The sequence below is a fragment of the Methylobacterium sp. E-005 genome, assembly GCF_022829725.1.
Classification (GTDB): Bacteria; Pseudomonadota; Alphaproteobacteria; order Rhizobiales; family Beijerinckiaceae; genus Methylobacterium.
Window position 1 is genome coordinate 110,683 of record NZ_JAKSYG010000153.1, and the last position, 43,809, is coordinate 154,491.

47 protein-coding genes, 1 tRNA gene and 1 pseudogene (1 of these 49 only partly in view) are annotated in these 43,809 nt (G+C 66.4%); 27 read left to right on the plus strand and 22 right to left on the minus strand.

The features are described 5' to 3' along the window. Positions 1–121, minus strand: partial view of a PAS domain-containing sensor histidine kinase gene (locus MKK88_RS16695; protein ID WP_244001584.1) — the 5' end (the start) only. The gene continues 1,769 nt to the left of window position 1, outside the view; the window shows 121 of its 1,890 coding nt (coding positions 1–121); it begins with the start codon at positions 119–121; the stop codon falls past the left edge of the window. Positions 122–421: 300 nt separating this feature from the next. Between MKK88_RS16695 and MKK88_RS16700 the strand changes: the two genes are divergently transcribed. Beyond that, positions 422–742 carry a hypothetical protein gene (locus MKK88_RS16700; protein WP_244001586.1) on the plus strand — a complete coding sequence of 107 codons (321 nt, stop codon included), beginning with the start codon at positions 422–424 and terminating at the stop codon, positions 740–742. Between the two features lie 12 nt (positions 743–754). Here MKK88_RS16700 and MKK88_RS16705 read toward each other — a convergent pair whose 3' ends face one another. The 4 genes from MKK88_RS16705 to MKK88_RS16720 form a co-directional block, all read right to left on the minus strand. Continuing rightward, a complete protein-coding gene (locus MKK88_RS16705; protein ID WP_244001588.1) occupies positions 755–1,876 on the minus strand; it encodes a DUF2336 domain-containing protein in 1,122 nt (373 codons plus the stop codon). A 120-nt stretch (positions 1,877–1,996) separates the two neighbouring features. Further along, the gene (locus tag MKK88_RS16710) at positions 1,997–2,353 is read right to left on the minus strand and encodes a hypothetical protein (RefSeq protein ID WP_244001590.1); all 357 of its coding nucleotides are present in this window, start codon (positions 2,351–2,353) and stop codon (positions 1,997–1,999) included. 70 nt (positions 2,354–2,423) lie between these two features. Further along, positions 2,424–2,885 carry a GNAT family N-acetyltransferase gene (locus tag MKK88_RS16715; protein WP_244001592.1) on the minus strand — a complete coding sequence of 154 codons (462 nt, stop codon included), beginning with the start codon at positions 2,883–2,885 and terminating at the stop codon, positions 2,424–2,426. 24 nt (positions 2,886–2,909) lie between these two features. Then, positions 2,910–3,437, minus strand: a complete 528-nt coding sequence (locus MKK88_RS16720; protein WP_244001594.1) for a hypothetical protein — start codon at positions 3,435–3,437, stop codon at positions 2,910–2,912. A 190-nt stretch (positions 3,438–3,627) separates the two neighbouring features. Between MKK88_RS16720 and MKK88_RS16725 the strand changes: the two genes are divergently transcribed. Further along, positions 3,628–3,810: a hypothetical protein gene (locus MKK88_RS16725; protein WP_244001595.1), complete on the plus strand. Its 183-nt coding sequence runs from the start codon at positions 3,628–3,630 to the stop codon at positions 3,808–3,810. A gap of 96 nt (positions 3,811–3,906) precedes the next feature. Here MKK88_RS16725 and MKK88_RS16730 read toward each other — a convergent pair whose 3' ends face one another. Then, the gene (locus MKK88_RS16730) at positions 3,907–4,407 is read right to left on the minus strand and encodes a MucR family transcriptional regulator (RefSeq protein ID WP_244001597.1); all 501 of its coding nucleotides are present in this window, start codon (positions 4,405–4,407) and stop codon (positions 3,907–3,909) included. 495 nt (positions 4,408–4,902) lie between these two features. Here MKK88_RS16730 and MKK88_RS16735 point away from each other — a divergent pair, with 495 nt between their 5' ends. From MKK88_RS16735 to MKK88_RS16750, 4 genes are all read left to right on the plus strand, one after another. Beyond that, entirely contained in the window at positions 4,903–5,310 is a 408-nt protein-coding gene (locus MKK88_RS16735) for a PaaI family thioesterase (RefSeq protein WP_244001598.1), read from the plus strand. 60 nt (positions 5,311–5,370) lie between these two features. Beyond that, complete coding sequence (gene hemF / locus MKK88_RS16740) at positions 5,371–6,303, plus strand: oxygen-dependent coproporphyrinogen oxidase (protein ID WP_244001599.1); 933 nt, start codon at positions 5,371–5,373, stop codon at positions 6,301–6,303. 10 nt (positions 6,304–6,313) lie between these two features. Next, positions 6,314–7,432, plus strand: a complete 1,119-nt coding sequence (locus MKK88_RS16745) for an ATP-dependent RecD-like DNA helicase (RefSeq protein WP_244001600.1) — start codon at positions 6,314–6,316, stop codon at positions 7,430–7,432. Between the two features lie 77 nt (positions 7,433–7,509). Continuing rightward, positions 7,510–7,599, plus strand: a tRNA-Ser gene (locus MKK88_RS16750). Positions 7,600–7,790: 191 nt separating this feature from the next. On the opposite strand, the gene MKK88_RS16755 is transcribed toward MKK88_RS16750, so the two are convergent. Beyond that, positions 7,791–8,639, minus strand: coding sequence for a metal-dependent phosphohydrolase (locus MKK88_RS16755; RefSeq protein ID WP_244001601.1), 849 nt, complete (start codon positions 8,637–8,639; stop codon positions 7,791–7,793). A 129-nt stretch (positions 8,640–8,768) separates the two neighbouring features. On the opposite strand from MKK88_RS16755, the gene MKK88_RS16760 reads away from it, so the two are divergent. The 5 genes from MKK88_RS16760 to MKK88_RS16780 all read left to right on the plus strand — a co-directional run bounded on the left by MKK88_RS16760 (position 8,769) and on the right by MKK88_RS16780 (position 13,707). Beyond that, on the plus strand, positions 8,769–9,578 hold the full coding sequence (locus MKK88_RS16760) for an IS5 family transposase (protein WP_244001602.1): 810 nt from the start codon (positions 8,769–8,771) through the stop codon (positions 9,576–9,578). Positions 9,579–9,816: 238 nt separating this feature from the next. Then, positions 9,817–9,999 (plus strand): DUF3606 domain-containing protein, encoded by a 183-nt coding sequence (locus tag MKK88_RS16765; protein ID WP_003600567.1) that lies wholly within the window; start codon positions 9,817–9,819, stop codon positions 9,997–9,999. Positions 10,000–10,044: 45 nt separating this feature from the next. Further along, the gene (locus tag MKK88_RS16770) at positions 10,045–10,755 is read left to right on the plus strand and encodes a hypothetical protein (RefSeq protein ID WP_279602343.1); all 711 of its coding nucleotides are present in this window, start codon (positions 10,045–10,047) and stop codon (positions 10,753–10,755) included. Between the two features lie 87 nt (positions 10,756–10,842). After that, positions 10,843–11,694, plus strand: coding sequence for a hypothetical protein (locus tag MKK88_RS16775; protein ID WP_244001604.1), 852 nt, complete (start codon positions 10,843–10,845; stop codon positions 11,692–11,694). Between the two features lie 312 nt (positions 11,695–12,006). Then, the gene (locus MKK88_RS16780) at positions 12,007–13,707 is read left to right on the plus strand and encodes an AIPR family protein (protein WP_244001605.1); all 1,701 of its coding nucleotides are present in this window, start codon (positions 12,007–12,009) and stop codon (positions 13,705–13,707) included. Between the two features lie 189 nt (positions 13,708–13,896). Here MKK88_RS16780 and MKK88_RS16785 read toward each other — a convergent pair whose 3' ends face one another. From MKK88_RS16785 to MKK88_RS16795, 3 genes are all read right to left on the minus strand, one after another. Next, positions 13,897–14,289 (minus strand): hypothetical protein, encoded by a 393-nt coding sequence (locus tag MKK88_RS16785; protein WP_244001606.1) that lies wholly within the window; start codon positions 14,287–14,289, stop codon positions 13,897–13,899. 138 nt (positions 14,290–14,427) lie between these two features. Continuing rightward, positions 14,428–15,291, minus strand: a complete 864-nt coding sequence (locus tag MKK88_RS16790) for a PDZ domain-containing protein (RefSeq protein WP_244001607.1) — start codon at positions 15,289–15,291, stop codon at positions 14,428–14,430. A 51-nt stretch (positions 15,292–15,342) separates the two neighbouring features. Further along, positions 15,343–15,897, minus strand: a complete 555-nt coding sequence (locus MKK88_RS16795; protein WP_244001608.1) for a DUF805 domain-containing protein — start codon at positions 15,895–15,897, stop codon at positions 15,343–15,345. A 130-nt stretch (positions 15,898–16,027) separates the two neighbouring features. On the opposite strand from MKK88_RS16795, the gene MKK88_RS16800 reads away from it, so the two are divergent. Beyond that, the gene (locus tag MKK88_RS16800) at positions 16,028–16,291 is read left to right on the plus strand and encodes a helix-turn-helix domain-containing protein (protein WP_244001667.1); all 264 of its coding nucleotides are present in this window, start codon (positions 16,028–16,030) and stop codon (positions 16,289–16,291) included. A 196-nt stretch (positions 16,292–16,487) separates the two neighbouring features. On the opposite strand, the gene MKK88_RS16805 is transcribed toward MKK88_RS16800, so the two are convergent. The 3 genes from MKK88_RS16805 to MKK88_RS16815 all read right to left on the minus strand — a co-directional run bounded on the left by MKK88_RS16805 (position 16,488) and on the right by MKK88_RS16815 (position 19,381). After that, positions 16,488–16,892, minus strand: a complete 405-nt coding sequence (locus MKK88_RS16805) for a DUF3768 domain-containing protein (protein ID WP_244001609.1) — start codon at positions 16,890–16,892, stop codon at positions 16,488–16,490. A gap of 719 nt (positions 16,893–17,611) precedes the next feature. Beyond that, positions 17,612–18,148 carry a hypothetical protein gene (locus MKK88_RS16810; RefSeq protein ID WP_244001610.1) on the minus strand — a complete coding sequence of 179 codons (537 nt, stop codon included), beginning with the start codon at positions 18,146–18,148 and terminating at the stop codon, positions 17,612–17,614. 231 nt (positions 18,149–18,379) lie between these two features. Next, positions 18,380–19,381, minus strand: a complete 1,002-nt coding sequence (locus MKK88_RS16815; protein WP_244001611.1) for a phosphate/phosphite/phosphonate ABC transporter substrate-binding protein — start codon at positions 19,379–19,381, stop codon at positions 18,380–18,382. 106 nt (positions 19,382–19,487) lie between these two features. Between MKK88_RS16815 and MKK88_RS16820 the strand changes: the two genes are divergently transcribed. Further along, positions 19,488–19,973, plus strand: coding sequence for a MarR family winged helix-turn-helix transcriptional regulator (locus MKK88_RS16820; protein ID WP_244001613.1), 486 nt, complete (start codon positions 19,488–19,490; stop codon positions 19,971–19,973). Positions 19,974–20,165: 192 nt separating this feature from the next. On the opposite strand, the pseudogene MKK88_RS16825 reads toward MKK88_RS16820, so the two are convergent. Further along, positions 20,166–21,564: pseudogene (locus MKK88_RS16825) on the minus strand (IS1182 family transposase). Positions 21,565–21,689: 125 nt separating this feature from the next. Then, complete coding sequence (locus MKK88_RS16830) at positions 21,690–22,619, minus strand: LysR family transcriptional regulator (protein WP_244001615.1); 930 nt, start codon at positions 22,617–22,619, stop codon at positions 21,690–21,692. 113 nt (positions 22,620–22,732) lie between these two features. Here MKK88_RS16830 and MKK88_RS16835 point away from each other — a divergent pair, with 113 nt between their 5' ends. The 4 genes from MKK88_RS16835 to MKK88_RS16850 all read left to right on the plus strand — a co-directional run bounded on the left by MKK88_RS16835 (position 22,733) and on the right by MKK88_RS16850 (position 26,437). Further along, entirely contained in the window at positions 22,733–23,824 is a 1,092-nt protein-coding gene (locus MKK88_RS16835) for a Gfo/Idh/MocA family protein (protein WP_244001617.1), read from the plus strand. Between the two features lie 132 nt (positions 23,825–23,956). Continuing rightward, positions 23,957–24,715, plus strand: coding sequence for an SDR family NAD(P)-dependent oxidoreductase (locus MKK88_RS16840; protein ID WP_244001619.1), 759 nt, complete (start codon positions 23,957–23,959; stop codon positions 24,713–24,715). Positions 24,716–24,774: 59 nt separating this feature from the next. After that, positions 24,775–25,152 (plus strand): cupin domain-containing protein, encoded by a 378-nt coding sequence (locus tag MKK88_RS16845; protein ID WP_244001621.1) that lies wholly within the window; start codon positions 24,775–24,777, stop codon positions 25,150–25,152. Beyond that, positions 25,142–26,437 carry an MFS transporter gene (locus tag MKK88_RS16850; protein ID WP_279602344.1) on the plus strand — a complete coding sequence of 432 codons (1,296 nt, stop codon included), beginning with the start codon at positions 25,142–25,144 and terminating at the stop codon, positions 26,435–26,437. Before MKK88_RS16845 ends, MKK88_RS16850 begins: the two co-directional genes overlap by 11 nt. A 201-nt stretch (positions 26,438–26,638) precedes the next feature. Here MKK88_RS16850 and MKK88_RS16855 read toward each other — a convergent pair whose 3' ends face one another. Together MKK88_RS16855 and MKK88_RS16860 are read right to left on the minus strand one after the other, a co-directional pair. Then, the gene (locus tag MKK88_RS16855) at positions 26,639–27,034 is read right to left on the minus strand and encodes a GFA family protein (protein WP_313902324.1); all 396 of its coding nucleotides are present in this window, start codon (positions 27,032–27,034) and stop codon (positions 26,639–26,641) included. 383 nt (positions 27,035–27,417) lie between these two features. Continuing rightward, positions 27,418–28,461, minus strand: coding sequence for an aldo/keto reductase (locus MKK88_RS16860; protein WP_244001624.1), 1,044 nt, complete (start codon positions 28,459–28,461; stop codon positions 27,418–27,420). Between the two features lie 163 nt (positions 28,462–28,624). Between MKK88_RS16860 and MKK88_RS16865 the strand changes: the two genes are divergently transcribed. The 3 genes from MKK88_RS16865 to MKK88_RS16875 are packed head-to-tail and all read left to right on the plus strand — an operon-like array spanning position 28,625 to position 30,271. Beyond that, complete coding sequence (locus tag MKK88_RS16865; RefSeq protein WP_244001625.1) at positions 28,625–29,245, plus strand: TetR/AcrR family transcriptional regulator; 621 nt, start codon at positions 28,625–28,627, stop codon at positions 29,243–29,245. After that, on the plus strand, positions 29,242–29,655 hold the full coding sequence (locus MKK88_RS16870) for a DUF1761 domain-containing protein (protein WP_244001627.1): 414 nt from the start codon (positions 29,242–29,244) through the stop codon (positions 29,653–29,655). Before MKK88_RS16865 ends, MKK88_RS16870 begins: the two co-directional genes overlap by 4 nt. Before the next feature lie 19 nt (positions 29,656–29,674). Further along, positions 29,675–30,271, plus strand: coding sequence for a YdeI/OmpD-associated family protein (locus tag MKK88_RS16875; RefSeq protein ID WP_244001629.1), 597 nt, complete (start codon positions 29,675–29,677; stop codon positions 30,269–30,271). Positions 30,272–30,353: 82 nt separating this feature from the next. Here MKK88_RS16875 and MKK88_RS16880 read toward each other — a convergent pair whose 3' ends face one another. The 5 genes from MKK88_RS16880 to MKK88_RS16900 all read right to left on the minus strand — a co-directional run bounded on the left by MKK88_RS16880 (position 30,354) and on the right by MKK88_RS16900 (position 35,396). Continuing rightward, positions 30,354–31,106 (minus strand): SDR family oxidoreductase, encoded by a 753-nt coding sequence (locus tag MKK88_RS16880; RefSeq protein ID WP_244001631.1) that lies wholly within the window; start codon positions 31,104–31,106, stop codon positions 30,354–30,356. After that, positions 31,031–31,840, minus strand: a complete 810-nt coding sequence (locus MKK88_RS16885; protein ID WP_244001633.1) for an MBL fold metallo-hydrolase — start codon at positions 31,838–31,840, stop codon at positions 31,031–31,033. Before MKK88_RS16885 ends, MKK88_RS16880 begins: the two co-directional genes overlap by 76 nt. Beyond that, positions 31,833–33,512 carry an FAD-dependent monooxygenase gene (locus MKK88_RS16890; RefSeq protein ID WP_244001635.1) on the minus strand — a complete coding sequence of 560 codons (1,680 nt, stop codon included), beginning with the start codon at positions 33,510–33,512 and terminating at the stop codon, positions 31,833–31,835. The genes MKK88_RS16885 and MKK88_RS16890 overlap by 8 nt, the downstream gene beginning before the upstream one ends. Continuing rightward, positions 33,509–33,991, minus strand: a complete 483-nt coding sequence (locus tag MKK88_RS16895; RefSeq protein WP_244001637.1) for a MarR family winged helix-turn-helix transcriptional regulator — start codon at positions 33,989–33,991, stop codon at positions 33,509–33,511. Before MKK88_RS16895 ends, MKK88_RS16890 begins: the two co-directional genes overlap by 4 nt. A 601-nt stretch (positions 33,992–34,592) precedes the next feature. Continuing rightward, complete coding sequence (locus tag MKK88_RS16900) at positions 34,593–35,396, minus strand: FadR/GntR family transcriptional regulator (RefSeq protein ID WP_279602345.1); 804 nt, start codon at positions 35,394–35,396, stop codon at positions 34,593–34,595. Positions 35,397–35,632: 236 nt separating this feature from the next. Between MKK88_RS16900 and MKK88_RS16905 the strand changes: the two genes are divergently transcribed. From MKK88_RS16905 to MKK88_RS16935, 7 genes are all read left to right on the plus strand, one after another. Further along, on the plus strand, positions 35,633–37,060 hold the full coding sequence (locus tag MKK88_RS16905) for an FAD-binding oxidoreductase (protein WP_244001641.1): 1,428 nt from the start codon (positions 35,633–35,635) through the stop codon (positions 37,058–37,060). Between the two features lie 80 nt (positions 37,061–37,140). Next, on the plus strand, positions 37,141–38,418 hold the full coding sequence (locus MKK88_RS16910) for an MFS transporter (RefSeq protein WP_244001644.1): 1,278 nt from the start codon (positions 37,141–37,143) through the stop codon (positions 38,416–38,418). 11 nt (positions 38,419–38,429) lie between these two features. Then, positions 38,430–39,530 (plus strand): four-carbon acid sugar kinase family protein, encoded by a 1,101-nt coding sequence (locus MKK88_RS16915; RefSeq protein ID WP_244001646.1) that lies wholly within the window; start codon positions 38,430–38,432, stop codon positions 39,528–39,530. After that, positions 39,527–40,555, plus strand: coding sequence for a 4-hydroxythreonine-4-phosphate dehydrogenase PdxA (pdxA, locus tag MKK88_RS16920; RefSeq protein ID WP_244001648.1), 1,029 nt, complete (start codon positions 39,527–39,529; stop codon positions 40,553–40,555). Before MKK88_RS16915 ends, pdxA begins: the two co-directional genes overlap by 4 nt. 8 nt (positions 40,556–40,563) lie before the next feature. Next, positions 40,564–41,691, plus strand: a complete 1,128-nt coding sequence (locus MKK88_RS16925) for an iron-containing alcohol dehydrogenase (protein ID WP_244001651.1) — start codon at positions 40,564–40,566, stop codon at positions 41,689–41,691. Positions 41,692–41,702: 11 nt separating this feature from the next. Continuing rightward, positions 41,703–42,593, plus strand: coding sequence for a dihydrodipicolinate synthase family protein (locus MKK88_RS16930; protein WP_244001653.1), 891 nt, complete (start codon positions 41,703–41,705; stop codon positions 42,591–42,593). Positions 42,594–42,690: 97 nt separating this feature from the next. Then, a complete protein-coding gene (locus MKK88_RS16935) occupies positions 42,691–43,653 on the plus strand; it encodes an SMP-30/gluconolactonase/LRE family protein (RefSeq protein WP_244001673.1) in 963 nt (320 codons plus the stop codon). Positions 43,654–43,809 lie beyond the last annotated feature (156 nt).

Consider the following 43,809-nt stretch of genomic DNA (forward strand, 5'->3'; position numbering starts at 1 on the left):
CCAGGAAGCGCTGGTGGCGGGCGCGCGCCGCGGCATCATCGGCCGCGGAGGCGTGAACCAGCCCCGTGAGACGGTCGTCGATCGAGGAAGTCAGGACTTTTTTAATAGGCAAGGCTGGCACACGCCGCGAGTACGCGTTTCCGCATCCCTCGCGCCTCCGGTTCGACTTTCGAACGACTTCCGGACGGTCGCAGAGGCGGCTTAAACGAGTGTTGCGCGACTGGTCAGAACGGTCAGGATGCTTTCCACGAGGTAACCAAAGGCATTCGGATAAGCTTCGTTCACCATCACGCGCGAAAGCGCAGGCCGGTTGAGGCCCGGTTCACGAAATCCGTCGAAATCTCGGCGTCGCGGATTCTCCCGACGGACGACGGCCGGCTTTCAGGAGAATGCGCGCCAGACCGAGCGGAGAGTCCGAATCATGACCGTCCTGCTGCGCGCCGCGCTGGTAATCGGCGTGCTCTCGTATCTCGCGCTGATGCGTGGTGGCGCGGATCCGGCCGCGGAGGCGCGCAAGCTCACGGGCCCGCTGCCGAGCGCCTCGGCGGTCCTGCCGGCGGCTCTGGAGGCCGTTCCGCCTGAGACCCGCGAGCGGGCCGCCCGGGCGGTCCTGGCCCGGGGCCTGCTGGCGGAGTTGAGCCGTCGGGCCGGTGAGCCCCAAGCCGCGACCGATACCCCGTCCACCGATACCCTGGAGGCGGCTGACCGGCAGCCCGCTTGGCGGGGCATCGAAGCCCGCTGACGCCGCCCTCCGTCAGCCCGCCTCCGCCTTGGAGGCCGGGCGGGTGCGTGCCGGCAGCGTCGCGCGCTGCCCGGCACCGCTCTGGCGCAGCTTGGCCTCCGGGCCGTGGAGCGGTTGGTGCGGCTCGCTGCGCCCGCGCTCGGCGAGGGGCCGGTCGAGGATCGCCGCCACGAGATCCCGCGCCGCCGGCCGGCTCACCGTGCGGAACAGGCGGACGAGGTCGGCCACGCGCTCGGCCGAGCGGGCGACGCCCTGGTTGAGGGTGAGGAAGATGTAGACCGCCTCCTCCTCGTGCAGGCCGGCCGCGCGCAGGCCGAGGGTGAGGAGGTCGTAGCGGGCGCCTGGACCGGTGACCACGCCCAGGAAATCGTGGGGCAGGCCGAGCCCGTCCGCGAGCGCCGCCACGAAGGCCGCCACATCGTGCGCGGCCGAGAGCCGGGTCAGGGCTTCGCCGAGGTCGCGGGGCGCAGGCGGGCAGGGGCGCAGCGCGGCCGTCGCCTCCACGCTCCCGCCGATCACCGCGCGGCGCATCGGGTCGGCGTGCAGGTAGAGGGGCACGAGGTCGGCGGCGGAGACGTCGGGGCGCACCAGCAGCAGTCGGGCGAGCTCGGCATCGCCGCGGCCGCGGCCGACGAGCCGCGCGAGCGTCGCGCCGCGCAGGGTGATGCCGAGATTGGCGGCGAGCGCCCGGTCGATCTCGGCGCGGCCCTCGCGGGAGAGTTCGTCCGCCGCCTCACGGCTGAGCCCGGCCCGGGCGGCGATGCGGTCGGCGATGTCGGAGCCGTCGGCGAGGGCCGCGTCGATCAGGCTGCGGCTCAGCGCCGGCGCCAGTTCCACCACCGCGTCGCGGGCGCCACCGCCGCGCAAGGCGAGGGCCTCAAGGATTGCGGGCGGCGTCTCGGGGCAGGGGGCGAGCTTCCGCGCAACGACCCGGGCCGTCTCCTCGTCCACCGTGGGGATCAGGCCGCAGGCCAGAGATTCGAAGATCTCGGTGGCGGCCCGGTCGCGGCCCGGTGCCCGGACGAACAGGTCGGTCTGCACCCGCAGGATCACGGGCTTGAGATCGAGATTCTCGATGCGCGAGAGTTCGAGGAGCCCGGACAGGTCCGGCGGAGCATCGACGGATGGGGGCATGGACGATCGGTTTACGCAGGACTGCAGTAAGCTCACGCTAACCGCATCGACGTGAATCGACCTTTAAGATGCCCCCCGCGGGACCGTGCCGTCCTGCATCACCGCGCCTGTCCGGCGGTCTCAATGCGTCAGCCAGAGCCCGCCGCTCAGTACTGCCGCCGCGAAGACGATGAAGCCGACGAAGGCAGGCACGACCCAGGGCTGCCGCTGGTGCACGTATCCGGTCTTGGTCTTCTCCGACGGCGCCCGCTCGTTCTGCCGGGCCAGCCGGACCTCCTGCGAACTCGGCGGCGTTCCACCTGCCTCCTCGCAGGTTCCGAGCGGCGCCGCCCCGACATCCATGTGTGGGGTCTTGTCGGCGGTTCGGCCGCTGTCGATGTCGCCCTTGAGCTGCGCGGCGGTCGGCGCCTCCGAATCCGGCGGCGGATCGATGGTCAGATTGGCGGGTGGCGGCGGGGTTTCGGAACGCAGGGTCATGGGCGGGGCTCCAGCTTGATTTGATCAACGCCTGGAAACGCCGTCGGCTGCGGTCAGGATGTCGCGGGTCTCACGCCTCGCCGGATCCGCGCTTGAGCAAGGGGCGCTCGAACAGTTCCGTCCCCCCGGCGAAGCCGGCCGCCGCACAGAAGGCGTGCAGGGCGGCCTGCTCCGGTCCGACGCTGAGGCGCAGCCGGTCGCACCCGGCTTGGCGCGCCGCCCGCCCGGCCGCTTTCAGCAACACCCGCCCGATGCCCCGGCGCCGGGACTCGGCCGCGACCACGAGGGCCGTGATCAGGCCGAAGGGCCGCGGCGCGTCGAGGGTGCGGACCGGGCTGAGGGCGATGAGGCCGCTCGGCGGTCCCCATTCCACGGCGACGAGAACGGTGCCGCCGTCCCGCTGCAGGCCTTCGAGCCGTGCCGCCAGATCCGCGGCGCCGACCGCCGTGCCAGCCTCGCCGAGGAGGGCGGCGAGGCCGGCGGCATCGGAGCCCGCGGCCGCCCGGATCTCCAGCCCGTACCGATTGCCCAACGCGTGCTCCCGAACGGACGCCCCTCAGACCCGGCGCCAGCCCGGTTGTGCCGGGTCGACCAGCCGGTAATTCACCGGTGCCATGCCGCAGATGGCGATGACCGCCGGTTCCGTCCCGTCGCGGACGACGCCGTCGTAATGCGGGGTCCCCGCGACCCGGCGGACGAAGCTGCCGGCTTTCACGGGCACGCAGGCGGCGGGGTCGAAATCCGCTCCGCTGTTGCACCACCACGTGCCCGACAGGATCATGCAGTACCGGTCGGACGTGTAGGTGTGCGGTGCGCTCATGTAGCCCGGCCACCAGCGGATCAAGGTATAGTAGAGGCCGGTGCCGTTGAGGTCGCCGGTGAGATTGCACCGGTCGACGCTGCGCTCCGGGTAGCCCTTCGACGGCACCCAGGGCAGCGCATCGGGCGCGCGAATGATGGTCTGCTCCGGGTTGAGCGGGCTGCCCTCGGCCGCATGCGCCAGGAGCAGCGGGAGCGTGCCGAGGAGTGAGGCCGCCAGAAGGTCGCGCCGGCTCGTTTCCGGCCGGGTTTGCATGTCCGTCATCGCGGGGTTCCGTCCCTGTTGCCGGCCCTCTCGTCGGCGGCCTCCGCTCGAGCAACGCAGGCACCCGGGTTTCTGTCCCGGGCCGAGGCCGCAGGCTGTTTCAATCGCGCCGACATTTCAGGATGTCGGCCGCGCGGAACGCGGGAGGCGGCCAGGGAATTGCCCCGCAGGTTCGGCAGGGGGGCGCAGCATGACGGATCGGGAGCGGGATCGATCGCCGCACGGGCGGGACGATGGGGATCCACCGGATGTCGGGCAATCGAAGCCAACGGACCAGACTCCCGATGACGGGTCTGTGCCCACCCAGCGCCGAAAGGCCGAGACCGAGATCGCCGCGGGTGACGTGGCCGACGATCTCGCCGATTTCGCCTGACGGGCCCGCCCCGCGGGGCCTGCGCCGTCCGGTCTCAGCACCCGGGCCCACGCGCCGAACCGTCTGCGGCTCGGCGGGGCGCCCGGATGTGCGCGATCAGGCCGTTTCCTTGGCCTTGCGCGGGCGGGTCGCGCGCTTCGGCTTCTCGGCGACCTCCTCGACCGGCTCCTCGACCGCCGCGGACTTGCGGCGCTGCTGGCCGAGACCCAGGCTGCGGGCGAGTTCGGAGCGCTGCGCGGAATAGCTCGCAGCCGTCGACGGGTAGTCCCGCGGCAGCCCGAAGCGCTCGCGATACTGCTCGATCGTCAGGCCGTTGCGCGAGAGATGGCGCTTGAGCGTCTTGTACGGCTTGCCGTCGATGAAGGAGATCAGCGCATCCGGGGTCACCGACTTGCGGATCTGGGCCGGCGTGGGCTTGTCGGCCGCCTCGGTCACAGTCGCCGCGGGGGCCGAGAGCTTCGCCAGCGCGGCGTGAACGCCCGCGAGCAGGCCGGGCAACTCGCTGATCGGCACGGAATTATTCGAGACATACGCGGACACGATGTCAGAGGCCTGCTCGATAAAGGTCTGCTGCTGTTCAGGGGCGTTGTCGTCCATCGTTGATTCCCTCTAAGCGGTGGTGGTGAGACGGTTCTAACGTCTCTGCAGCAAAATCAAGTCGTCGTCGAGCATTTCCCTACACAACGCCCCGACCGTTAACACGCATATTATTCAAGCCTGCGGTGCTGCTGAAATCGTTGCCCGTGAAATCCGGTTGGCGGGAGGGCCCGTTTCACGAGTTCCGGTTCCCCGGCGCCGTGCCCGCGGCGCTGCGACCGGGCCAAGCCGGTCGCTTCGCTTGCAAAGATCGGTTTTCGGTCTGACGAGATGCGTAAAGTCTGGCATCCGGTCCTGTCATGCCGCGATTGTGTACGCCGCGCGGCCGGGAAAACCTCGCCGTGCTGCGTGGGCTGCGTCGGTTTGGCGGACGGGACCGGGGCGAAGCTTCGGGAACGAGAACAGTCGAGAGTCTTCAAGGACCGTCACGGGCCTTGGGACCGGGCGAGACCTGGACCATAAGAGGTGGGGCGCGGCAGGACCGGGACGGTAGACGTGGATCAGGATTGGGAGCCGGGCACCGTCTTTGGCGCGCACATCCCCTTCGTGCAGGCCTGCGGGATCGAAGCGCTCGACGTGCGCGAGGGGCGAACGCGCCTGCGGCTCGCCCTGCGCCCGGATCACGCCAACAACCTCGGCATCGCCCATGGGGGCGTGCTCTGCACCCTGCTCGACGTCGCCCTCGGGACGGCGGCGCGCCTCAGCGTCGGGCGGCCCGTGGTGACCCTCGACATGCAGACCCGATTCCTGAATCCCGGGCGCGGCGTCCTGCTGGCCGAGGGGCGCGTCACCCGGGCCGGACGTACGGTGATCTTCTGCGAGGCCGAGATCCGCGACGCCGACGGAGATCTGGTGGCGAGTGCGACCGGCCTGCTCAAGCCCGTGGGCCGATCCGCAGATTAGCGGAGGCGTTCGGCCGGGATCGAATTGACGGCGGCCCGGCAGGGTGGGAAAGCCTCGGGTATGACGATGCCGGACGACGCGCGCGCAGCCCTGGCTGCGCCTCCCTCCGAGGCCGATGTCACGGCCATGAAATCCGAGGCCGCGGCGTGGTTCGAGACCCTCCGCGACCGGATCCTCGCGGCCCTCGAGGCCATCGAGGCGGAGGCCGAGGGTCCCTTCCACCCGGACGCGCCTGAAGAGCCGGGCACCTTCGTGAAGACGCCCTGGAACCGCACCGACCATACCGGCCGCCCCGGCGGCGGCGGCGTCATGGCGATGCTCAAGGGCCGGGTGTTCGAGAAGGCGGGCGTCCACATCTCGACGGTGCACGGCGAGTTCGCGCCGGAATTCCGCGCCCAGATGCCGGGCGCCGCCGAGGATCCCCGGTTCTTCGCCACCGGCATCTCGCTGATCGCCCATCCCTGGAACCCGCATGTGCCAACCGTGCACATGAACACCCGCTTCGTCGCGACCACGCGGGCGTGGTTCGGCGGCGGGGCCGATCTCACCCCTGTGCTTGACCGGCGCCGCACCCAGGACGACCCGGACAGCCGCCATTTCCACGCCTGCCTGGAGCGGGCCTGCAGGGCGCATGGCGTCGACTATCCGCGCTACAAGGCGTGGTGCGACGAGTACTTCCACCTCAAGCACCGGAACGAGCCGCGCGGCATCGGCGGGATCTTCTACGATTATCGCTGGACCGGCGACCCGCAGGCCGACCTCGCCTTCACGCGCGACGTGGGGGGGGCTTTCCTCGAGGCCTATCCGAAGATCGTGCGCGACAACGTCGCTACGGCCTGGACGGAGGCCGACCGGACCGAGCAGCAGGTGCGGCGGGGGCGCTACGTCGAGTTCAACCTGCTCTACGATCGGGGCACGATCTTCGGCCTGAAGACGGGCGGCAACGTCGCCTCGATCCTGTCCTCGATGCCGCCCACGGTGCGCTGGCCGTGACGGGGCTGTCGTGAGCGCGGGGCTGCCCGCGGCCTACGCCCCCCAGCAGGACGCGGCGCTCAAGGCGATCGCCGCGTGGCGGCGGGACGGCGGATCCCAGGTTTTCCGGCTGTTCGGCTATGCCGGCACCGGCAAGACCACGCTCGCCCGGCGGATCGCCGAGGATGTCGACGGCACGGTGGTGTACGGCGCCTTCACCGGCAAGGCGGCCTCGGTGATGCGCCAGAAGGGCTGCTACGATGCCGCCACGATCCACTCGCTGATCTACCGCACCAAGGAGGCGGAGGAGGGTGGCCCGACCTTCACGCTGAACCGATCCGGTGCGGCCGCCAAGGCGGATCTGATCATCATCGACGAATGCTCGATGGTCGATTCCGACCTCGGCAACGACCTGCTGTCGTTCGAGCGGCCGGTGCTGGTGCTCGGCGACCCGGCGCAATTGCCGCCGGTGCGCGGCGGCGGCTTCTTCACCGAGGCCGAGCCCGACGTGATGCTCACCGAGGTCCATCGACAGGCCAAGGACGACCCGATCGTCCGCATGGCGATGACGATCCGCGAGGGCGGCCGGCTGGAACTCGGCACCTACGGCCAGAGTCGCGTGGTCTCACGCCGCGCCCTCGATCCGGCCGAGGTGCTCGAATGCGATCAGGTGCTGGTCGGGCTGAACAAGACGCGCCGGCTCTACAATGCTCGCCTCCGGGAGCTCGCCGGCCACACCGATCCGATGCCGGCGATCGGCGAGAAGCTGGTCTGCCTGCGCAACGACCGGGTGAAGGGCCTGCTCAACGGCTCGACCTGGACCGTGCAGGCCCTGCGCGCGCCGCCGCGGCCGGACCTGATCCGCCTCGACGTGGTGCCCGAGGACGATCCGGGGCTGCGCCGCAAGCCCACCGACATCAAGGTGCTGCGCGCGATGATCACCGGCTCCGACGAGGAGATCCCGCTGTTCCTGCGCCGGGAGACCGACGAGTTCACCTACGGCTACGCGCTGACCGTGCACAAGGCGCAGGGCTCGCAGTGGGACCGGGTGACGCTCTTCGACGAATCCTACGCCTTCCGCGAGCACCGGGCGCGGTGGCTCTACACCGGCCTGACCCGTGCCGCGCAGGCGATCACCGTCGTGGTATGATCCGTCCCGGTCTTCACCTCGCTTGTGAAGCGGCACTGCGCGTGCTAGGCAGCGCCGGTCTCATCGAGGCACCTCGCGGAGAGGTGGCAGAGCGGTTGAATGCACCGCACTCGAAATGCGGCATGCCTGCAAGGGCATCGGGGGTTCGAATCCCCCCCTCTCCGCCATTCGCCTGCCTCAAACCATTGTTTTTACTGCGGTTTTTGGTGGGCCCGAGTTGGTCGGCCCACATTGCGCCCCACATTTCGTAACGGCTTGTACCGGACGTAAATGGACGATGGGGCCTCGCGCGCGCGGGCGAAACCCGCGGATCGCTATCATGACCAGGGCCGACAGCTTCGAGCGCCGCTCTGATAGCTCAGCCGGGGTGAGGGCCCATGCGGCGGCGGTCATGCTCGATGGCGAACACATGACTGTAGAGGTTGGCTACCCAGCTCCGCCCCTCAACCGTCAGATCGAGAAAGCGGACTGCATTCCCGATCACCGGCTCGATCTTGCCCCAGAAGAACGCCGGGTACCGCTCCGCCAAGTCAGCCGGGCCAGCGTAGCCAAGCTGCTTGTCGAAGCCGACTTCGGCGAACTCGTGGAACAGCGCGTTTAGTTTGCGTGGGTAGAGCGGATCACCGAGTTGCCCGATCAGGTCGGCCGCACGCATCAGGCCGGCTTCAGTCCCGGTTTCCCGGTGCTCGTCGTCCGCGGGCACAGGAAAGCGGGTCAACTCGATGGCGCGCATCACCCGCTGCGCATCGACAAGGTCATTCGTACCGAAGCGCTCCTGCACCGCCAGCTTCGAGCGCTCGATGTGATAGGGCGCCAGCGCCGCGTCGGATGCCCCACGAGGTAGAGCGATGGTGGTGCCCTGCGCGTCGATGACGAAAGCGTTCGCCCGGTCGCCCGAGCAGACACCGCGCACGTAGCCGATGTCGTGGTACAGTGCCGCCAGGATTATGTGCTGCCAATCCTCCGGCCTGACGCCCTTGTCGAGGAAACGGCCGCGCAGGATATCCTGAGCCACGAGGGTGACGAGGGCAGTGTGGTCGCCGTCGTGGTAGAGCGCGTCGCTGCCGACGATCCGCTCGATGGTCAGACGTGCAGACGCCTCGATCACCTCGGCAAAACGCGGCTCGCGACTGCCGAAAGTGCGCTGGTAGGTGAGCGCGAGGTGCTCGCCGAGCGCGTTGGCCAGCATCTTCGTCACATCGAACATGACCGGTATCCCGCATATCGAGCAGACGCTGACATTGCCCGCTGTAATGATCGCCATCATGACATCAAGGGGGTGACAGCCTAGAGGCTGTTATGGACCTGCGTCGGGCTGATGCTCAGATGAGCGGGGATGAGCCCGACCCGCAAGCCGTATCCGTCCGACGTATCCGATGAGGAGTGGGCGCTGGTCGCGCCCTACCTGACACTGCTGCGTGAGGATGCCGGTCAGCGTGAGCATGCGTTGCGCGAGGTGTTCAACGGGTTGCGCTACGTGGTCAGGAGCGGCTGCCCGTGGCGGCTGATGCCCCACGACCTGCCGCCCTGGTTTGCCGTGTATCAGCAGGCCCAGCGCTGGCTGGCGGCCGGCTGTTTCGAGCAACTGGCTGAGGATCTGCGTGCCGTGTTGCGCCTGGCGGCCGGTCGGGCGCCGGAGCCGAGCGCGGCCGTGCTCGACAGCCGGACCTTGCGCTCCTCACCCGGGAGCGGCGAGCGGGCCGGCTACGACGGAGCCAAGCGCAAGAAGGGTTCGAAGCTGCACATGGCGGTGGATACCCTCGGCCACCTCCTGGCGCTGCATGTCACACCCGCTGATGCCGATGATCGCGCTCAGGTCGGCCGGTTGGCCAAGGCCGTGCAGGCGGCCACGGGCGAGAGCGTCGAGATCGCCTTCGTCGATCAGGGCTACACCGGCGAGAAGCCGGCCGCGGCCGCCCGTGCGCACGGCATCGAACTGGAGGTCGTGAAGCTGCCCGAGGCCAAGCGGGGCTTCGTGCTGCTCCCACGCCGTTGGGTCGTCGAACGCTCCTTTGCCTGGGCCACACGCTTCCGCAGGCTCGTCAGAGATTACGAACGCTATGCAAGCACCCTGGCAGATCTGCACCTCGTCGCCTTCGTCTGCCTCATGCTCAAAAAGGCCGCTCAACTCGCCGCAGGTTCATAACAGCCTCTAGATCGAGGAGGTCGCCACTTGAAGGGTTGAGGCGTTAAGCTCCCAGCAGTTTCGCACGATCTCACAGTGGGTGTGGCTGCGCGCTCATTTCTCGGCTCAGCCGGAATCAACGAGAGCCGCTTTGGCTAGGCCGACGTTCCGGTCCCCCGTATCTGTTCGCATGGGTCCGCATAAGGCCGGTCGCACGTTCCCTCCCGGAACGCATACGAACGAAACGATAGGATCTCCCATGGCCGGCCTTAAGGACAAGCGTGGCTTCATCGACAAGGACCGACTTGATCTGTCGGAACGCAAGGCTGTCGAGTTCTGGATGAAGCGCTGGGGCGTCACGCAGGACCAGCTGACGGCGGCGCATCGGAAGGTCGGTCGGATGACCAAGGATATCGCGGCCGAGCTGGGCAAAAAGCGGTAGGCGCGCGTTCGCCCTAACGGGGCCGCTCGTTGGGGGAAGTCGTGGATGGCTAGGCCGCACCCTGATCGTGTTCGGACCCGTGCCCTCGACTTTTGGTTGGCCCGGAGCGCCATAGCCTGTGTGGCTGGTCTCCAGCTGCTGATTGTGAACGACTTCTCGCTTGGGCCGCGCTGGCTCGCCCCTGCGCTCGAACTCGCGCTATTGCTGCCACTCTCGGTCGCCACTGCCTGGAACCAGGGTCGGGCACGGCGCGCCACGACAGACGCGCACTGGGCCGAGGTCCACCGCCATTATCGCCTGATCCGCAGAATGGCCCTGTTCATGACGGCGCTTGTCACCGTGGCGAACACCGCTGCCCTCGTAGCCCTGGTTCATGCCCTCTTGAACGGCAAGGCCGCTGGCGGCTCAACCTTGTTGGTGGATGCCCTCAACATCTGGGGCACCAATGTCGTGATTTTCGCCCTGTGGTTTTGGACGACGGATCGCGGTGGTGCAGCCCTGCGAGGCCACCCGAATGCGGGAGTTCCCGACTTCCTGTTCCCCCAAATGACCTTCGGATCGGCTGAGGCGCGGGCACAGTTCGTGCCGGGCTTTGTAGATTACCTTTTTCTGGCCTTCACCAACGCCACCGCCTTTTCGCCCACCGACACGCTTCCACTGACGGCGCGCGCCAAATTGCTGATGATGGCCGAAGCGCTGGTCTCGCTGCTGACCGTGGCGCTCGTCGCTGCCCGCGCTGTCAACATTCTCGCCTGAACCAAGCTTCGGCGCGAAACCAATTTAAACTGCCAAAATGCCGCGCCGACCCAAAGCGCAGTCATTGGTGCAGGATGGATCCAGGCCATGCCCAACGACACTGTTCCGACTTTTCGGTTTAACCGACCTCGTCCCCACTTCCTTGCGAGTCAGCATTTGCGCCGCCCCGAGCCGGTCAAAGTGCCCGACCGGCCGACAGCTGCCAAGCCAGCCGAATCAGGTCGAACCGGCGCTGAGGTTGGCAGCCGCGACGCGGTAGCTACCGACGCCGAGCGCTTCCTGCATCAGGTCAACGGTGCCGGATCGCAGCCGCTCGACGGTGCAGGTTGGCTGCAGCGAGCCGGCTTGAACATCCGCAAGGCATCGGACGCGCAGCACCTTGAGGCCATCGCCCTCGCCTACGCGACCTACATCCGAATCAACGCCAGCCCCTTTCGCGGCGCGATCATGGCCGAGCTGGAGACCTTGAGCGGACGCAAGCGCTCACGAACCACTCACGACCTGCACCTCATTGTCGAGCGGTTCGTCTCCTACGGCGGTGAGAGCGCGGCCGAGCGGCTGGCAGCGCGAAAGCTGATCAGCCGGGACGTGCGAGCGGTCCAGCACCTCGAATCAGCCAAGGTGCTGCCGAGCCGCGTTCAGGCGCTGGCGGCTACGCCGGGCGAAGGGCTGCACGCCTGGGCGCGTCAGCGTGCGATGGCGAAGCGGGTGTCTGCCGCCCCAGTGGATGCCATCGCGATTGCCCATCGAGCGAAGGCTGAAGCGCGGCAGCGTGCGCTAATTCACGAGGTGAGCATTACGACGCGGCGGCCCGACGGCTCTCGGAAGGGTCGGCGTCAGTTCAAAATCACCGGGGTTCTGAGCTCCGAGGTCGTGGGGCTTCGACGGCGCTTGAAGGGTCTTCAGATGGTGGCCAAGTGTGAAGCTTCGACTCGCTGATTGGGTCGACGGCTGAGCGACGTATGCTCAGGCTCGCTTCTGGAATGCGCTAGAAGCGGAACTGCGCTCGCTGCCAGGAAACAGACATTCGGATGCGCGCCCATGTCGGCTGTTCAGCTCGTTCCGCGAGCGATGCTGAGAGCAAGCGTACGTACAGGCGACTCGCGGCGCTGAGGTGAAAGACCGAGTTTGGGCCGATAACCGCCGCTGCAGCGCGCCTAAGGGCGATCGCAAGAGGAGAGCCTCGCAAGCGCGATCAACGGACGACAAAGCTGACGATTGCAGATCGGGCTAGGAAGGCTAAGCTGCGACATGGCTGTCGCTCCGCATATAAACCCAACGCTGCTCGATTGGAGCCAGGTACGCACGGGGATCCAAGCCTTCCAGCGCTCGCTAAACCTCAATGGCGAGGCAAGTGCCTTTCAGTACTTTGCCCTCTCAAAAATTCTGAAGATCGACGATGACGAGATCAGGACAAATATAACGGATGGCGGCGACGATCGAGGCATTGATGCCGTGTACATCGATGGCCGCCCGGAGCGGCGGGTGATCCACCTCTTCCAGTTCAAACACGTGGCTATCTTTGAAAAGGTGGGTAGCTCGTTTCCGTCGAACGAGATCGATAAGATTCAAAGTTTCCTTGAGTGCTGCCTCCGCAAGGACGTGTCGCTCGAGAAGACGTGCAATCCTCTCCTCTGGAACAAAGTTCAAGACATCTGGGAGGCGCTCGAGGAGGCGGTTTATTCGCTTCACATTCATCTGTGCAACAATGCGACGGGACTAATTCAGTCTCATGCAACACGCTGTGAGGAGGCTCTCCGCCCCTACCAGCACGCAGTACTTACTCAGCACGATCTAATATGGTTTTCGCGGCACCTCTCAAAAGGCGCGACCGTCGATCGGGAGTATAATCTGGGGTTGGTTGAGGATCAGTATTTCGGCCGCACAGACGGATTTGCGAAGGGTTTGATCGGAACTGTGCGGGGTGACGAAATCGTTCGACTGATCACCGATCCCGATTTTCCGCAGGAGGTGGATGACACTCTCTTTGATGACAACATCCGTCTCTATCTCGGTGAGGAGAACGAAATAAATCGAAAGATTTTGACAACCGCACTCAGCGACAAGAACACACAGTTCTGGTATCTCAACAATGGCATCACGATTGTGTGTGACCGCATGGATTACCAGCCGAGGTCGGCTAGTCCGAAAGTTAGGATGGTCAATCCCCAGATCGTCAACGGGGGACAAACATCGCATGCGCTCTTCGAGGCGGCGCGATTAGATCTATCTAGGATCTATGACGTCAAGCTCCTTTTGCGGGTAATTGAGACGGCGGATCGCGCCTTCACCAATAGAGTCGCGGAGGCCACTAATAGCCAGACACCTATTAGGAGCCGAGATATTCGCTCCAACGATTCGATACAAATACGGATTGAGAATGCTCTTTTAGGGCACGGCTACTTTTATGAGCGGAAGAACGATCAGCACATTGAGCAGCCAGCGGAAGCCCGGATCGATGCTGTCAAGCTGGGGCAAATCATTCTAGCCTATGTGCTCCGCGAACCCGACCGTGCCAAAACTTCGTCTAACCGTATCTTCGGCGAATATTATGGTTGGATATTCGACGAGGCCATACTCTCCGCCGAGAACATTGTTGCCATGTGGCGCATCTACAAAATGGTAGATGGAGACCGCAGGCGTGCTCTGTCTGCCCTGAATTCAAGACTAAAGCGAACTTACGACGAGTCATGGCTAATCGAGGGCGTATTCCACATCCTGTACATGCTGAGCCTCACCTGCGAGCAGGAGGGGACACGCCTTTACGACTATGCCGAAGTTGAGAAGCACTATGCCTCCGTGAAGGCGCGAATCGACGAGTTCATGACACAGAATAAGGGGCAGGCGGCCTACCGGGTTTTCCGCAGCGCGATGACCAAGCAGCTCTTGGCTCGTTTTTCGAGGGGGCAGCAGCTCACTCTCGCTCTTGAACCCTCGGAGCAGCCGAGCTGAAGCTCAACCGCGGATGGTCTTGCGAACGGATCAAGGCTGTAATCTTCAGACCTTCCGACAAGTGGCGAATTCGTGCTTAGAGTGACCTGTCACTGCCAATTGGCTAATGGCGCAACTCGTCGTGACCGCCTTAACTACGAATGTCGAAGGGTACACGCGGAAGCGGACCTCCTCAGTGCCCGCTTTGGGTCATACCACGACGTCGTAAGCGGCGAGCTCGGGCAGCATCGCCTCGACGACGAAATCGACGAACGCCGCCGGCACGTCCAGGTAGAATTCCCGATCAGAATAGGCACCAACATGAGCTGGCAGCCCCCTGGCGACGAACCAAGTGGCCAGTCGGTCGAGGTCGGCTTTCGGGGTGTCGCTGAGGAACGAGATCTGTGAGCGCTCGCGGTCAGCGTCGCGGTGCCCGGTGTCACTGCAACTGAGCTGCAGGTCGACGTTGGTCCCGGGCTGCCGCAACCACACGGCCCGTTCGGTGCGTCGCAGCTCCACAAACCCCAGCGGCCCGACGAACATGCCTACGACGGTCTGGAAATGACCAGGGTTCACCCGGTTGGCGACATGGTTGAACCGCAAGAGCCCGTCCCTCGCCTCGCCAGAAGCTACGACAGTCCCGCCCCTACATGGCACGTGCAACGTGCTCGTCTCGTGCGAGCTCCTGAGGGGCGAACTGGTAAGCGCGATCTTCGCTCGACCGGGTCGATTATGGCGACTTCAGCCGGGGAACGTCGAGGTTACCCGTTCGCCGCCGCGAATGAAGGTCACGGTCCAGCGCGGACTCACCCGGTTCGCCACCCTGCCGAGGTCCTGGATGCTTCTGACCGGCGCCCCATCGACTTCGACGACGACGTCACCGCGCTGGAAGATGCCGCACATCGCAAAGCCGTCTGCCTGGCACGAAGCCTTGACCGCCCCGTAAGTGCCGACGTCGATGCCGAACTGCCTCGCGGTCGCTGGTGAAACGTCAACAAACGTCGCGCCGCGGAACGGGGAGCGAACGTTCATGACCAGCGCCGGACCGGGAGGAGTACCCTGCCCCTCGGGCGCCGCAGCACCGGGTCGGCTCGCATCCGGTTGTGCCGCCGGGGCGGGGTCGGCGACAGCCAACATGCGTCCCTTGCCCTCCATCAGGCGATTGGCTTCAGCAAACAGGGTCTGATCGAACCCGATCAACGTCGCCGCGAAAGGCAACGCAGCGCCCACCGCCAAGCCCGAGCCGACGCATCGAGCATCCCTCGGTGCGGGGGGCTTCGTTGACCCGCTGACCGTCGGATCGGCCGTGTAGGGCGAACCTTGCAGCGCGAGGGCGGCCATGTTGCCGAGAATGTCGTCGCCGTCCCTGCTCTCGCGCAGGGGCCGTTGCCAGCGATAAGGCTCGGTCTCCGCGTAGTGGTCGCGCAGCCGGTCCAACGCTTGGCCGACGATCGGTTCGTAGGCGCAGCGCTCGACGCTCTTCTCATAAGCTTGAACGGCGATCGCGGTCTGGGTCAGCCCATCGCCAAATTGGGCCGAGGCGTACGAGGGCGTCAAAGCGAGCGTTGCCGCGCCAGCCGCCGCCAATCGATTGAATCGCCTCATGGGATGCTCTCCTCATCCTGCATAGGATCGGAAGCGCGGCTGTGCCACCGATCAGCGGCGGACCTGCGCGAGCGTCTCGGACTTCATCACCTCGAACTCGGCCTCACTCAGGTGCCCCTCCCGGCGCAGGCGCCCCAACCGCTCAAGCTCGGCGATCACGTCCGAACGGACGGGCGCAGCAGGCAGCGGCGTGGCGACGGCGGACACAGGGTCGACCCGCATGCCGGCGGTCGCTGAACCGGTTGACAGCGTCAGCGGGGCTAGGGGATCGGCCCCGTAGCGGTTCGCCCCTGCCGTACCGCGCATACAGGCGAAAACGACGATGACGAGGTTCAGGGGTGGGATGTAGTTCAGCAGCACGAGCCAGCCGCTGTGATCCGTATCGTGCAATCGCCGAACGGTGACGCTGAAGGCCGGCACGAGATGAGCTAGAACCAGTAGAGCCGAGAAGATACCACCCGGCTTCTTCTGCAGCTCGGCGTCCACGTTTTGCATCACGGCACCATCGACGATCAACGCGATGATGACGAGCCCGATAAGTACGGCGGTGAACTGCCAGAACTCGGCGCGCGACGCTCGCCCCCGGAACACCGCGTACTGACGCATCGCTCGCAGGTATCCACCCATAATATCCTCTCGATGATCCGGGCAGCGAGTAGCTGCCTGCCCTCCGGCCAATTTCATGAACTTTTATTGCCTGGTTTAACGCCGAGCAAGCAGCGCGCTTTCGCCCGTGATGCGAGCTCGTGCCCTTGTCGGTTGGAATCTGCGCCGCCTGCGGGTGGCCAAGGCGTTGTCTCAAGAGGCGCTGGGCCTCGTGGCTGGGCTCGAGCCGTCCTACATTGGCAGGATCGAACGAGGCCGAGAGAACACCACGATCGAAACGCTGGAGGGTTTGGCCGCGGCACTTGAGGCGGAACTCTCCGCATTCTTTGTGATCCCTGAGCCCGGGGCTGCAAAACCTGGTTCGCTGCGACCGGGCCGCAAACCGAAAGGGTAAGCCGGCTTCAGCCCTCGTCTCGGTCGCCGTCGTGGGCGCAACCTGACCAGTCGCCCTCGTCGTCGGCTGGCCAGTCCTCGTCCCACTCGGTGTCGGCGTCGAGTTCGGCCTCGCCGCGCGGTTGAGGACGTATGACCTCGTCGCTTTGGGGCAGGCCGGTATGCGGCACCCGCGGCGCCTAATGGGAGACGCCACGTCAGTACTCGTCGGCGCGCATGATCGTGAGCACGCGGGTGGTCACCGCGGGGTCGGCGGGATCCGGCGAGCCGCCGAGCAGCGCCCGATCGTAGGCGTCGATTTCCCAGAAGAAGGTCTCGCCCCCGACCTCCACCGCGCCGAAGTCGTGCTCGCCGTAGGGATCGTTGTCGGCGTCGAAGGCATCAAAGCGGCGCACGGCCAGCAGAAGGGCGATGCGATCACACTCACGCAGTTCGACCACGCCTGGTGTCTCGACAACCTGCCCGCCGACGAAGCTGCGCCGGAAAGCGTCGTTCAGGGCACGCACTTGCGCAGCAGGACTGGCTATGGCGATCAACGGCTCTTGCGAGTTGCCAATCGCGGCGGGAAGGTCCGCTGATGTCGAAAAATCACCGCTGCTCATGGTGAACCTCGCAAAAAAGAAGGGGCCCCGTGTGGGGCCCCTTGCTGTTGGTTTTTGTATGGGAGTGGCTCGGTTGCCTGGCCCGCGATGCCGAGGCGTGGCGCGTTCGATGGTGCGGTGATCGTGGCATGGCTGGCCTCATCGCTTGGGGGCAATGACGGCCATGCTATAGGATTTAATTCATAACGTCAATGATGTCGAGCTGCTCACGCGAGCGGGCACATACGCGGCCGGTTTTGGCCGATTTTGTTGAAAAACTCGGAAGCGGGACGAAGCAGCGCCGGAAGGGTGTTGGCCGGAGAAAATCCTACTATAGGCGCAGCCAGAATGCGCTATGCGTGTAGGATTGCCAGGGCGTGAGAGATCAATCTTCTCTCGGGCATCATCTTGGACGAGGCCTGAGGCGCTGTTATCGAGTTTTTCAACAAAATCGGCCGAAAGCCGCTGGTCTGCTTTCGGTTGCGCGATGCAGGAAACCGGACACCACAGCATACTCGCTCCTAGCGTCGGAAAGCCACGTTTTGCCGATGTTTGAATAGCCGACGCGGTTTTCCGACAGGCTTGCAGTCATTTTGACGGCCCAGAATGCGTGCCCAGCGATCGTCGGGAAAACGATCGATTTCCGGACATATGGCACGATAGGACGAGTGTCCGAGAAGGTCCCATCCTCCGCAGACTTCCGCATCGGGTTGGATGCGGTTGTAGGTGCAGGTTGCCGGTCAGCGGTATAGCCCCTCGGCCTGGAGACGGCTGAACAACACGCGGGCTTGATCCTGAGCCGCAACGTCGTCCTCTCGCTTCTGAAAGCCATACTCACACATCGGCAGCAGCTTCTGCATCGCCCGGTCCATCGCCGAGCCCTCCCACAGGATCAAAATTTCGCGGTCGGTGAGGTCCTTGAGGAAGCACCAGAGCATCAGCATGAGGCCGAGCGCCGGGCGTTCGTGCCAGTCGGTGGTCGTCTGCCGTTTGATCCGCTCAAGGCGACGTATGAGCGCTTGGCTCTTGGCCGGCGTCAGGTCCGCGAACGGCTCCAAGCAGGCGGTCCGTAGATTGCTACGCAGCTCGGCGATGTCCGCCTCGGCTTTCGCGGTCAGATCCGGGTCGGCCGGAACGAACACGTCCGGTGCGCCCGTGAGCGCGTAGAGGAGGTAGGCGGGAACTGCGAGTTCGATCCGCTGACGGTCGGTTAGGACAGACATCAGGGCATTTACCGACCCTATCAGCGCCAGAAAAGTCCAGACGGGCTGGTGCAACCCAAGCACGGCTCTGATCGGCCGCAAGGATCTCTGCGGAACACCTTAGGCAACCGACATCACCCATGCGGACATGTCGGCAAAACGGTCGACTTCCGGACATACCGTACGACAAGATAAATGACCGCTCAGGGTGGATTTCTGCCGATCCGCTTTGGAGCGGGGAGCCAAAGAAGCAGCCGCTACTGTCGCGCCCGCTCCTGATCGACCCCCGCTGCGGAATGCTGCTTCCTACGCGTCGAGCAAGTATGGAACGAACACATCCTCAATCTTGAATCGCCGTTCGGTCAACCCTTGCTCGTGGTGGTAACGAAGCACCGTGTCGATAGCTGCCCGGTTCCTAGCCATGCCGTAGGGCCACCAATCATCCCCGAGAAGCTCGCGGTCGCGGGCGAGCAGATCTGTCAACCACGGCACCATCGTCACCATGTTGTTGAATGTCATCGCATGCGTCAGCCTCGCGACCTCAGCCGATTTAGCTTCGCAGAAGCCTTTGTAGACCGCTCGAACGACATCTGGCTCGCGCTCGGCCAGTTCGCGCGTCACCACGACGGTGTGCATGATTGGGAAGATACCCGTCCGGCGATAGTAGTCCCGCTCGACCGCTTCGTGATCCGGGAACAGGCGGCGGACCTTCGACGAGCCTGCGAGCACGCAGTGGGGCACGTCCGCTGAGATCAAAGCATCTATCTCGCCTGCCTCCAGCAGCATACCGAGGTCGGTGCCTTTTGGAGCCATCGTGACCTCGACACCGGCCGGGTGGGGGTGAGGCACGAAGTCGATGGGGTCCATCGGAAAGTCGATGCCACCCACGATCCAGCGGTTGCGCTCAGGTTTGAAGCCGAACTCATCCGAGAGGATGCCTTTCGGCATCACCCCGGCATCGTGTCCGTAGAGCGCCAACTCACCGATCGTGCGGTCAACGAGATCCTGAGGATGCCTGATGCCGCTCGCCTCGCTGACGTAGATCGCGGAGTGACGGAACGCGCGGTTTGGGAAGACTGGGATCGCGAGGAAAGGCGATGGGCCATCTGCAAAGGTGCGCAGGAAGTAGGTCAGACCAAGCTCGGATACGTCGTAGGCGCGATGACGGATCATCGCCTCGAAGATCTGGGGGACGATGCGGGCCGTGTGGAAGCGGACCCTAACGCCGTCGATCTTGATGCGACCGTCACTGAGCGCACGGGTGCGGTCGTAGTTCCAAAACGCGATGTCCAGGGTTCGATCGGTCATCGAAAGCTCCTTCAACGGGAACCCGACCATATAGTAAACGCGTTTATTATGTGAACCCCCGGCGTCGAAGGGCTGCTCAGCGTGCTTGGAGGCGCTACGAGGAGCTATGGCCACCGACCCTCAGACACTCGCCGATCTGTTCGCGAACGAGACCCTTGGCGCACCCGAGAACGCAGTGGGGTTTGTGCTGTGGCGTGTTGTTCATCGCTACGTGCGCGAGATCGACCGCGCGCTCGCGGCGGCCGACCTGACACATCTTCAGTTCACGGTCCTGGCGATGACGGCGTGGATGGCACGTTCCGGCGAGCCCGTTACGCAGGTCACCCTGGCACGGTTTGGAGACATTCACCCGATGCAGGTGTCGCAGGTGCTGAAGGCGTTGGAGGTCAAAGGTTTGGTCGCACGGCCACGTAGCATCGCCGATACCCGAGCCAAGTGCATTGAGGTGACTGAAACAGGCGTCGGCGCTCTCCGGCAAGCCATGCCATTGGCAATCAGCGTTCAAGAGCGTTTGTTCGGCAAGGCGGGGGCGCCCGGTGGCAGACTAATGATTGCCCTGGCGCAGGCCGACGCGCGTCCTTCGGATGAATGATGTGACCTTGACCAGTTCCAACGGACGGCTCTTTAGCTGAGCCGACTAAACACACTGCCGAGGTATGACTGCTTCTGAGAAGTTTTTGCGGCCCTCTGGATGACCGACTTGGGTCGAGGCTGTGTCAAAACGCATTGATCGTGGTTGTCAGCGCCGGTTGGCAGGATGATGACGGCGGCGCGGTGGGCCGCTTCAGGCTCGAATGGCCTGGACGAGCCAAGTTGCGCCGAACAGTCGGATCATCCGCTTCATGTTGTAGGCGAGGATCGCAAGGCTCATCTCGGTTCGCACGCCGTTCAGGCCCTTCGTCTGGAACGGCGTACTGCCCATCCAGGCTTTCAGCGTTCCGAAGACATGCTCGACCGTGGCGCGCCGGACCGCCATGGCGTCCGGCATGGCGTCAAGCCGCCTCTGCATGGCCTCCAGAACCGCCTCGTGCTTCCAGCGCTTGAAGCGCTTGAACTTCTCGGTCGTACAGCGCACCCGCATCGCGCAGGCATGACAGGCGTCCAGGTTGCGGTAGTGGTCGATGTCGCCGTGTCGATCGGAGCGCGCGTTGAACTTCGTCAGCACAGCGCCGGCGGGACAGACGTAGTGATCGGCCGCGGCGTCGTAGACGAAGTCGGCGCGCACGAAGAGCCCCTTCTTGGCTCGACCCGACGTGTCGGCTCGCGGGACGGCTGGCAGGACGCCCGTGCCTTCGCAGGCCAGAGCCTCGTCGCCGCTGTAGTAGCCGCGATCGGCCAGGACCGTGATCGCCTCCGCGCCGATGGCCTGCTTGGCCCGATCGCCCATCGGCACGAGCTGGGTGCGATCGTGGCCCTCGTTGACGACCTCATGGGCCACGACGAGATGATGCTCGGGATCGACCGCGATCTGAACGTTGAAGCCGACGATGCCGGTGCCGCGCCCGCTCGTCGCCATCGAGCGCGCGTCCGGGTCGGTCAGCGAGACCTGTCCGTCGTCCGCGGCCTCTACCTGCTCCTGCATCTCGCGCAGGAAGGCCATCTGGCGGCGTAGGGCGGTGATCTTCGCGCCGATGCGCTGCGTGCGTGCGTGCCTCGGGGACGTCGTTGCCCTCCCTGTCCGCCCGGTCGAGCGCCGCGAGGTAGCGGGCGATGCTGGCCTCCACTTGTTCCAGGCGCTTGGCGACCTAGGCCACGGTGTAGTTGCGGTCCCGGTTATTGACCGCCTTGAACTTCGATCCGTCCAAGGCGACGGTCGCCCCGGCGAAGAGCTGCAGATCCCGGCACAGCACCACGAACTGCCGACAGGCCGCCTGGATCGCAGGCCCGTTGTCGCGCCTGAAGTTGGCGATCGTCTTGTGATCGGGAGCCAAGCGACCAGTCAGCCACATCACCTCGATGTTGCGCTGTGCCTCACGCTCAAGTCGCCGGCTCGACGGTACCCGGTTGAGATAGCCGTAGAGGTAAAGCTTCAGAAGCGTGGCCGGATCATAGGCCGGCCGTCCCGTTGCCGCGGGCTTGAAGCGGGTGAAGCCGAGGACGCCCAGATCGAGTTCGTCGATGAAGACCTCGATCACCCGAACCGGATTATCGGCGGTAACGTAGTCGTCCGCCGAACTGGGCAGCTACCAGGACTGCCGACGGTCCTGCCCTTCGACGAACCGACCCATGCTGGCCTCCGCAGGTGAGGCCGCCAGTCTATCTCAGACGGGACTTTTGACACAGCCTCGACCCAACTCGGACGCGTGGGTCATGCGCGGCCTTTCCCAAAAGCGGACGTGCTGCCCATGGCGGGAAATGCCTTGACTACTTCGTCGATGAGGGCACGCAGCTTTAGCGGCTGAGGTCGACGGGCTGAGAACAATAGAAACATCGCCCGGCCAGGGGCTCGATAGCCTGTGAGCAAGGGCACAAGAGAACCCTGCTCGATCGCGTCCCGCAGGACGGCTTCCGGCTGCAGGGCGATGCCGTGGCCCGCCGCCGCCGCCGCGGACAGGACCCGCCCATCATTCACTTGGAAGCGGCTTCGGATCCTGACCGTGTGGTCGGCGCCGTTCTTCGTGAAGCGCCAGACCGCGTAGGGCAGACCGGAGGCATTGACGAACCCAAGGCACGCGTGCCCAGCGAGATCCTCCGGTGTCTCGGGTGTTCCATGCGCGGCTAGATAGGCGGGCGACGCGCAGACGACCTGCTCGTGGGATACGAGCTCGCGCGCGACCAGGGATGTCTCGGCGATCGGGCCCAGCCGGACCACCGCGTCGTAGCCTTCGTCCACCGGGTCGACGTAGCGATCCGTCAGGACCAGCTCGATCTCGATCCCGGCGTGGCGCGCCACAAAGTCGGTCAGCACGGGGGCGAGCCGGGTCGCGCCGAAGCCGACGGGTGCGCTGATGCGCAGGCGGCCACGCGGTGTGGCGCTGATGTCCTCGATCACCGCCTCCGCCGCCTCGACCTCGGACAGCACGCGGCGACAGCGCTCGTAGAAGAGCCGCCCGGCATCGGTGAGGCTCTGCCGCCGTGTCGATCGTCGCATCAGGGGCGTGCCAAGCCGGTCCTCCAGCGACCTGATGTGCTTACCGGCCATCTGGGAAGACATACCGAGGGCCGTCGCGGCGGCCGTCAACGATCCTAAGTCGGTCGCCTTCACGAACACGGTCATGCTGGTCAGGCGATCGGTCATCCGAAACCTTCCGTTTCGACTGCTGGAAACAGAAAGGGCTTAATGATGGTGCTGGCCGCCCTTACGTCCAGCGCAGAGGCATAGCGAAGGCGCATGAGCGGAAGGACGAAGGAATGGCCACCGAACTCAATATTGGCATCATCGGCGTCAACACCTCGGGTGGCTGGGCGGCCGAGGCCCATGTCCCCGCGGTGCAGGCCGTGGACGGACTTCACCTGACGGCGGTCGCCGCAGGTTCGCAGGCCGCCGCCGACGAAGCCGCGCAGGCCTTCGGCGTGGCAAAGGCCTATGGAGACGGCCTCGCCTTGATCGCCGATCCCGACATCGACGTGGTGACGGTGGCGACCCGTGTGCCCGGCCATCGGGATCTGCTGCTCGCCGCCCTTGCTGCCGGCAAACACGTCTACAGCGAATGGCCGCTCGGGGCAGGCTCGCACCAAGCCCGCGAGATCGCCGACGCGGCCCGGTCGGCCAGGGTCAAGCACGCCATCGGCCTGCAATTGCGCGAGAGCCCTGCCGTGAGGATGGCGCGGGACATCCTTCGTTCGGGCGCTTTAGGCCGGGCCTTGAGCGTCAGCGTTTCCTCCACCACGGCCGGCTTCGGGCCGGCCGTTCCGCCCCAGTTCGCCTATCTGGAGGATCCGGCCACGTTTGCGAACATGGTGACGATACAGGGCGCGCACACCGTCGACCTGCTGATCGCCCTGACCGGCTCCCTGGACCTTGTGACGGCACTCTGCTCCCGCCAGTTCCCGCTGATCGAGATCGGGGAGCCGCGCCAGCGGCGCGAGCGCATCACCTTCGACCACCTTCTCATGCAGGGCCGTCACGCCACGGGCGCACCCTTCACGGTGGAGGTTGCGGGTGGCCGGACCGGAGACACGCCCTTCCATCTCGATCTCGTCGGCGAGACGGGGCGCCTGCGGCTGGATGGCGGCGCGCCGCGCGGTCTCCAGTCGGGTCGGATCGGGTTGATCCGGGACGGCGAACGGCAAGCCATCGACGAGGGACTGTTTGCGGCGCTGTCGGACGCGGCGATCAACGTAGCCGGCGTCTACGCGGCGTTGCGCGATGATATCAGGCACGACACGTCCACCGTTACGGACTTCGAGCATGCCGTCAGACTTACACGGCTGATCGAGGACGTCCTCACGGCGCCACAGGCCAGTCGGCTTCAAGCCGACGAGGCTTGGCCTGGTCGATAAAGTCACGGACATCGTGGACCTGCTGCGGCCGAAAGTGGGACGCGGGCGAGGTATCGATGCTCGATGAACTTGCCACCCTCATGTGGATGACCGGACGGCGGCCAACGCGCAGGAGTTTGCGGGAGACAATCGATGGATCTGCAACTCGCTGGCAAGACCTGTCTGGTCACCGGCGCGAGCAGCGGCATTGGATATGCGACGGCGCTGACCCTCGCCGTCGAGGGCGCGCGCGTCGTCGCCGCAGCGCGCTCGCTCGAAGCCTTGAGTCCGCTGAGTACGGTCGTCACAGCGGCAACTGGGCGGGCCCCCATTCTCATCGCAGCGGATCTAAGCCGCGACGATGGCCCCGGATCCCTGGTCGCCCAAGTGCTCGAAGCGACCGGCGGTGTCGACGTGCTGGTCAACAACGCAGGCGGATCGCGACCGTCCGAGGGCGAGATCGACGAGGCGATGTGGGCGGAGGCCTACGCGCTGAACTTCCTAGCAGCCCTGCGGCTGACCGAACGGCTTGCGTTGGGCATGCGCGCGCGCCGCTGGGGACGGATCGTCAACCTCACCGGGGCGATCGTCGCCAAAGCCCCGAACGCCGCCACGCCGGCCAAGGCGGCGCTGGAGAGTTGGTCGAAGGCCATCGCCGCCAGGTACGCACCGGATGGCGTCACCGTGAACTGCGTCGCACCGGGGCGGATCGACAGCGCGCAGATCCGCGACCGCCTGCACCCGACAGAGGCTTCACGCCAGGCCTTCATCGCCCAGAACATCCCAGCCGGCCGCTTTGGGACGCCGGAAGAAGCGGCGGCGTTGATCGCGTTCCTGGCGTCGGGGCCTGCGAGCTACGTGAATGGCGCCACCATCCCAGTCGACGGTGGCGCTCTGCGCCTCGCCTTCTGAAACGACCTTCCGCCGAGGGTTAGGCGACGGCGCAAGGGCGTACGTGACAGGAGATTGCCATGACCATTGACCGAGCCACCGTCGCGGCCGCGACGGTCCTGCACAATCCGGGCAAGCGATCTGCCCAACTCGTCTGGCCTGAGGCGGCTCCTGATGCACGGGCCACGATCACGCGCGTCACCATGGATCCGGGGTCGGTCTCGTCCCGTCATCGTCATCCACGCTCAGAGCAGATCTGGATCGTCGAGGCTGGCGAAGCCCTGTTGCTCAGCGAGACCGATGAGGTGCAGCCGATGCGGGCGGGCGACATCATCCGCACCCCGCCGGGCGACGTGCACGGTATCGAGAACACCGGCTCCGTCCCTTTCGTCTATCTCACGGTCACGACCCCGCCTGAGGACATGCGGTCGTTCTACGTGGATCGAAATGACCGCTGAGGTGCGTACGCCCGAACCTGTTCCGTCGGCGAAGAAGGCGCGGACGACCGCTCGGACCACGAGTGCGAGGCACCACCGCAGGAGCGGACCTTTCGTCCTGGTCGCCCTGTCGCTGGCCGTCGGGACTATGGGAGCGACGCTATCGAGTCCGCTCTACCCCCTGTACGAGCTCGCCTGGGACATGCCGCACGCGACCACGACGGCGGTCCACGTGGTCTACATGGCCGGTGTCCTCGTCGCGTTCCTGTTCCTCGGCGGTCTCACCGATCGGTTCGGGCCGGTCGCCGTCGTGCGCTCGGGCCTGCTCGCGGCGTGCCTGGGTCTCGTCGCCTGCGCCTTCGCTCGGAATGCCATTGACCTTGGTGCCGGCCGCGCGTTGATCGGCCTCGCCGCGGGTACGATTAGTACGGCGGCGACAATCGGGCTGCTACGCCTCGACCCCGCCGGAGGCCGCGTCGGGTCCGTAGTGGCCTCGGTGGTCACGATGGTCGGGTTCGGGTCGGGGCCACTGCTCGGCGGGCTGTTGGCGCAGTTCGCCCCCGCACCTCTGGTCACACCCTACGTCGTGGTCGCGGTAGCATGCGCCGGCCTCGCGGCCGCACTGCTCTCGGCGGTCAAGCCAGCATCGGACGAGGATGCGGGTTACCTCTCGTTTCGGCCGAACCTCCGTGCACCGTCGATCGAGGTCAGGGCCACCTTCGTCGCTGCAACCCTCTCGACGTTCGTGGCCTACGCGCTCTTCACCCTTCTGGCAGCGCTGGCGCCCGCGTTCCTGGCAGGCCTGCTGCCCTGGCACGGGCCGGCGGTGAGCGGCACGGCCGTCGCCGCCGTCCTGGCGTGCTCGGCCCTCGTCCAGTTGCCGGCACGGCGGCTTGCCCCTAGGCGGACCATCCCTCTGGCGACGATCCTCCTCGCTGCCGGCGCGCTTTTGCTGGCGGCGGCCATGCAACTTTGCAGTGGAGCGCTGTTTGCCCTTGCGGACCTGACGATCGGAATGGGCCATGGGCTGTCGTTCATGTCCGGCTTGGTCCTGATCCGGACGACGTCATCGGACGAAAGCCATACGGGCATCCTCTCGCTCTACCTCGCCCTCTGTTACCTCGGCGCCATCGTGCCCGTTCTCCTGATCGGCCGCCTTGCCGACAAGGTCGGATTGCCTCTCACGGTCACCGCCTTCTGCCTTGGGTTCGCCAGTCTGCTCCCAGTCTCACTGGTATTGATTTTGGGATCCGGCGCTCGCCTCTTCATTGCTTCAGCGCTTGGAGACCGGGACAGAAGCGGTTGAGCTGTGCGCTGCGGCTGTGGATGCAACTCCACCGTTTGCTTCAGTTGACCAGTCACCGGAAGCGGAGGCACTGCTCTCCCCCCGAGCAGTCATTCGGCTATCGACCCAACTTGGCCGCTTGGATCGACATGGGCGCTTTCGATAAGCGGTCATGCCTCGGTCGTTTGATAACTGCGGCTCGGAGAGGAGAGCGGCTCTAGCTTAACCTGGAAAACGCTCGAACGCTGGTAGTTCGTCCGCCGATTCCATCCACTTCACGCGTTCCGCCGTCTGCACCTGCATTTGTGGGGGGATCGCGTTGGGATCATCAAGTGCCGCGATCCTCACTTGCATCATCCCCATCTGAGCAAGGAGTGCGTTCGAAAAGAACAAGCCTGTTCCACACGACCCACAGAATGATCGCCGCCCGCCTTCGGACGAGTTGTAGACCGTTGGCTTACCCGTGATCGATACAGTAGCCTCGGGCACCATAGCCCATGCCACCATAGGGGCGCCTGATTGCTTCCGGCAATCGTCGCAGTAGCACACAGAACTTGCCGCAACCTGATCCGGCATCTCGAGCTGGATCGAGTTACAGTGGCAGCGTCCAAGGAGCATGGGTTCGACCTCTCAGTCAGGAGGCTGACCCGTAGCAACGTCGGGTCGCAATGTCTCTTGTAGGTCGTCACCGGGCGGGGGGAGCGGTGTCCGCTTCCATGCATTGCCGCCCCGAAGCAGACCGTCTGAAAACCACCCACCCCAGTCATCCCGACGAGCCTACCAACGAGACCGCAGCTGGTCGAAAGCGGCTGGCCCGCTTCGGAGAAGCTCGGCCGGAAAAGCGGACGAGCTTCTACCGACCCGACCTATCCATGAAAGGCGTTGCAAGATCCGTCGCAAGGCGGACATGGCCTACCACGGCGACTGTATCGTCGTTGGGGTCCGCGCGCCTTGGCCGTCAGCCGGTGCGACCAACCAAGGCGCGGAACAAGGTTCCGGCCTCAGTGGGCCGCCGGCACCTTACCGGTGCGAAGCAGTTCCGCCCGCGCCGCGCTCGATTGCGCCAGCATCCACCCGGGGTATTCCGGGGCCGGGCCGCTGGCTTCGCCTAGCACGTCCATCTCCGCGGCGGTCAGGGTGATTTCGAGGCTCGCCAGGTTGGCGTCCAGCTGATTCACGCCCTTGACGCCGACGATGATGCTGGCGACGCCCCGCTGCCTGAGCCAGGCGATTGCCACGGCCTCGTGCGTCGTGCCGTGCGCCTCGGCGACCCCATCCATCGCCGCGAGCACCGCGGATCCCCGCACTTCGTCCACGGGCGGGAACGGCACGGTCGCGCGGCGGCCGGCGTTGGCGCCGTCCCGGTACTTGCCGGTCAGGTATCCGCCGGCGAGCGGGCTGAACGCGATGAGGCCGAGCCCATGCGCCTCCAGCATCGGCACCACGTCCCGCTCGATGTCCCGCCCGGCGAGCGAGTAGTAGCCCTGGTAGGACTGGAACCGGCTGGTCCCGATGCGGTCGGCGATGCCGAGCGCCGTCGCCACCTGCCATGCTGCCCAGTTCGAGACGCCGAGATACCGCACCACCCCCTGTCGGACGAGGTCGTCGAGGGCGCGCAGCGTCTCCTCGACCGGGGTCGCGGGGTCGAAGCCATGCATCTGGTAGAGGTCGATGTGGTCGGTGCCGAGCCGCTTGAGGCTTGCATGGGCCGCTTCCACGATGTGGGCGCGCGAGCCCCCGCCGTCGTTGGGGCCGGGCCCCATGGCGTGCTCGAACTTGGTCGCGATCACCACGTCCTTGCGGGCGATGCCGAGGGTCTTAAGCGACCGGCCCACGATCTCCTCCGCCTGGCCGCTCGCATACACGTTGGCGGTGTCGACGAAGTTGATGCCCGCATCGACCGCGCGCCGCAGGATCTCGTCGACCGTCTCCTGCCCGACACCGCTCGCGGCGGCGTAGCGGCCGCCCGCCTGGCCGAAGGTCATCGTGCCGAGGCAGAGCTCGGAGACGAACAAGCCGGTGCGGCCGAGAGCCTTGTAACGCATGGGGGGTGCCTTTCGATGGGAGGCCATCCACTACCAACACAAAACGAGACTTGCAAGTTCCGGAACTGAATGGTATCGAATTAATATGACTTCCGATCCGACACGGGACCCGATCGATGGCGAGGCCGACACAGGGACCGGCGGCGGGCGACCGAGCGCAGCCGTGGGCCGCAAGCGCGACGCCTCCCGGGACGCCACGATCCTCGACGCGGCGATCTCGATCCTCGCGGAGGTCGGCTACGACGGGATGACCATGGACATGGTCGCGGTCCGGGCGAAGGCGGGGAAGGCCACCGTCTACCGCCGCTGGGCGACCAAGGCCGACATGGTGCTGGAGGCGGTCGCCCGCATGAAGCGCGAGCAGGTCGACCTCGACAACCTTCCCGACACGGGCAGCCTGCGCGACGACCTACTCGCCCTGTTCCGGCCGCAGCCGATGGAGGAGACCGAGCGCAAGTTGCGGGCGATGGCCGGCATGGCCGCCCTGCTGTCGCAACACCCGGCGCTCGCCGGCACGGCGCACGACGCCCTCGTCGCGCCATGGGTGGAGGCGAACCGGGTACTGATGCGACGCGCTAGGGACCGCGGCGAGATCCCAGGTGACGCGGACATCGAGACCGTCGCGCAGATCACGCCGTCGATGGGCGCTTACCGCACCCTGATCCGGCGCCAGCCGTTCGACCGGGCCTTCCTGGTCACGATGGTCGACGGGCTGGTGCTGCCCGCCCTTGGGCTTCCCCGCAAGTCGCCCGATTCCCCCCCAACCACCGGAGCCTCGACGTGACGTCCCTGACCCCGATGAACCTGCTCGGCATCCTCGTGGCCGGCTTCTCCGTGATGATGCTGGGGTGGCTCTGGTTCGACCTTCTCTTCGGACGGACCTACGCGGTCGTCCTGGGACGGGACCAACTCCCTCCGTCCAAGCCAGCCCCGCTGTATTTCGTCGGGCCGTCGATCTGCATGCTCGTCACCACGGTGGCGCTCGCCGTCCTGATGCGGTGGCTCGCCGTGCCGACCCTTCCGCAGGCGGCCGGCCTGGGTGCCCTGGTCGGCGTCGGGCTGCTCGGGTCGACGGCCGTGAACATGGGGATCAACCCCAACATCCCGCGTCCGCTCCCCTATGGATTCCTGAGCGCGAGCTACTTCCTCGCGTCGAGCGTCCTGATCTGCGTCATCCTGTTCACGGTCGGTTGACCGAGACATGGACGACGGGATGGACGCAAACGGTCCCGCGGCACTTTCGCCGACGAAGGGCGGCCTGCCCATCGTCGGGTTCGCCGATGCGCCGGCCTTCGCCGCCTGGCTCGCCGGGCGGGACGAAACGGCGACGGGCGCCTGGCTGAGGTTCGCGAAGAAGGGGTCGGGAGCGACGACCCTCTCCCACCGGGGGGCCATCGATTGCGCGCTGTGCGAGGGCTGGATCGACGGACAGGCGGCGCCCGAGGACGAGCGCTTCTTCCTCGTGCGCTTCACGCCCAGACGGCCGCGCAGCAACTGGTCCCAGGTCAACCGGGCCCGGGTGGACGAACTGACCGCCGAGGGCCGGATGAGGCCGCGCGGGTCGAGGGAAGCGGATGCCGCCCGGGCCGACGGCCGGTGGGACCGAGCCTACCCGTCCTCCCGCACCGCAACCGCCCCGGACGACCTTCGCGTCGCGCTCGAAGGGTGCCCCGCTGCCGCCGCGCGGTTCGCGGGCCTGAACCGTTCGGAGCGGTACGCCTTGCTCTTCGCCCTCGCCAACGCCCGCAAGGACGAGACCCGCCGCCGAAGGATCGCGTCATTCCTCGTCGCGGCGCAGCCATCGGACTGATGTTCCACCACCTCCCATGCCTGCCCTTGGCCTTCGTCGCCGTCAGGGGCGCGTAAATCGACCTAGGCGATGATCGCGTCGGTCAATCGAGCGGTACCTTGTCCGCCTGCTTGTTCAGGGCGCGGAAGATGAAGCCGGGCGCGATGCGCGACATCGCGTAGAGCGCCTTGGTCTGGCCGGGCCGCACTTCCTCCCTGCCTGTCCGGAGGCCATCCAGCAAAGCCGTCGCGACCTTGTCGGGGCTGATCTTCGGTCCGTCATATCTGGCGGTCAGGCTCGTCGCGACGGCCGGGGGCAACAGGTCCACGACCCGGAGGCGGGTATGGCGGGTCTGCCAACGTAGAGACCGCGTGAAGGCATGCAGTCCCCCTTTCGCGGCGCTGTAGCCCGGGGTATTTCCGAAAGGCGCGTAGACGAGCCCGGTGGTGACGTTGACGATGGCCGCCTCGGGACGCTCAAGGAGGTGGGGCAGCAAGGCGGTGGCGAGGTGGATCGGGGCGCGCAGGTCGAGCGCGAGCTCCCGCTCGATGCGAGCCCGGGCGTCGGGCGCCGTCAGGGCGAGGTACTGCATCGTCCCGGCGTTGTTGACGAGGATGTCGAGGGCTGGCGACCCGGCCAGGACATGCGCGACGAGACGGTCGCATTCTGCGGGGTCGGTGAGGTCCGCCGCGAAATAGGTCACCCGGGGCGTCAGGTTCTGCACCGTCCTCAGCCTGGCCTCGTCGCGACCGACGATGAGGACGCTCGCACCCGCCGCGGTCATCGCCCGCGTGATCTCAAGCCCGATTCCGACGCCGCCACCGGTGACCAGGGCGTGCTTGCCTTTGATGTCCATAATTTTTCCGGAGGTCTAACGCTGGGGAGCGGAGGGGTGCCATCGACGGCCGACCCATCGTCGGCGCGCCCGACGATGGGTCGGCCATGGCCGAAACAGGCCGTGGCGAAGTCGAGGTCGGCGAGCCGGCGCAGACTCGCGAGACCCCGTGCGCGGTCCTCGTAGCCGAGGGGGTGGCGCAGGCCGAGAAGGTTGGCGCAGGCGTCCGCGACGAACAGCACGCCGCGGGAACGCCAATGCAGCGCGACCTGACCTGCGCAATGGCCGGGGGCGTGGACGACGGTTAGGCCACCGGCGATGGGTAGGACGTCCCCGTCGTCGACGGGAGCGTCGATCCGCACCGGATCGACGTCGGGCTTCGACAGCGACAGAAGCACGAAGAGGACCCGCATCAGCGGGTCGGGGGCCGGCTCCAGGGGGCGGTTCTCGGTACGTCCCTCGGCGACCGGTACGTCGAGGCGGTGCATGTATGTCCGCGCACCCGTGGCCGTCACCAAGGCGGCGGCCGAGCCGACATGGTCGGGATGGGCGTGGGTGAGAACGATGTGCCGGAGGTCGGTCGGAGGGCGTCCGAGACCCTCGACGGCTGACAGGATGGCCCCGGACTGACCGGGGAAGCCGGTGTCGATCAGGGCGAGCTCGCGTCCGTCCTCGATCAGGTAGGCGTTGCCCCCCCCGAGGTCGAGCCGGTGCAGACCGGCCGCGACCTTGGAGACCTTGGCTTGCCTACGCATCGCCGCCGATTGTCCGGCAATAGGCGGCGAGACGCTCGGGACGGGTCGTGTCGCACCGGAAGGCGATGTGCCCGTCCGGACGAACCAGGACCAGCGTCGGCTTGCCATCCAGCCCGTAGGCGCGGTGGGCGACGCCGTCGAGGTCGCGCAGGAAAGGCTCCCCGTCGATCCCACCCGCGTCGTGGCCGGGTTCCGCGAGCACCCGCAGCGGCCTGACCCATGGCCAGGGCGACGCCAGCGCGGCGGCCCGTGCGAGACCGGCGTGCGCCTCCGTCTCGCGCCCGTCAAACATCAGCAGCCGCCAGCCCCAGCTCATCCCGTCCGGGTTGTAGATCCAATCGAAGAGTTGGGTATCGGCTCCGTCCGAGGACACGAGGCGGGCGTCGGGCGCCCGCGCGCCGGCCGGGACAGCCTTGCCGACCAGCGGCAGCGTGCCGGGGCCGTGGTCCTCGCTCAGGGGACTGTCGGGGTAGGCGACGCTGAGCTGTGTAAGGTCCATTCCTCCGAACACCCGCTCGGCCAAGTTCGGCACTAGGCTGGCGACCGCCCCGACCGCCACGTCCGCAAGATGGCTCCGATACATTAGCTGCTTGAAGCCACACACCTGCTCGTCGCCGAGTTCCGCATGCGCGCCCTGACGTTCCGGTCCGTAGCTGTCGAGGACCACGGGCCCGGCCGCGCCGGCGAGCGTCATCGCCAGCCGCCAGCCGAGGCCGACGGCGTCGACCATGCCCGCGTTCATGCCCTGCCCGCCGATGGGCAGCGTGGTGTGACCGGCATCGCCGGCGAGATAGACCCGGCCGGCCCCGTAGCCGGGGGCGACGCCGTGCTCGAACTTGCCGTGGCTGGCCCAGATCATGCCGGACATCTCGAAGGTCGGGTCCCCCAGGACCTCGCGGGCGCGGGCAACCATCTCGTCCAGGGTCGGATCGCGGTCGGGAACGAGCTTGTCGTCCTCGATGAAGAACAGCCGGTGGACACCTTCCCAGACCGGCATCACGCCGGCGAGGCCGCCGGGGTAGAGGAAGAACCAGGCTTGGTCGAAGGTCGTCGAGCGCTGCCAGCGGAGCTGTGCATCGACCTGCCGCGTCGCCCAGTCCGGCATCGGCTCGGTCTCGAAGTCGAGCCCGACCGCCTTGCGCACCGTTCCCTTCACGCCGTCGGCCCCGACGAGGTAGCGGCAGCGGAAGCGCTCGGAGCGACGGTCGTCGCCCGTCCGTTCGACCGTGACTGAGACGCCGTCGTCATCGGCGGCGATGTCCTGGATTTCGCACCCGCGCTCGACCGGGATGCCGCGGGCTTCGAGTACCGCCGCGAGCTCGGCCTCGATCACGCCCTGGCTGTTGAACAGGCACGCCTCGTATGGGCTGCCCGAACCGCGGAGGTCGAGGCGCGCCAGGGGCTTGCCGTCGAGCAGGATCTGCTGGTCGAGCGCCGAGTATGACTTCGCCGCGATCACGTCGAGGACGCCTATCGACTGAAGCAGTTCCTGGACGCGCGCGATGAGGTCGTGGCCCTTCGAGTCCTGCGACGGACCCGGCTTCCGCTCGAAGATGCGAAATCGAACGCCGTGGTGGGCCAGCGCGCAGGCCAGCGTCAGGCCGACCGGACCGGCCCCGACGATGGCGACGTCGGCATCGTATCGGGATTGCGACATCGCCTCGGCCATCATGCTTCCTCCGTAGTCTCGTCGTCGATCCGCGCGTCGTGGATTTGCGCGAGGAGCTCCTGCAGCAGATCCGCCGCGGCGGTGATGCGCCCGGCATCGTGGTCGCGCACCAAGCCCTCGCCCCATGCCACCTGGCGCTCCATCGCCGAGGCGAAGGCGTACTCCCCCGTGGCGGTGGGCACGACGAGGTGGGCCCGTTGATGGTGCGGGTTGGGGGCAAGCCGCACGAAGCCCGCAGCCTCCAACTCCCTGACCGTGGTGCGCACGGTCTGCCGGGTCAGGCCCATGTTACGCGCGATGGAGGCGACCGTGAGCGGCACCGGCGCGGCGACGGCCGCGCCCAGCACCTGCCAACGGGCGCTCGTCAGCCCAAGGTCGGACACGAGACGGTCACCCTTGGCGATGAGCGCGCCGTTCAAGCGGAAGATGCTGATGACGAGCCTCTGGAACGGGTCGTCGGGTAGGGGCTGGAGACCAATCATGGCAGATATCTAACGATTTGACAGAAGACTGTCAAATATGTCCGTCGATTGAGTGGCGGTCGCCCATCATTCGGCCGCCGCTCCGGCGTCGATGCTTTGATGCGATACCTTTCGGACTGGCGGCGCCGTACGGAAGGGTGGCAGCACGGACCAATTCGCCCACGGGCCGCAGACAGGCTTGGCGGCGACGTCCGCTTCACGCCATCGCTGCCCGTAAGCGGACTGGCAGAAATCCACCCAACCCAGCCGTAGGCCGCGGCCTCTCGTCAGCCTGGAAGCGGACCTTGTCAGAGCTCAAGGGGTCGCGCGCAGCCGCGGACGATCACGGTGCGCTTCGTTCCGTAGCGTGCCCTTATGCGAATGGGCAATCGCAGTCGGAGAAGTCCGCTTACGGGATGTCGTCATAGCCATCTGTATGACCGAGATGGGCGCCAAGCCGAAAGTCGGGTTCTGCGCATGGTGGCGATCCGGCATGACGTGATTTGGCCGAAAGCGGTCCGTCCGGTTCGGATGGCGCCACTTAGGAAAGCGGACGAGCCTCCACGAATCCGACTTTGTCGGCTGATCTAATTGACAATCGGCCGGGCCAAGATCCCGGGACTCAGAGCGAAAGATCGAGCAACCGTCCTTCAAATAAGCGGTCCCGCGACGTGCGTATATGCGCGGCCATCGAGTGACGCGCTCCATCACCCTCCCCATCTCGGATCGCGCGGAAGATACCCTCGTGCTCTTCGAGCACGCCTTTCAGACCTGAATTCGGTCCGAGCAGGGACAGGCCATGGATCTTCATGCCTACCGCGATGTGGGAACGCAGCGCTTGAAGTGAGGCCGCATAATAGTGGTTGTTCGAAGCTTCCGCGATCGCATGGTGGAACATGAAGTCGGCATCTTCCCGATGCTGCTCCTGGCGCGTTGCCGCCGTGAGAAGCTCAAGCGCCGCCTCGATGCGGTGGAGGGCGGCCTCGTCCCGCCGCAGGGCCGCGTGGAGGGCAGCATCCGGCTCGATCGTGAGGCGAAACTCATAGCACCGTTGAATGTCAGCGATGCTCTCCACCGGCGCGAAGCCGAGCGTCTGCTTCGCCTCGCTCGCCCGGACGAAGCTTCCCGCGCCGCGCCTCGACACAATGGTCCCCTCGCGCCTCAGCCGGTCGAGAGCTGAACGCACAACGGGTCGCGAGACCCTGAACTGGCCGGCGAGATCGTGCTCGCTCGGCAAGCGGTCGTTCGGCGCATAGGTGCCGTCCGCCACGCCGGTGAGGATCGCCCGGTAGACGGTATCCACCAGACTTGTCGGGCGAGGCGTTGGCGCCTCGGGTGATGGGGCCAAGGATGCTGTCACTGACGTTCCGTTCCCACACTGCCGCTCTGATGAGTGTCGATTCGAGAAAGCACCAACCTGACACATCTTGGCCCTGCCGTCACCCGAGTTGTTAAAAAGATGTCAGGTGCTTTGCGGCTCGCGTCGAACCGTCAATCCGCCGCCCCGATGCGTGCCAAACTGTTAGGTGAATGCTCCCGAGCGGAACCTGTCTTAAATTGGGCGGCCAAGACCACTTGACCGGTCGCGCGGCGGCGAGTATCAGCATTACAACTTTATAACAAGTAGACGCAGGGCTAGGCCCTGCTCCTAGGGAGATCGCCGTGAGTGATGCTCAAGGCTTTATTGATCGCTTGGTCGCCATCGTCGGCCCCCGGAATGTAATGGGTCCGCAGGACGACCTCGCCCCTTACGTGACCGATTGGCGCGAGCGCTATCACGGCCAGGCCGACGCGGTGGTGAAGCCCGCCAACGTCTCCGAGGTGTCGCAGGTCGTCGCACTGGCGCACCGCGAGGGCGTCGCCATCGTCCCGCAGGGCGGCAATACCGGCCTGTGCGGCGGCGCCACCCCGACGGCGCCCGGCCACAACCTCGTGATCCGGCTGGACCGGATGCGGGCGATCCGGGCGGTCAGCCCGCTGGCCAACACCATCACCGTCGAGGCCGGCTGCGTGCTGGCAGACATCCAGGCCGCGGCCGAGGCGACGGACCGGTACTTCCCCCTGAGCCTCGGAGCCGAGGGGTCCTGCCAGATAGGCGGCAATATCGGCACCAACGCGGGCGGCACCGCCGTGCTGCGCTACGGCCCGACGCGGGAACTCGTGCTCGGAATCGAGGCGGTGCTTCCCGACGGCCGGATCTTCGACGGCCTGCGCGCCCTGCGGAAGGACAACACCGGCTACGACCTCAAGCAGCTCTTCATCGGCGCCGAAGGCACCCTCGGCATCATCACGGGCGCGGTGCTGAAGCTCTTCGCCCGGCCCCGGGTGTCGCTGACGGCGCTGGCGATGCTGCCTGGCGTCGAGCAGGCGCTGGAAGTGATGGGTCTGCTCCGCTCCCATGTCGGCGACCGGCTGGGTTCGCTGGAGATCATGAACCGCAGCCAGATCGAGGCGATCCGCGATCATGTGCCGGACACGGCGATCCCGTTCTGCCTCGACACGCCGTGGTATCTCATCATCGAGCTTACCGACACGCTGGCCGGGACGGACCTCGCGACCCCCCTCGAAGCCGCCCTGGGCGAGGCTCTAGAGCGGGAGCTGATCTCGGACGCGCTGATCGCGTCGAGCGAGGCACAGGCCAAGGGCATCTGGAAGGTCCGCCACAGCGTCTCGGAGGGCAACAAGCGGTCCGGCTTGGTTGTCTCCCACGACAGCGCCGTTCCCCTCGATCGTCAGGCCGCCTTCGCGGTGAACGTCGAGAGGCGGATCCAGGAGGCGGTGCCGCACGCCATCGTGGCGATGCACGGCCATATCGGCGACGGCAACATCCATGTCTGTGCCCTCATCGACCGGGCGCGGCTCACGGAGAGCGGCGAGACCGAGCGGGTCGTCGCGCTCATCAACGGCATCGTCGACGACGAGACCCGTCTGCAGCGCGGCGCCATCAGTGCCGAGCACGGCATCGGCCTGTCCAACCGAGGCCGGCTCGCCCGCGTCACCGATCCCCTGGAACTCGACCTGATGCGGGCGATCAAGGGCGTGCTCGATCCGGCCGGCCTAATGAACCCCGGCAAGGTCTTGATGGACTGAACAACTATAAGAGGGAGGAACACGCCATGACGGGACAGGCCACGATAAAACTACCGAAACAGCGCTGGACCATCGTTTTGATGTGTTTCCTAGCGGTGGCGATCAACTACATCGACCGCGCCAATCTCGGCGTCGCCGTGCCGATGATCCAGAAGGAATACGGTATCGATCCAGCTCTGATGGGCCTGATCCTGTCGGCGTTCTTCTGGTCCTACGTGCTGATGCAGCTGCCGGGCGGCTGGCTTATCGACAAGTTCGGCTCGCGGCTGACTTACACGGTGGCCACGCTGATCATGTCGGTCGCGACCCTGGCGACGGCGTTCGCTGGTGGCGTGGCCTCGCTCATCGCCTGCCGCATGGTGCTCGGGATCGGCGAGGCGTTCTGCTATCCCGTGAATGCCAAGGTCACCTCCCTGTGGTTCCGCCGCTCCGAGCGCGGGCTCGCCACCGGCGTATGGGCCTCGGGCTCACGCGTCGGCTCGGCGATGACCCTGCCGCTCGTCGCCTTCATCATCGCCAATTTCGGCTGGCGCGAGGCTTTCCTCGTCACCGGCGCCATCGGCCTCGTGTGGATGGTGCTGTGGTACGTGCTCTATCGCGATCCGAAGAACCATTCCGCCGTCACGGCCGAGCAGCTTGCCGTGCTGGAAGCCGACTACGCGGTGAAGGCGGGCGCCAAGAGGATCCGCTACGCCGAACTGTTCCGCTACCGGACGATCTGGGGGATGATGATTGGGTTCTTCTGCCTGAACTTCGTCATCTACTTCTACACCACGTGGTTCCCGTCCTACCTCACGCAGTCCCGCGGCTTCTCCTTGGCGAAGCTCGGCACGCTCGGTCTTGTGCCCGGCCTGGTCGCGATCCCGGCCGGCTGGCTCGGCGGCTACCTGTCCGACCGCCTGTTCAAGGGGGGCTGGAGCCTCACCGCCGCCCGCAAGACCTGCCTCGTCGGCGGCCTGCTCGCCTCCTCGGTCGTGGCCCTCGCGCCGTTGGTGCCCGGTGACGCGGCGGCCCTGACCCTGCTGGCGATCTCGTATTCCGGCCTCGCCTTCGCCGGCGCCAACATCTGGACGCTGCCGGGCGACGTCGCTCCGACCCCGGCCCATGTCGCCTCGATCTCCGGCATCCAGAACTTCGCTTCGAACCTCGCGGGCATCGCCATCACCACCTTCACGGGCGTGATGGTCTCGATCACCCAGGGCTCGTTCGTGGTACCGCTCGCGGTGGCGGGAACACTCAGCATCATCGGCGCCTGCTCGTACCTGTTCATCGTCGGCGAGATCGCGCCGCTGAAGAGCCCGGACGACGAGGCCGAGGGCAGCGCCCTCGCGGCCGGTGCCACCCCGTCCAAGGCCTGAGGCAGGCTCCGATGCCCACCCTGCGCCTGATCGCCGACGACCTGACCGGGACCCTCGACACGGCGGCCGGACTCACCGGCCTCTGTGGCACCATCCCGGTCGTCTGGCCGGAGATCATGTCGGATAGCGCATCGGCTTCGTTCGCCATCGATTCCGGGACGCGGGAGCGCACAGCGGAGGAGGCGGTGCGGATCACGCACGGCCTCCTGCCCCGCCTCGACGGGGCAGACATCGCCTTGAAGAAGCTCGACAGCCTCATGCGCGGTCCCTGGGCGGCGGAGCTGGCGGCCACGGTGCAGGCGGGCGGCTGGCGGCGCTGCGTCGTGGCGCCCGCCTTCCCCTACCAAGGCCGGGCGACGGTGGAAGGCCGCCAACTGATGTGGCGCGGCGAGGACTGGACCCCCGTCTCGGGCGATATCGCCCAGACTTTGCGCGAGGCCGGTCTCCCCGCCCGCCGGGCCTCCATCGCGGACGGGCCGGTCGAGGGGGTCGCCGTCTACGATGCGCGCACCGATGAGGATCTTGCCGCCATCGCGGCCCTGCCGGCGGATGGCCCCGTCCTGTGGTGCGGCAGCGGCGGCCTCGCCGCCGCCCTCGCCAGAGGGGTGACGCCGCCGTCCAATACCCGCCTGGAAGGACCGGTCCTCGGATTGTTCGGGTCCGACCGCGAGGAAACCGAGGCCCAGCTCGCGGCTTGCGGGGCCCTGCGGCTCGTTCTCACCCGCGGCGCGCCGCATCGCGACCTCATCATGGATCGCCTAGCCCGCGACGGTGCGGTGATGGCGAGCCTCGACCTTCCCCCCGGCACGGCCCGCGAGGTCGCCGCCGGGCAGATCGCCGGGGCCTTCGCGAGATTGATCGACGATCTTCCCCGGCCGGGGAGCCTTCTCGTCGCCGGGGGCGAGACGCTCAAGGCGCTCTGCCTCGCCCTGTCCGTCGACTACCTCGACGTGCCCGGGCAGATCGCCCCCGGCCTCCCACGCTCGACGCTGCGCGGCGGACGCTGGGACGGCCTGCCGGTCGTGTCGAAATCGGGGGCCTTCGGCGCGCCCGGCCTCTGGCGCGACCTCCTCCACCAAAACGGCTTTCCGCACACCAGGAGCGGCACATGACCCAGCATCTCGCCATCACCATGGGTGATCCCGCCGGTATCGGCCCCGAGATCATCGTCAAGGCCGCCGCGCGGCTGAAGGACCGGATCGGTGCCGGCGATCTGAAGCTGATGGTGATCGGCAGCGTCCCGGCCCTGCGGCGGGCGGAAGAGGCCTTAGACCTTCTGCCGGAGCGGATCGCCGAAGTCTCCGAGGCAGCTACCTGGCCTGCCCTCTGTTGCCTCCAGGCAGATGCGGAGGGCGCGCCCATTGAGCCGGGCCGGCTCTCGGCCGATGGTGGCCGCTTCGCCTACAAGGCGATCGAGGCCGGCGTCCGTCTGGCAATGGCGGACAAGATCGGCGGCATCGTCACGGCTCCCCTCAACAAGGAGGCGCTCAATAAGGCCGGCTACCACTATGCCGGTCATACCGAGATGCTGGCCGAACTCACCGGCGTGCGCGGCTCGGTGATGATGCTTGCCCACGGCAACATGCGCGTCTCGCACGTCACCACCCACGTCGCCCTGCAGGACGTTCCGAAGCGCCTGACGCCGGAGCGCCTGCGCCTCGTCATCGACCTCACCGACAAGACCCTGAAGGGCCTGGGGCTCGCCCGGCCGAAGATCGCGGTGGCCGCGCTCAATCCCCATGCCGGCGAGGGCGGCCTGTTCGGAAGCGAGGATGTCGACGTCAGCACGCCGGTCATCGAGAAGGCCAACGCGGACGGGCTCGACATCCACGGCCCCGTGCCGGGCGACACGGTGTTCGTGAAGCTGCGCGCCGGCCAGTACGACGCGGTGGTCGCGATGTACCACGATCAGGGGCACATCCCGGTGAAGCTGCTCGGCTTCGAGATCGATCCCGCCACGGGGAAGTGGATGGACCTCTCTGGCGTGAACATCACCCTCGGCCTGCCGATCATCCGCACTTCGGTCGATCACGGCACCGCCTTCGACATCGCGGGCAAGGGCATCGCCAACGAGCGCAGCCTGATCGAGGCGATCGAGTTCGCCGAGAAGCTCGCCGCCAACCGCCGCGCCGCGTGAGGATCACCATGAATATCGCCTCGCCGATTGACCTCGTCCGGCCGCAGGAGATCGCCTTCGGCGCGGGCACACTCTCCCGCGCGGCGCGCTTCCTCGCCGAGTGCGGCTACCGCCGCCCGCTCGTGGTGGCTGATGCCTTCAATGCCGGCCGGGTCGATCTTCTCGGCCTGTCCGGCGAGATCGCCGTGTTCGGCACGGTGAAACCGGAGCCGGACCTCCCGAACCTCGATTCGGTGCTGGCGCTCGCGGACGAGGTCCGGCCCGATTGCGTGATCGGCTTCGGCGGCGGCAGCGCCATGGATCTCGCCAAGCTCGCTGCCGTCCTGCCGGGCAGCGGCCAGACCCTGCGCGATGTCGTCGGCCCCGAGAAGGTGCTCGGTCGCCGGATCGGCCTCGTCCAGGTCCCGACCACCGCAGGCACCGGCAGCGAGGCGGGCACGCGCTCCCTCGTCACCGACCCGGAGGCGCAAGCCAAGCTCGCGGTGCAGAGCCGCCATATGTTGGCGGACCTCGCTGTCATCGACCCCGACCTGACGATGACCGTGCCGGCCGCCGTGACCGCCGCCACGGGCGTCGACGCCATGGCCCATTGCGTCGAGGCTTTCACCAGCCGGAAGGCGCACCCAACCATCGATCTCTACGCGCTGGAAGGCACCCGCCTCGTCGGCCGCTACCTGCCACGCGCGGTCGCCGATGGCTCCGACCGTGAGGCCCGAGCCGGGCTGGCTTTGGCCTCGCTTTACGGCGGGTTCTGCCTTGGACCGGTGAACACCACTGCTGGCCATGCCGTGGCTTATCCGCTCGGCACCCGGCACCATGTCACCCACGGGCTCGCCTGCGCGGCGATCTTCCCGCACACCCTGGCCTTCAATGCCCCTGCCGTGCCGGAGAAGACCGCCCTCGTGCTCCAGGCTTTGGGCGCCCCGGCCAGCGCCGACGAAGCCACCGTCCGTGAGCACGCCACCCGGTTCTGTGCCGACCTCGGCGTGGAGCTTCGCCTGTCGCGCATCGGCGTGCCGGAGGACGATCTCGACGCGATGGCGGGCGAGGCCCACGCCATCCGAAGGCTCCTCGACAACAATCCGCGCGACATGAGCCGCGCCGACATCCTCACGCTCTACCGAGCCGCCTACTGAAGGTTCCTGTGATGACCGTCCTTCATCCCCGCGGCGTTTTCTGCGCCGCTGCTACGCCGCTCACAGCCGATTACGCGCCCGACCACACGCTGTTCGTGGCTCATGCCAGGCGGCTCATCGCACAGGGCTGCGACGGCGTCGCCCTGCTCGGCACGACCGGGGAAGCGAACTCGTTCTCGCTGGCTCAGCGCAAGGCGCTCCTCGACGTCACGGTCGAGGCTGGCGTCGCCCCGCAGAAGCTGATGCCTGGCACCGGCGTTGCGGCGATCGCGGAGACGATCGACCTGACGAAGCACGCTCTCTCGCTCGGCGTGAATACGGTCGTGATGCTTCCGCCTTTTTACTACAAGGGTGTCACCGATGACGGCTTGTTCGCCGCCTATTCCGAGGTCATCGAGCGGATCGGCGATGCACGGCTTCGTGTCGTGCTCTACCACATCCCCCAAGTCTCGGCCGTGCCGATCTCCCACGACCTGATCGAGCGGCTGCGGGCGCGCTATCCGGAGACCGTGACCGGCATCAAAGATTCCTCCGGCGACATCGCCAACCACGTGGCGATGATCGAGCGGTTCCCCGGCTTCGCAGTGCTCACCGGCGCCGACCCGTTGTTGCTGCCGCTTCTGTCGAAGGGCGCTGCGGGCTGCATCACCGCCACCTCCAATATTTGTGCGGCGGATCTCGCTTTCGTCTACCGGCACCATGCCGACCCGTCGAAGGCGGATGAGGTCGCCGCGGCGCAGGCTCGCGTGGTGAACGAGCGCGAGCGCACCGTCGGCCCCCGCCAGATGGCTGCGATCAAGACGCTTATCGCGCAGGCGACGGGCGAGGACGGCTGGCTTCGCCTGTGTCCGCCGCTCATGGCCCTCACTCCAGACCAGCGGCACGCCTTGCTCGGCGGCTGATCGAGCGATCCTGGATCGAGGATGATGAGGAGGCGAAACGGTGACCAAGACCACACGTCGGGATCTGTTCTCGCTTGCGACCGGAGCAGCCTCGTTCCTGGCCGCGGGGCCCTCGTCCGCGCGCTGGGACGACACCGTGCGCTACCCGGATCCTGCATTCGAAATCCTGGATCCGAGCTTCGCCAAGTACAGGCTGGATGCCGGCGCCGTGGAGCGTCTCTGGACGGGGGCCCGTTGGAGCGAGGGACCCGTTTGGATGGCGGATCAGCGTTGCCTGATTTGGTCAGATATTCCGAACGACCGAACTCTCCGCTGGCAGGAATCCACCGGCCAGGTTGACGAGTTCCAGAAGCCGGCCGGCTATCCGAATGGCCATACCCGCGACCGTCAGGGCCGGCTTCTTACGTGCGAGCATGGCGGCCGGAGAGTCACTCGGCTCGAACCGGACGGCAGCCTCACCGTCATCGCCGACCGTTTCGACGACAAGCGTCTGAACTCGCCCAACGACATCGTGTGTAAGTCGGACGGCTCCATCTGGTTCACGGATCCGCCGTTCGGCATCCTCGGCAATTATGAAAGTGACGCCGCCCCTCAGGAGTTGCCGACCAACGTCTACCGCGTCGACGGCCGGGACGGGCGCATCGCGATCGTCACGGGGGACGTCGGGCGTCCAAACGGTCTGGCCTTCTCGCCCGACGAGTCCTTGCTCTACGTCATTGAGGCCGCCGCAAATCCGAGGGTGATCCGCGTCTTCGACGTGGTGGATGACGGCACGAGGCTCGCCAACAACCGGATCTTCATCCAGGCGCAGCCCGGAGAGCGGCCGGACGGGTTCCGGGTGGACGTCGATGGCAATCTCTGGTGTGGGTGGGGGATGAGCGAAGCCTTCGATGGCGTTCGCATTTTCAATAAGACCGGCAAGGCCATCGGTCATATTCATCTCCCGGAACGATGCCCCAACGTGGCCTTCGGCGGGCGCAAGCGAAACCGGCTTTTCATGGCCGCAAGTAAATCGCTTTATGCTGCCTACGTGAATACCCGAGGCGCGGCGGGCGGTTAATATGATGCATTCTATCTAGCACTACTTTGGCAGATTGAAGGAACGCGGGAGGTTTTCGCGGATTCGCATGCCACGGCCATGGGCTTGGGTGCGCGCGATGTCCGGTGCTGGCGGATGGCATGAGGATCTGGATCGGTGGCTGCAGCCATTTCTTGC

Coding starts and splice junctions, on each gene's coding strand:
- MKK88_RS16700 (WP_244001586.1), top strand. CDS start 422: ATGACCGTCCTGCTGCGCGCCGCGCTGGTAATCGGCGTGCTCTCGTAT.
- MKK88_RS16705 (WP_244001588.1), bottom strand. CDS start 1,876: ATGCCCCCATCCGTCGATGCTCCGCCGGACCTGTCCGGGCTCCTCGAA.
- MKK88_RS16710 (WP_244001590.1), bottom strand. CDS start 2,353: ATGACCCTGCGTTCCGAAACCCCGCCGCCACCCGCCAATCTGACCATC.
- MKK88_RS16720 (WP_244001594.1), bottom strand. CDS start 3,437: ATGACGGACATGCAAACCCGGCCGGAAACGAGCCGGCGCGACCTTCTG.
- MKK88_RS16725 (WP_244001595.1), top strand. CDS start 3,628: ATGACGGATCGGGAGCGGGATCGATCGCCGCACGGGCGGGACGATGGG.
- MKK88_RS16730 (WP_244001597.1), bottom strand. CDS start 4,407: ATGGACGACAACGCCCCTGAACAGCAGCAGACCTTTATCGAGCAGGCC.
- hemF (WP_244001599.1), top strand. CDS start 5,371: ATGACGATGCCGGACGACGCGCGCGCAGCCCTGGCTGCGCCTCCCTCC.
- MKK88_RS16755 (WP_244001601.1), bottom strand. CDS start 8,639: ATGTTCGATGTGACGAAGATGCTGGCCAACGCGCTCGGCGAGCACCTC.
- MKK88_RS16760 (WP_244001602.1), top strand. CDS start 8,769: ATGAGCCCGACCCGCAAGCCGTATCCGTCCGACGTATCCGATGAGGAG.
- MKK88_RS16765 (WP_003600567.1), top strand. CDS start 9,817: ATGGCCGGCCTTAAGGACAAGCGTGGCTTCATCGACAAGGACCGACTT.
- MKK88_RS16770 (WP_279602343.1), top strand. CDS start 10,045: ATGGCTAGGCCGCACCCTGATCGTGTTCGGACCCGTGCCCTCGACTTT.
- MKK88_RS16775 (WP_244001604.1), top strand. CDS start 10,843: ATGCCCAACGACACTGTTCCGACTTTTCGGTTTAACCGACCTCGTCCC.
- MKK88_RS16780 (WP_244001605.1), top strand. CDS start 12,007: ATGGCTGTCGCTCCGCATATAAACCCAACGCTGCTCGATTGGAGCCAG.
- MKK88_RS16790 (WP_244001607.1), bottom strand. CDS start 15,291: ATGAGGCGATTCAATCGATTGGCGGCGGCTGGCGCGGCAACGCTCGCT.
- MKK88_RS16795 (WP_244001608.1), bottom strand. CDS start 15,897: ATGCGTCAGTACGCGGTGTTCCGGGGGCGAGCGTCGCGCGCCGAGTTC.
- MKK88_RS16800 (WP_244001667.1), top strand. CDS start 16,028: ATGCGAGCTCGTGCCCTTGTCGGTTGGAATCTGCGCCGCCTGCGGGTG.
- MKK88_RS16805 (WP_244001609.1), bottom strand. CDS start 16,892: ATGAGCAGCGGTGATTTTTCGACATCAGCGGACCTTCCCGCCGCGATT.
- MKK88_RS16815 (WP_244001611.1), bottom strand. CDS start 19,381: ATGACCGATCGAACCCTGGACATCGCGTTTTGGAACTACGACCGCACC.
- MKK88_RS16820 (WP_244001613.1), top strand. CDS start 19,488: ATGGCCACCGACCCTCAGACACTCGCCGATCTGTTCGCGAACGAGACC.
- MKK88_RS16830 (WP_244001615.1), bottom strand. CDS start 22,619: ATGACCGATCGCCTGACCAGCATGACCGTGTTCGTGAAGGCGACCGAC.
- MKK88_RS16835 (WP_244001617.1), top strand. CDS start 22,733: ATGGCCACCGAACTCAATATTGGCATCATCGGCGTCAACACCTCGGGT.
- MKK88_RS16840 (WP_244001619.1), top strand. CDS start 23,957: ATGGATCTGCAACTCGCTGGCAAGACCTGTCTGGTCACCGGCGCGAGC.
- MKK88_RS16845 (WP_244001621.1), top strand. CDS start 24,775: ATGACCATTGACCGAGCCACCGTCGCGGCCGCGACGGTCCTGCACAAT.
- MKK88_RS16850 (WP_279602344.1), top strand. CDS start 25,142: ATGACCGCTGAGGTGCGTACGCCCGAACCTGTTCCGTCGGCGAAGAAG.
- MKK88_RS16855 (WP_313902324.1), bottom strand. CDS start 27,034: ATGCTCCTTGGACGCTGCCACTGTAACTCGATCCAGCTCGAGATGCCG.
- MKK88_RS16860 (WP_244001624.1), bottom strand. CDS start 28,461: ATGCGTTACAAGGCTCTCGGCCGCACCGGCTTGTTCGTCTCCGAGCTC.
- MKK88_RS16875 (WP_244001629.1), top strand. CDS start 29,675: ATGGACGCAAACGGTCCCGCGGCACTTTCGCCGACGAAGGGCGGCCTG.
- MKK88_RS16880 (WP_244001631.1), bottom strand. CDS start 31,106: ATGGACATCAAAGGCAAGCACGCCCTGGTCACCGGTGGCGGCGTCGGA.
- MKK88_RS16885 (WP_244001633.1), bottom strand. CDS start 31,840: ATGCGTAGGCAAGCCAAGGTCTCCAAGGTCGCGGCCGGTCTGCACCGG.
- MKK88_RS16890 (WP_244001635.1), bottom strand. CDS start 33,512: ATGATGGCCGAGGCGATGTCGCAATCCCGATACGATGCCGACGTCGCC.
- MKK88_RS16895 (WP_244001637.1), bottom strand. CDS start 33,991: ATGATTGGTCTCCAGCCCCTACCCGACGACCCGTTCCAGAGGCTCGTC.
- MKK88_RS16900 (WP_279602345.1), bottom strand. CDS start 35,396: ATGTGTCAGGTTGGTGCTTTCTCGAATCGACACTCATCAGAGCGGCAG.
- MKK88_RS16910 (WP_244001644.1), top strand. CDS start 37,141: ATGTGTTTCCTAGCGGTGGCGATCAACTACATCGACCGCGCCAATCTC.
- MKK88_RS16915 (WP_244001646.1), top strand. CDS start 38,430: ATGCCCACCCTGCGCCTGATCGCCGACGACCTGACCGGGACCCTCGAC.
- pdxA (WP_244001648.1), top strand. CDS start 39,527: ATGACCCAGCATCTCGCCATCACCATGGGTGATCCCGCCGGTATCGGC.
- MKK88_RS16925 (WP_244001651.1), top strand. CDS start 40,564: ATGAATATCGCCTCGCCGATTGACCTCGTCCGGCCGCAGGAGATCGCC.
- MKK88_RS16930 (WP_244001653.1), top strand. CDS start 41,703: ATGACCGTCCTTCATCCCCGCGGCGTTTTCTGCGCCGCTGCTACGCCG.